The sequence below is a fragment of the Fontimonas sp. FW305-C-3 genome, from assembly GCF_058783185.1.
On record NZ_JBYSYK010000001.1, the window covers coordinates 57,672 to 112,783 of the forward strand.

General features: G+C 62.2%; 59 protein-coding genes, 1 tRNA gene and 1 pseudogene (2 of these 61 cut by a window edge). 25 read left to right on the forward strand and 36 right to left on the reverse strand.

All coding sequences use genetic code 11. From position 1 onward, the window contains the following. The 6 genes from AC3WUF_RS00240 to AC3WUF_RS00265 all read left to right on the forward strand — a co-directional run. Positions 1–1,225, forward strand: partial view of a hypothetical protein gene (locus AC3WUF_RS00240; protein ID WP_492421219.1) — the 3' portion only. 1,007 nt of this gene lie to the left of the window's left edge; 1,225 of the gene's 2,232 nt are visible here — the last part of the coding sequence; the start codon falls outside the window, past its left edge; the stop codon is at positions 1,223–1,225. A gap of 143 nt (positions 1,226–1,368) precedes the next feature. Then, entirely contained in the window at positions 1,369–1,824 is a 456-nt protein-coding gene (locus AC3WUF_RS00245) for a helix-turn-helix domain-containing protein (protein ID WP_492421221.1), read from the forward strand. A gap of 120 nt (positions 1,825–1,944) precedes the next feature. After that, positions 1,945–2,733, forward strand: coding sequence for a nuclease-related domain-containing protein (locus AC3WUF_RS00250; RefSeq protein WP_492421223.1), 789 nt, complete (start codon positions 1,945–1,947; stop codon positions 2,731–2,733). A gap of 75 nt (positions 2,734–2,808) precedes the next feature. Next, positions 2,809–3,765 carry a glycerol kinase gene (locus AC3WUF_RS00255; RefSeq protein ID WP_492421225.1) on the forward strand — a complete coding sequence of 319 codons (957 nt, stop codon included), beginning with the start codon at positions 2,809–2,811 and terminating at the stop codon, positions 3,763–3,765. Positions 3,766–3,822: 57 nt separating this feature from the next. After that, complete coding sequence (locus AC3WUF_RS00260) at positions 3,823–4,536, forward strand: phospholipase D-like domain-containing protein (RefSeq protein ID WP_492421228.1); 714 nt, start codon at positions 3,823–3,825, stop codon at positions 4,534–4,536. A gap of 183 nt (positions 4,537–4,719) precedes the next feature. After that, complete coding sequence (locus tag AC3WUF_RS00265; protein ID WP_492421230.1) at positions 4,720–4,911, forward strand: helix-turn-helix domain-containing protein; 192 nt, start codon at positions 4,720–4,722, stop codon at positions 4,909–4,911. A gap of 180 nt (positions 4,912–5,091) precedes the next feature. Here the strand turns inward: AC3WUF_RS00265 and AC3WUF_RS00270 are convergent, their stop codons facing one another. The 8 genes from AC3WUF_RS00270 to AC3WUF_RS00305 all read right to left on the reverse strand — a co-directional run bounded on the left by AC3WUF_RS00270 (position 5,092) and on the right by AC3WUF_RS00305 (position 12,866). Next, positions 5,092–5,457 (reverse strand): hypothetical protein, encoded by a 366-nt coding sequence (locus AC3WUF_RS00270; protein ID WP_492421232.1) that lies wholly within the window; start codon positions 5,455–5,457, stop codon positions 5,092–5,094. 429 nt (positions 5,458–5,886) lie between these two features. Beyond that, a complete protein-coding gene (locus AC3WUF_RS00275; RefSeq protein WP_492421234.1) occupies positions 5,887–6,672 on the reverse strand; it encodes a DUF6615 family protein in 786 nt (261 codons plus the stop codon). 52 nt (positions 6,673–6,724) lie between these two features. Then, positions 6,725–7,240 (reverse strand): Mov34/MPN/PAD-1 family protein, encoded by a 516-nt coding sequence (locus AC3WUF_RS00280; RefSeq protein ID WP_492421236.1) that lies wholly within the window; start codon positions 7,238–7,240, stop codon positions 6,725–6,727. Then, positions 7,225–8,796, reverse strand: coding sequence for a ThiF family adenylyltransferase (locus AC3WUF_RS00285; protein ID WP_492421238.1), 1,572 nt, complete (start codon positions 8,794–8,796; stop codon positions 7,225–7,227). The genes AC3WUF_RS00280 and AC3WUF_RS00285 overlap by 16 nt, the downstream gene beginning before the upstream one ends. A 134-nt stretch (positions 8,797–8,930) precedes the next feature. Then, entirely contained in the window at positions 8,931–9,962 is a 1,032-nt protein-coding gene (locus tag AC3WUF_RS00290; protein ID WP_492421240.1) for a cyclic GMP-AMP synthase DncV-like nucleotidyltransferase, read from the reverse strand. 17 nt (positions 9,963–9,979) lie between these two features. Beyond that, the gene (locus AC3WUF_RS00295) at positions 9,980–11,080 is read right to left on the reverse strand and encodes a patatin-like phospholipase family protein (RefSeq protein ID WP_492421242.1); all 1,101 of its coding nucleotides are present in this window, start codon (positions 11,078–11,080) and stop codon (positions 9,980–9,982) included. Positions 11,081–11,136: 56 nt separating this feature from the next. Then, positions 11,137–12,537 (reverse strand): cyclodeaminase/cyclohydrolase family protein, encoded by a 1,401-nt coding sequence (locus tag AC3WUF_RS00300; protein WP_492421244.1) that lies wholly within the window; start codon positions 12,535–12,537, stop codon positions 11,137–11,139. A 149-nt stretch (positions 12,538–12,686) separates the two neighbouring features. Continuing rightward, the gene (locus AC3WUF_RS00305; RefSeq protein WP_492421246.1) at positions 12,687–12,866 is read right to left on the reverse strand and encodes a hypothetical protein; all 180 of its coding nucleotides are present in this window, start codon (positions 12,864–12,866) and stop codon (positions 12,687–12,689) included. Between the two features lie 169 nt (positions 12,867–13,035). On the opposite strand from AC3WUF_RS00305, the gene AC3WUF_RS00310 reads away from it, so the two are divergent. Next, on the forward strand, positions 13,036–13,392 hold the full coding sequence (locus AC3WUF_RS00310; RefSeq protein WP_492421248.1) for a helix-turn-helix domain-containing protein: 357 nt from the start codon (positions 13,036–13,038) through the stop codon (positions 13,390–13,392). Continuing rightward, positions 13,379–13,969, forward strand: a complete 591-nt coding sequence (locus AC3WUF_RS00315; protein ID WP_492421250.1) for an ImmA/IrrE family metallo-endopeptidase — start codon at positions 13,379–13,381, stop codon at positions 13,967–13,969. The genes AC3WUF_RS00310 and AC3WUF_RS00315 overlap by 14 nt, the downstream gene beginning before the upstream one ends. Before the next feature lie 8 nt (positions 13,970–13,977). Here the strand turns inward: AC3WUF_RS00315 and AC3WUF_RS00320 are convergent, their stop codons facing one another. From AC3WUF_RS00320 to AC3WUF_RS00340, 5 genes are read right to left on the reverse strand one after another with little or no spacing between them, the layout of a single operon-like run. Further along, positions 13,978–14,589: a hypothetical protein gene (locus AC3WUF_RS00320; RefSeq protein ID WP_492421252.1), complete on the reverse strand. Its 612-nt coding sequence runs from the start codon at positions 14,587–14,589 to the stop codon at positions 13,978–13,980. Between the two features lie 22 nt (positions 14,590–14,611). Beyond that, positions 14,612–15,589: a hypothetical protein gene (locus AC3WUF_RS00325; protein ID WP_492421254.1), complete on the reverse strand. Its 978-nt coding sequence runs from the start codon at positions 15,587–15,589 to the stop codon at positions 14,612–14,614. Beyond that, positions 15,586–15,918: a hypothetical protein gene (locus AC3WUF_RS00330; protein ID WP_492421256.1), complete on the reverse strand. Its 333-nt coding sequence runs from the start codon at positions 15,916–15,918 to the stop codon at positions 15,586–15,588. Before AC3WUF_RS00330 ends, AC3WUF_RS00325 begins: the two co-directional genes overlap by 4 nt. Further along, positions 15,911–17,221, reverse strand: a complete 1,311-nt coding sequence (locus tag AC3WUF_RS00335; protein ID WP_492421258.1) for an Arm DNA-binding domain-containing protein — start codon at positions 17,219–17,221, stop codon at positions 15,911–15,913. The genes AC3WUF_RS00330 and AC3WUF_RS00335 overlap by 8 nt, the downstream gene beginning before the upstream one ends. Further along, positions 17,214–17,465 (reverse strand): hypothetical protein, encoded by a 252-nt coding sequence (locus AC3WUF_RS00340; RefSeq protein WP_492421260.1) that lies wholly within the window; start codon positions 17,463–17,465, stop codon positions 17,214–17,216. The genes AC3WUF_RS00335 and AC3WUF_RS00340 overlap by 8 nt, the downstream gene beginning before the upstream one ends. Positions 17,466–17,566: 101 nt before the next feature. Between AC3WUF_RS00340 and AC3WUF_RS00345 the strand changes: the two genes are divergently transcribed. After that, entirely contained in the window at positions 17,567–17,824 is a 258-nt protein-coding gene (locus tag AC3WUF_RS00345; protein WP_492421262.1) for a helix-turn-helix domain-containing protein, read from the forward strand. A gap of 215 nt (positions 17,825–18,039) precedes the next feature. On the opposite strand, the gene AC3WUF_RS00350 is transcribed toward AC3WUF_RS00345, so the two are convergent. Continuing rightward, positions 18,040–18,116, reverse strand: a tRNA-Arg gene (locus AC3WUF_RS00350). Positions 18,117–18,441: 325 nt separating this feature from the next. Between AC3WUF_RS00350 and sat the strand changes: the two genes are divergently transcribed. Continuing rightward, positions 18,442–19,629: a sulfate adenylyltransferase gene (gene sat / locus AC3WUF_RS00355; protein WP_492421264.1), complete on the forward strand. Its 1,188-nt coding sequence runs from the start codon at positions 18,442–18,444 to the stop codon at positions 19,627–19,629. Between the two features lie 58 nt (positions 19,630–19,687). Here sat and AC3WUF_RS00360 read toward each other — a convergent pair whose 3' ends face one another. Further along, positions 19,688–20,677: a sensor domain-containing diguanylate cyclase gene (locus AC3WUF_RS00360; RefSeq protein WP_492421266.1), complete on the reverse strand. Its 990-nt coding sequence runs from the start codon at positions 20,675–20,677 to the stop codon at positions 19,688–19,690. Between the two features lie 156 nt (positions 20,678–20,833). Here AC3WUF_RS00360 and rarD point away from each other — a divergent pair, with 156 nt between their 5' ends. The 4 genes from rarD (at position 20,834) to AC3WUF_RS00380 (ending at position 25,014) form a co-directional block, all read left to right on the forward strand. Continuing rightward, positions 20,834–21,739, forward strand: a complete 906-nt coding sequence (gene rarD / locus AC3WUF_RS00365) for an EamA family transporter RarD (protein ID WP_492421268.1) — start codon at positions 20,834–20,836, stop codon at positions 21,737–21,739. Positions 21,740–21,759: 20 nt separating this feature from the next. Continuing rightward, positions 21,760–22,683, forward strand: a complete 924-nt coding sequence (gene lpxL / locus AC3WUF_RS00370; protein WP_492421270.1) for an LpxL/LpxP family Kdo(2)-lipid IV(A) lauroyl/palmitoleoyl acyltransferase — start codon at positions 21,760–21,762, stop codon at positions 22,681–22,683. A 107-nt stretch (positions 22,684–22,790) separates the two neighbouring features. Next, positions 22,791–23,819 carry a tetratricopeptide repeat protein gene (locus AC3WUF_RS00375; RefSeq protein ID WP_492421272.1) on the forward strand — a complete coding sequence of 343 codons (1,029 nt, stop codon included), beginning with the start codon at positions 22,791–22,793 and terminating at the stop codon, positions 23,817–23,819. Then, a complete protein-coding gene (locus tag AC3WUF_RS00380; RefSeq protein ID WP_492421274.1) occupies positions 23,803–25,014 on the forward strand; it encodes a L,D-transpeptidase Cds6 family protein in 1,212 nt (403 codons plus the stop codon). Before AC3WUF_RS00375 ends, AC3WUF_RS00380 begins: the two co-directional genes overlap by 17 nt. A 5-nt stretch (positions 25,015–25,019) precedes the next feature. Here the strand turns inward: AC3WUF_RS00380 and folB are convergent, their stop codons facing one another. After that, on the reverse strand, positions 25,020–25,373 hold the full coding sequence (gene folB, locus AC3WUF_RS00385) for a dihydroneopterin aldolase (protein WP_492421276.1): 354 nt from the start codon (positions 25,371–25,373) through the stop codon (positions 25,020–25,022). 7 nt (positions 25,374–25,380) lie between these two features. Further along, positions 25,381–26,424: a tRNA (adenosine(37)-N6)-threonylcarbamoyltransferase complex transferase subunit TsaD gene (tsaD, locus tag AC3WUF_RS00390; protein WP_492421278.1), complete on the reverse strand. Its 1,044-nt coding sequence runs from the start codon at positions 26,422–26,424 to the stop codon at positions 25,381–25,383. Positions 26,425–26,558: 134 nt separating this feature from the next. Between tsaD and AC3WUF_RS00395 the strand changes: the two are divergent. Continuing rightward, positions 26,559–28,070 (forward strand): annotated as a pseudogene (locus tag AC3WUF_RS00395) (YifB family Mg chelatase-like AAA ATPase). A gap of 62 nt (positions 28,071–28,132) precedes the next feature. Here AC3WUF_RS00395 and AC3WUF_RS00400 read toward each other — a convergent pair. Then, complete coding sequence (locus AC3WUF_RS00400) at positions 28,133–28,825, reverse strand: TorF family putative porin (RefSeq protein WP_492421280.1); 693 nt, start codon at positions 28,823–28,825, stop codon at positions 28,133–28,135. A 310-nt stretch (positions 28,826–29,135) separates the two neighbouring features. Further along, positions 29,136–29,621: a c-type cytochrome gene (locus AC3WUF_RS00405; RefSeq protein ID WP_492421282.1), complete on the reverse strand. Its 486-nt coding sequence runs from the start codon at positions 29,619–29,621 to the stop codon at positions 29,136–29,138. Positions 29,622–29,833: 212 nt separating this feature from the next. On the opposite strand from AC3WUF_RS00405, the gene AC3WUF_RS00410 reads away from it, so the two are divergent. Further along, the gene (locus AC3WUF_RS00410) at positions 29,834–31,549 is read left to right on the forward strand and encodes a potassium/proton antiporter (RefSeq protein ID WP_492421284.1); all 1,716 of its coding nucleotides are present in this window, start codon (positions 29,834–29,836) and stop codon (positions 31,547–31,549) included. Between the two features lie 2 nt (positions 31,550–31,551). On the opposite strand, the gene AC3WUF_RS00415 is transcribed toward AC3WUF_RS00410, so the two are convergent. After that, positions 31,552–31,881, reverse strand: a complete 330-nt coding sequence (locus tag AC3WUF_RS00415; protein ID WP_492421286.1) for a DUF2834 domain-containing protein — start codon at positions 31,879–31,881, stop codon at positions 31,552–31,554. A gap of 157 nt (positions 31,882–32,038) precedes the next feature. Between AC3WUF_RS00415 and AC3WUF_RS00420 the strand changes: the two genes are divergently transcribed. Next, positions 32,039–32,935: an SH3 domain-containing protein gene (locus AC3WUF_RS00420; RefSeq protein ID WP_492421288.1), complete on the forward strand. Its 897-nt coding sequence runs from the start codon at positions 32,039–32,041 to the stop codon at positions 32,933–32,935. A gap of 8 nt (positions 32,936–32,943) precedes the next feature. On the opposite strand, the gene AC3WUF_RS00425 is transcribed toward AC3WUF_RS00420, so the two are convergent. From AC3WUF_RS00425 to AC3WUF_RS00470, 10 genes are all read right to left on the reverse strand, one after another. Next, on the reverse strand, positions 32,944–33,474 hold the full coding sequence (locus tag AC3WUF_RS00425; protein WP_492421290.1) for a GNAT family N-acetyltransferase: 531 nt from the start codon (positions 33,472–33,474) through the stop codon (positions 32,944–32,946). Between the two features lie 126 nt (positions 33,475–33,600). Then, complete coding sequence (locus tag AC3WUF_RS00430) at positions 33,601–33,963, reverse strand: DUF805 domain-containing protein (RefSeq protein WP_492421292.1); 363 nt, start codon at positions 33,961–33,963, stop codon at positions 33,601–33,603. 173 nt (positions 33,964–34,136) lie between these two features. Further along, positions 34,137–36,119 (reverse strand): SDR family oxidoreductase, encoded by a 1,983-nt coding sequence (locus AC3WUF_RS00435; RefSeq protein ID WP_492421294.1) that lies wholly within the window; start codon positions 36,117–36,119, stop codon positions 34,137–34,139. 169 nt (positions 36,120–36,288) lie between these two features. Continuing rightward, on the reverse strand, positions 36,289–37,131 hold the full coding sequence (locus AC3WUF_RS00440) for an Aq_1264-related membrane protein (RefSeq protein ID WP_492421296.1): 843 nt from the start codon (positions 37,129–37,131) through the stop codon (positions 36,289–36,291). Next, on the reverse strand, positions 37,124–37,882 hold the full coding sequence (locus AC3WUF_RS00445; RefSeq protein ID WP_492421298.1) for a hypothetical protein: 759 nt from the start codon (positions 37,880–37,882) through the stop codon (positions 37,124–37,126). Before AC3WUF_RS00445 ends, AC3WUF_RS00440 begins: the two co-directional genes overlap by 8 nt. A 54-nt stretch (positions 37,883–37,936) precedes the next feature. Further along, positions 37,937–39,676: a hypothetical protein gene (locus tag AC3WUF_RS00450; RefSeq protein ID WP_492421300.1), complete on the reverse strand. Its 1,740-nt coding sequence runs from the start codon at positions 39,674–39,676 to the stop codon at positions 37,937–37,939. Then, a complete protein-coding gene (locus AC3WUF_RS00455; protein ID WP_492421302.1) occupies positions 39,677–40,312 on the reverse strand; it encodes a hypothetical protein in 636 nt (211 codons plus the stop codon). It lies immediately after the preceding gene. Between the two features lie 19 nt (positions 40,313–40,331). Further along, positions 40,332–42,755: a hypothetical protein gene (locus AC3WUF_RS00460; RefSeq protein ID WP_492421304.1), complete on the reverse strand. Its 2,424-nt coding sequence runs from the start codon at positions 42,753–42,755 to the stop codon at positions 40,332–40,334. 116 nt (positions 42,756–42,871) lie between these two features. Beyond that, positions 42,872–44,212 (reverse strand): choice-of-anchor U domain-containing protein, encoded by a 1,341-nt coding sequence (locus tag AC3WUF_RS00465; RefSeq protein WP_492421306.1) that lies wholly within the window; start codon positions 44,210–44,212, stop codon positions 42,872–42,874. 139 nt (positions 44,213–44,351) lie between these two features. After that, positions 44,352–44,780 carry an HIT domain-containing protein gene (locus AC3WUF_RS00470; protein WP_492421308.1) on the reverse strand — a complete coding sequence of 143 codons (429 nt, stop codon included), beginning with the start codon at positions 44,778–44,780 and terminating at the stop codon, positions 44,352–44,354. 207 nt (positions 44,781–44,987) lie between these two features. Between AC3WUF_RS00470 and AC3WUF_RS00475 the strand changes: the two genes are divergently transcribed. Both AC3WUF_RS00475 and AC3WUF_RS00480 read left to right on the forward strand, forming a co-directional pair. Further along, the gene (locus AC3WUF_RS00475) at positions 44,988–45,536 is read left to right on the forward strand and encodes a C40 family peptidase (protein WP_492421310.1); all 549 of its coding nucleotides are present in this window, start codon (positions 44,988–44,990) and stop codon (positions 45,534–45,536) included. A gap of 84 nt (positions 45,537–45,620) precedes the next feature. Then, positions 45,621–46,268: an NAD(P)H-binding protein gene (locus tag AC3WUF_RS00480; protein ID WP_492421312.1), complete on the forward strand. Its 648-nt coding sequence runs from the start codon at positions 45,621–45,623 to the stop codon at positions 46,266–46,268. On the opposite strand, the gene AC3WUF_RS00485 is transcribed toward AC3WUF_RS00480, so the two are convergent. From AC3WUF_RS00485 to AC3WUF_RS00505, 5 genes are all read right to left on the reverse strand, one after another. Next, a complete protein-coding gene (locus AC3WUF_RS00485; protein WP_492421314.1) occupies positions 46,247–47,179 on the reverse strand; it encodes a PPK2 family polyphosphate kinase in 933 nt (310 codons plus the stop codon). The two genes, AC3WUF_RS00480 and AC3WUF_RS00485, sit on opposite strands and share 22 nt — an antisense overlap. Positions 47,180–47,204: 25 nt before the next feature. Continuing rightward, positions 47,205–47,915 (reverse strand): PAQR family membrane homeostasis protein TrhA, encoded by a 711-nt coding sequence (gene trhA / locus AC3WUF_RS00490; RefSeq protein ID WP_492421316.1) that lies wholly within the window; start codon positions 47,913–47,915, stop codon positions 47,205–47,207. After that, a complete protein-coding gene (locus AC3WUF_RS00495; protein ID WP_492421318.1) occupies positions 47,908–48,357 on the reverse strand; it encodes an NfeD family protein in 450 nt (149 codons plus the stop codon). Before AC3WUF_RS00495 ends, trhA begins: the two co-directional genes overlap by 8 nt. Positions 48,358–48,360: 3 nt before the next feature. Further along, the gene (locus tag AC3WUF_RS00500; RefSeq protein WP_492421320.1) at positions 48,361–49,323 is read right to left on the reverse strand and encodes an SPFH domain-containing protein; all 963 of its coding nucleotides are present in this window, start codon (positions 49,321–49,323) and stop codon (positions 48,361–48,363) included. A 114-nt stretch (positions 49,324–49,437) separates the two neighbouring features. Beyond that, a complete protein-coding gene (locus AC3WUF_RS00505) occupies positions 49,438–49,860 on the reverse strand; it encodes a SufE family protein (RefSeq protein ID WP_492421323.1) in 423 nt (140 codons plus the stop codon). A gap of 77 nt (positions 49,861–49,937) precedes the next feature. On the opposite strand from AC3WUF_RS00505, the gene rph reads away from it, so the two are divergent. The 6 genes from rph (at position 49,938) to AC3WUF_RS00535 (ending at position 54,518) form a co-directional block, all read left to right on the forward strand. After that, positions 49,938–50,648: a ribonuclease PH gene (rph, locus tag AC3WUF_RS00510; protein WP_492421325.1), complete on the forward strand. Its 711-nt coding sequence runs from the start codon at positions 49,938–49,940 to the stop codon at positions 50,646–50,648. A gap of 12 nt (positions 50,649–50,660) precedes the next feature. Continuing rightward, positions 50,661–51,266, forward strand: coding sequence for an RdgB/HAM1 family non-canonical purine NTP pyrophosphatase (rdgB, locus tag AC3WUF_RS00515; RefSeq protein ID WP_492421327.1), 606 nt, complete (start codon positions 50,661–50,663; stop codon positions 51,264–51,266). Between the two features lie 10 nt (positions 51,267–51,276). Continuing rightward, the gene (gene hemW, locus AC3WUF_RS00520; protein ID WP_492421329.1) at positions 51,277–52,443 is read left to right on the forward strand and encodes a radical SAM family heme chaperone HemW; all 1,167 of its coding nucleotides are present in this window, start codon (positions 51,277–51,279) and stop codon (positions 52,441–52,443) included. An 11-nt stretch (positions 52,444–52,454) separates the two neighbouring features. Next, positions 52,455–52,640, forward strand: coding sequence for a CPXCG motif-containing cysteine-rich protein (locus tag AC3WUF_RS00525; RefSeq protein ID WP_492421331.1), 186 nt, complete (start codon positions 52,455–52,457; stop codon positions 52,638–52,640). A 91-nt stretch (positions 52,641–52,731) separates the two neighbouring features. Then, positions 52,732–52,944 carry a 50S ribosomal protein L31 gene (gene rpmE / locus AC3WUF_RS00530; protein ID WP_492421333.1) on the forward strand — a complete coding sequence of 71 codons (213 nt, stop codon included), beginning with the start codon at positions 52,732–52,734 and terminating at the stop codon, positions 52,942–52,944. A gap of 281 nt (positions 52,945–53,225) precedes the next feature. Then, positions 53,226–54,518, forward strand: a complete 1,293-nt coding sequence (locus tag AC3WUF_RS00535) for a citrate synthase (RefSeq protein ID WP_492421335.1) — start codon at positions 53,226–53,228, stop codon at positions 54,516–54,518. 54 nt (positions 54,519–54,572) lie between these two features. Here AC3WUF_RS00535 and AC3WUF_RS00540 read toward each other — a convergent pair whose 3' ends face one another. Beyond that, positions 54,573–55,112 carry the 3' portion of a hypothetical protein gene (locus tag AC3WUF_RS00540; RefSeq protein ID WP_492421337.1) on the reverse strand. The gene runs 51 nt beyond the window's last position, so only the last 540 of its 591 coding nucleotides appear in the window; its start codon lies beyond the right edge, outside the window — the gene reads right to left on this strand; it ends in the stop codon at positions 54,573–54,575.

The following is a 55,112-nucleotide window of genomic DNA, read 5'->3' on the forward strand; positions in this document are numbered from 1 at the left end:
CGCTTTCGCCTCTTCAGATCTGAATGGCCGGCAAATCGGATCTGAGGAGAACGCTCAAGACAACCGCGTGGCGTACATCCGCGCGATGCAGTGCCATATTCGCCTGACTGAGGTCTATGGCGTTGGCGGCACGGTCACAACTCCCTCGGGGACGAGAGCGGACGTATTCCAGGCGGTACTCGCGCTGTTACTCATGTCGGCGTTCTATCTGAGGGACTTCATCGCCGCCTTCAGCGTGAATCTGCACATGACCGGTCACTGGCGCTCCGCCCTAGGTGTGATGGCAATGGAAGGACTGCAAGATCGCCTGCAGCTTCGCCTTCCACTCACCTGGTCTGATAGGAACACGAAGATCAGCAACATTGTGGGCTGGACTGTCTCCAGTGAATTTCCGCAAGGAAGCAAGCACGCTGCATCCGCCATTCTGGATTTATGGACGAACGACCTAGGGCGACTGTCTGAAAAGTTGATCCGAGGGGAGCCGGGCCTTCACCCGGAGCTGTTTGAACTCCCTTTTCTTGGTTTCGGCAAAGTGCTTGTACAGCTGCCGTGGATCGTCGGCCTGCAGAACAACTCAACGGCAGCGATCAATACGCTGCGTCGATTGGGTGCGCGACGAGATGAGGCAAAGGAAGAAGCTCATCGCATCGAGAAGACTCTCGGCCAACTGTTTGAGTACAGGGGGTTCAGGGTCGCGTTTAACTGGGAGCCTGCAGATAAGGAAGCAGGTGAGATTGACCTGATTTGCGCCTTGGACGGCGTTGTTCTCGTTCTGGAAATGAAGTCCACGTTTGTCCGTCGTTCGCAGAAAGAAGCTTGGCTACACGCCACGACGACTCTCAGGAAGGCGGGCCATCAGCTCAGCCGGAAAGTACGGTCGGTTGAGAGTGAGATCGCCGGATCTGAAGCCCTTCGCACTGCACTGTCGCTTTCAGCGCACCCTCCTGCCCCCACCATCTACGGGTGGATCATTGATACATCGATCGAGAGGGATCATTCGCGATTCGATGGATTCCTGAAGGTGTCTGTCGAGGAGATCCTGATCGCATTGAAAGATGATCGACATCTCTTACGGCGCCCCAACACTACGCTGGATGGCCACAGCTCCTCTATGACTGCCGCTAGCTCTACCACCAGCGTCAGCACTACCTTGTATCCGGACGGGTTTACTGGAGGGCGGTTCGTTGCCGCCATCGAAACGGCAGCTGTCTGGCAGGAATTCTAGAAAACTCGCAGACTCGATCGGCGCCACCGGCACCGCTGCGTAGGGGTTGGAGGCGGATGTCCATCCTGCGTCGTGGATTTACCTACCACGCCAGAAGATGAATTGGCCGATACTAAGAGCCCCCGTTCACTGAAGTACCCCCAATGTCCGATATTGCTGTCGCCTTCAAAAGTGAAATCATTCGCCTGTCGAAGAAGGTGCTTCGCGAGCATCTGAATCCTCTCAAGTCTGCAAGCTTGAAGCAGCGCGAGCAGATCTCGGATCTTCGGGATCAGGTCACCGCACTCAAGAAGGAGGTAGATCGCCTCGGTCGGGCAACCAAGTCGACCTCTTCTAAGGCGGAAGCTTCCGAGGACGCATCGGGCCTTCGCTTCGTCGCCAAGGGGTTCAAGACTCACCGCGCACGACTGGGCCTGACAGCAGAGGAAACGGCGCTCGTCCTGGGCGTCAGTGGACAGACAGTGTTCAATTGGGAAAAGGGAACCACGAAACCCCGCGCTGATCAGCTTCCGGCGATTTCGGCTCTCCGCAAGATGGGCAAGCGAGAAGTCGCTGCGCGGCTTGCAGAGATCGCACCCCGCAAGTCGAAGTCGTCATAACGGAAAGGCGCCCGCGCCGCAGCCGGCCCGGTCTTGCCACCGCGGCCGGCGGCAACAAGCCTCAGCTCGTGGCATTGGAATCGGGATAGACCGCAATCTAAGAGAACGAGTCGAGGGAGCATGGATCTATCACCAGCCGTCAGCGCAGCAGTGAAGCCGCTCCTGTGGCTGGTCCCGCTTGTACTTTTAGTTGCCGTCCTCAAGTCTCCTTGGTTCAAAGGGATACTCGGCGAGTTCTGGGTACGACTGGCGGCTAAGTTGCGGCTTCCTGCCGACGTCTACGTTCCTTTGCACAATGTGACATTGCCCACTTCGGACGGTGGCACGACCCAGATCGATCACCTCTTCGTATCGCGCTACGGCATTTTCGTCGTAGAAACCAAGAACATGGGTGGCTGGATCTTCGGCAGCGAAAACCAGGCGCAATGGACGCAGAAGATCTTCAAACAGACCTTCAGGTTTCAGAACCCGCTCCGGCAAAACTACAGGCACGTCAAAGCACTTGAGGAGATGCTGAATCTCCCAGTTGGGAAAATTCACTCGGTCATCGTCTTTATGGGCAACAGCTCCTTCAAGACGCCGATGCCGGCGAATGTGACGTATGGCGGCGAGTACATCGACTACATCAAGTCATTTCGAGAAGCCGTACTATCGTCGTCAGAAGCGCAGAGCACCGTGGCGCAGATTCGGAGCGGTCGGCTTGCCCCGACTCGTGAGACCCACCGCCGGCATGTTGAACAGCTCAGAGCTCGCTCGACCCCCAGCGCGGATCGAGCCTGCCCCAAATGCGGGGGTTCTCTGGTTTTGCGAACGGCCAGGAAGAGCGCCTTCGCAGGCAATCAGTTCTGGGGGTGTACGTCGTACCCCAGGTGCCGATACATCCGCCAGGCTTCAGAATCGGCGCTCTAGAGTTAACGGCTTACGCACGTTTTTCTTCAGTGCTGCCAAAATGGGCGTACGAACAAGATAGCCAGTGGGGGAGATATGGCTGACGAGAAGCTCTCTGCGTCACGCATCGCAGAGAAACTGGGGTGCGACGCAAAGGACGTGACTGCGCGATTGCAGTCGGCCGGCTGGATAAAGAAGGATGCAGCTGGCACCTGGGAGCTGACCCCAGATGGCCAGAAAGCTGGCGGCACCCCAGCCAAGGGTCGATTCGGTCAGTACATCGCTTGGCCTCCGCAAATTCTTCAGCGCAAGGAGATAGCCAGCACCGCCGCGCCGGCGGACAACGAATCTGAATCCAGCGACGACTCCGAGACACCCGCCTCCGGGATTGTCAGTCCCACCCGCATTGGCGATGAGTTCGGGCTCTCGGCGATCAAGGTCAACCAGATGCTGTCCGAGTTGGGGTGGATCGAGAAAGGCGTCAAGGGCTGGAAGGTTACTGATCAAGGCAAGAAACTCGGCGGTGTTCAGCGCGAGCACTTCCGCTCAGGGGTTCCATTTGTTGTTTGGCCTGCAGCCCTGCTGACAAATCGAAACTTGCTACTCAGCGCCGCTGAGATCTCCGGGCAACCAAGCTCGGAAGAGCCGATCGCGGCAACTGCAGCGGAGGCGGCGCCGGCCAAGTCATCGGAACTCGGGTTTCGTGAGAAGTTCGAGGCGAAGCATCGGGCCACCGATGGCCATTTCGTACGATCAAAGGCGGAGATGCTGATCGACAACTGGCTCTACATGGCCGAGATCGTTCACGCCTACGAGCGAAAGCTTCCCGTCGAGGAAGACGTCTACTGCGACTTCTACATCCCTACCGGTAAGGTCTATATCGAATACTGGGGCCTCGAAGATGACCCGAAGTATCGCGAGCGGAAAGAAAGGAAGCTTGTCCTATATCAGCGATATGGATTCAGGCTGATCGAGCTGCGAGATTCTGACGTGCAGAACCTCGATGACGTCCTACCGCGTCTTCTCCTGAGATTTGGGGTTCAAAGCTACTAGTCGATCTTCGGCGTATTTACATCCTCCCATTGAATGCGTTGGTGGAGAGTTCTGAGAATGGGGAACGAAGCGAATTCTCTTGTCCTACTAGAAAATTTTAGGGCGTTGGTAAAAGACATACCTCCACTAGAAGGGCGTGGAAAGTACGGCGCTGAACAATTTGCCTGGCTGGGAAAAGCATCATCCTTGGTTTCCAGATGGAACCAGGTCGAGCACATGGCATTCGGTGTGGCCAGAAATCTGATGATGATGAATCCGGATTACCGGAATTCGAACTTCGGGATAGTGATGACCATTATCTTCAACGCCATCGCCTCATTGGAGGCATCGCTTCCCGCACCGACCGGGCAGGTATTCGGCCCAGGCGCTGTCTATGACTTCTTCAAGGCACTTAAGACAATTACGGCGTCTGCTGAGAAGTCACTATATATCGTTGACCCTTACATGGACGCGGAAATCTTCGATAGCTATCTAGCGAACGTGCCACGTGGTGTAAAGATCCGACTTCTAGTTAACAAGTACGGCGCAAATGTTAACGCAGCCGCAGATAGATTTCGCACTCAGTACCGCGCGGATGTCGATGTAAAACGGAGCGCATCCATTCACGACCGATTGGTCTTCGTGGATGGTAGTCAATGCTGGGTTCTAGGATCCTCAATCAAAGATGCTGCCGCGAAGAAGCCGACGTATATTGCTCCGCTTTCGAATGACATAGTCCCCCAAAAGCTACAGCACTACGAGGATATCTGGGCCGGGAGCGCGCAAATCTAGCTCGTGTGCATAGTGCCGCGCCGCGTCAGAGAAGCGCCCTAGTTTGGCGATGACCTTCACGGAGATCGCGAGGACCTCTCCGTTCAGGCACGCGATCTCTTAAGGAAAGTATCGGCGGGTCGTTTCGGAGACGCATCGAGCCTTCGCTTCGTCGCCAAGGGGTTCAAGACTCACCGCGCGCGGTTGGGTCTGACGGCAGAGGAAACCGCGCTGATCCTGGGCGTCAGTGGACAGACCGTGTTCAATTGGGAAAAGGGAACCACGAAACCCCGTGCTGATCAGCTTCCGGCAATTTCGGCCCTGCGGAAGGTGGGAAAGCGTGAGGTTGCTACCCGACTTGCAGAGATGGCACCCCGCAAGTCGAAGTCGTCATAACGGAAAGGTGCCCGCGCCTCAGCCGGCCCGGTCTTGCCACCGCGGCCGGCGGCAACTGCCCAAGCGTCTCGGCACAGGGTTTCTGGAGGAAGCTTAACTCGGACGACAGGAAGCACTATTGACGCTATCGAAAAAAGCCTGCTTCGGCGGGCTTTTCGTGCGCTGCTGTCGAAGGATTGCTTAGCGTTTGAGCGTGATCTCACCTTGGTCGATCTTGAAGTAGCGCTGAAACACCGTTTCATCGAACTCATCAACCAACGAAGAGAGCTCCTTCGCCGAGCTGGCGGCGACGACGCGGCCGAGGAAGCTGCTGATCCGGGTGTGCTCGGCGTCCGAGATCGTGCCTTCGTAGCGGTTGGCCACCTCGCTCGAGAGAACTGTCATCGCGTACCCGGCGCCAATTTTCGCGCGGTCTAGATTGGATTCGGAAAGTTCGCCTGCATTGGCGAGATCAGCGGGGTCACACGACCTCGCGCCAGTGCGGCCATCCTTTGTGTAACCAAACGCGTGGCGTATCAACATTTCGTAGCGGTACCCGGCGTCCATTCTGAGTCTCTGGTTGTTTTTTGTTGGACGCCCATTTTAGCCGAACCAGGGTGGCCGTAGGCTCGCCGAGCAAGCTTGGCCTGCCTGTGGGCGCGCTACACACACCGCAGTGTGCGCTGATCGTGGGACGGACTACGCTCGACGGCGACGCTCACCGACCGGGCCCGGCGCCATTGCAAGGCCTCGGATCGGTGAGTGTGGCAGCTAGTTATTAATTCCGATGGTTAGTAACCCGTCTGTGGCCGGCGTCAGTTCCTGAATCGGTGATCTCTGCGTGAGTTAATTGGCGACGTGACCAATACTTGATTACGATATCGCCGATCAGCGATTCCCGTTCAGCCGCCATTGCCTTCCATAGTGCGGTCAGTTCACACAGATCTTGAGCTGGTTTGGCTTAGCTTCGGTGCGATGCCCATGGCATGGAACAGATTAGCGATCGACGCTAGGCCTCGTTTCCGCTTGCTTTAGAATAGTAATTCTTCCGAGATTGGCATCTGGCCAGACGTCGTCAAGCAGTAAGTCGTCGGGATTTTCCAAAAGGCGCAGTAGGTGCTCTGGCGGACGATCAAGCAGCTTTGGCTCCCCTTCCGCTAGTCTTGAGCTTGCGAACCCATGCGCCCTGGCAGGCAAGTCTGCTCCACCAAATGCGCTGCAGCAGAACATGCAGTGCGCTGTCTGCATATGAGGCGCTAATGCCTTCAGCGTCGTCTTTGGTGCAATAGAAAGAATTTTGTTGGCCGAGACAAAAGTCAGGCCCCACAGGCGGTCGTCCTTAGGGTACGAGCCGCATGACCATGAGGGCGCATCTGGGTTTGGAGACCAAGCCGAGTAGAGTAGATAGAGCGGTAGAGCGGAAACCGCATTCGCGGAGGCTATAAGCCGTTGGGTCACTGTTTGAGCTCCAGGCGGAGCTTGTGGCTTGTGCAACTGCGGAAATCTATTGATCCCCACCTTGATGACCTTAGCTTGAAGCCGAAGTCCAAACCACTTGCCGCTTGGCCCCGTCAGCCATAGCTCCCAGTCTGCACCATTAACCTTCTCTTCCTGCTTGGTAAATGACTGGACCTTATAGTTTCCCAGAACTTGGTACTTGGCCAGTTCGAATACCAAATAGTCAGTAATAGACTCTTCGCCAAGCCTTGTTCTCAGCGTGGCGGATGTGACCAGGTCTTCCCAAGTTCGTATGCTTCCAGCGATGAACTGTGCACAGAGCATGCATTATCCCCTTCAATGCAATGGAGCAGATCACGAAGCAGACTGCGAGCTATTATTTAGGCAGAGGCTCCCAACTCAGCCAGTTGCTGCCGTCAAATGAGCGAACCGTGATTCCGGATGGCGCCTGTTCGGTCCCTTGAATCAGCAGCATGACGGTAGATAGTCGAAGACTAGATTTCCCATGCAGCTTTCCAATCGTCCGGAGATCTTCGCCAGACGGCGTCGGCACTGGCTCTGGATGAGTATGCCACTCGCCAATGTAGTTGAGGCCAAACTCAGCATTGCCGTCGATCGCCGCCTGAGCACTTTTGGGATCTGATCGGTAGGAATGCCTAGATCGCGTATCTTTCTGATACGGTCCGGTCGCAACCAGTACGCGTACTTCCGAGTTTTTCACGGTGCCGAATAGTTGCCCGCCCGCCTCTCGATCGGATGACTCCAACTGCCGGTGCTTGCTCAAATACAAGACCAGATCAGTTGCGAGATATATCCGCTGCCTATGGCCGAAAGCGAAAAGCGTGTAGGCCCGCGAAGAGCTGTCCTTGCGAGTTCTCACATCGACGGCCACGAAAGTTCACGTTCGGAAAAACTCTGATTGAAATCGTCGGAAGGCGTAGCACCAAGCTTAACTACCATTTCCCTGTCGCCGAGCCACACTCGATCGCATCCTGTAGATACCCGCCCGAATAGAACGTCCACACCGAGCCTCGCTGCGACATTGACCGTTCCCTGAAGATCAATCGATCCATATGGCTGAAACGTAGCTCCGCAGCCCGGCTCTCCCAAGGTCGCAATATCGATAGGCCAGTTCTTTGTCAGACGACTGAGTACTCGTCCCCGCGCGTCGAGTCCATCTGAGAATCGAGAGCTTCCCAGAAAGGCGACGGCATGCCCTGCAAGCGCGAACTCTTCAGTCCACGTGCATATCCAGGGCGGCGGTGAATCCAGCACTTCTCTCCAGTGCTGCATAGCAATGTCGGCCCTCAGATCTAGACCTGCTGTGACAATCAGATCGACTTTGGCAAGACGGTCGAGAGCGGACTTCTTTAGAAGCTCGAACTGAGTCGGCTCGGCTGATACCTCGACAACTGAGGGAAACTCGGCCTCTATAGACTGCTTGAGAGCTAAAGCCTTATTGCAATTATCGTGTCGCGCACCAAGCACATGTCTAGATGTGTTGTGTAGACCGATAATGTCGGCATCGATAAGCATCATGCTCCCGACGCCAGACTGAATCAGAAGTCGAGCTATGTACCCGCCGATTGCGCCACAACCAACGATGGCAACTGCCTTCGTTCGGAGAAGCGGCAAGTCGGGGTTGTGCCCGCGCCCATGTACCCACTCGGCGTCAGCCCTATTAACGTTCTTACGAATGACGGAAAATCGTTTACACGCGTCGACGATCGTTTGCCTGGGGACGCGCCCAATGTTGCGGAAACCCTTTTTCAGCTGCTTTTCGGTAGGGCCTGTAAGTGTGGCCGAAACAAATACTCCGCCGCGGTCAGTACGCGCGCCGAGAAGAACTGGAAGTGGGTGTCCCCCTTGAATATGCGTCTCGATACTGGCCTGACCGATCAGCTCTAGCAAATCACTTCCCGTTTCCGGATATCGATCGGGAGTCAGTGGCTCTTCCAGCCACCGAAGGCGTGTTGTCGGAAATAGACGAGGAACCAGTTCACCGCGATGCCTCAGCCACCTTGAAACTACGGCGATGTCATCTGCAAAGACCGTGCGATTGTCCGAGATGCGCCAGTAGGATATGTCCCTGTCGCCGCCCGACGGGGCTACAAGGCTGACATCGCTCTTAACCCCTTTGGTTTCGTGCTTATCCCAGTACGATGCGAACTCCCGCTGAAACTCGGATTCGCGGCGTGTACGGTCCCAGCTGAATAACTCGAGACTGTCTCTTATTGCGAGAAGGACACGGTCTCCCGCATCATCGTCGTACCGACTGGTGCTAAGACAAAGCAGTCCACCACTTTCCACATGCGGCCATGAGCCTTGTCGGCCAGTGTTCGCTTGAGGAGCAACCACACGCGGATCTGACCACGGAAAGAATTCGTCGATACCTACAAAGATATGAGTAACGAAGGGATGATTGTGCCAACTCTTCGGGAGATCCACCCGCCAAAACGCCTTGAATCTTGCAAGAGTGATCTCCGCGACCCGAGCGCGCCGCCACGCTCCAGACCGAGCACGCTCCAGAGCCCTCTCAATAGCTTCGACATCTTCACCTTCAAATCGCACGAGAGCACGTACTAACCGTAACGCCCTCCCGCATCATCTCTGCGATCACTTTTATTTGACGTGGCAACGAACGCGGACTTTCCACCTTCGCCATCGCCGTCCTCTGGCTCAGGTTGATCGCTAAAGAACGATGTGTTGAACACATCATCCCAAGCTTGCCTGGCTTCACCGCGCGTGCATCCTGCATCGAGGATCTGAAGAGTATTTAGCGCCTCAGTCAGTTTGTCGTGAAGAAACTTGACGCCCTGGTCGTCCTGTTCAGCGAGATTCTCGTCGTTAACAGGGTGCTTCACTACACGCGATTTGGCCAGTCGATCGCGGATCTTCGTCCACGTTTCTCTAAGAGATACATCTTCACGTCCTGGGCTGGCGACGAACTCGTCCGATACAAGTCGCGTGACGGTGATGCCACTGGTCGTCTGCGCTTTCCAGTCAGTTCGGCTTCTGGAGAAGCCCTTTGTCAGACGAGTCACGCGCCGCATCTGACGTCCGTCGTCTGTTTCTCCGTTCAAAGCCTTGACCCTGTCGTTGAACCAGCGCGTCACTGCTCTGGCGTCTGAACGAGTCCAAGAAGAATCTCGCGCAAGCTCGTAGTATTCCTCCTTGCTTTCGCCCTCGACCATGACCCGATAGACAGGAATGTCGATGTGGTAGCCCTCGGGGTATACCTGACGCACGCAGTTGCGATGAACCTTCGCCGGGTTTGCGAGACGGTTGTCCTGAGTCAGCGCTTTGCAAACTCGCTCCCTTGCTGCGAGGGCAGAGAGTGTGTTCCCGTCAGAGTCCTTCAGATCCGCTTCTTGAAAGTAGGCGCCGTCATCGATGTCATAGTCACTTTCCGGATCCTGCACCATTGTGTGCATCGCGTAGGATCCCTGCGAGTGCTGATCCGGAACCGCGTAACCATCCCGCTCAAGCCCTGTTCTTAGGCGTACCCGCCCGTTGTTTCTACGCTCCCTCATGTCCGTTCTGTCGGCAGTAGTAAGCCGAATCTCTTCGCCATGAAAGGCGTCCATCTCATCGCTGCAATTGAACATGCTCATATGACGAGTGCCTCTCTTTAGTTTTCGAGCCCAGACTGAATTGCCGATCGAAACTCTGAAAGTGGGGAGCCCCTTTGGTCCGCCGCCGCCCAAGCGTAGTCCACGTCGGATATTGCTTGACGGGATAATGCGTTGAGTACCTTCGGTCTTGCATCATCCATGTTGCTCAGGTACTTGCGGAGCGCGTTTGAAGGGCACTGTGCTGGCAGGCGATGTCCGAAGCTGGCGCCTCCTCGTAACTCGAGAATCTTCTTTGTGATGTAGTCGTAGCCCACTGCCTGAGCGTTCAGACTCGCTTCGACCGCCTTGATTCCAAACGTCCAACCAAATGCTCCCCTGTATCGCTGGTTGTCGCTGATTTCTTCTCCGCCTTGCGTTGGCAGCGCCCCCAGCATGAACAGCTGAATTGGCCGATCTTGCTCCTTGCGAGCGGCGAGTATTTCCGTAGCCTCCACTGCACCTACTGCGCCGGGATTGTTAGCCCATAGTCCGCCGTCTGCATACACCACTTTGGTGCTTGTGCCGGGCTCAGTGAGCTTTGCCAGCGATCTCAGAATTGGTGCGGCCGTGGTTGCCATGCACGCATCAACCAACAGTCTCTTGTCGTCCCGCCCGTTCAGCCTCTCAAGATGTTTTGTTTTGAATACGACAGCGGCGTGCCGGGCCATATCAATGGTCGTCAGGGCCAGCGAGACACCGCGCGTCGAGTAAACATGCTCAAACGTCTTGTCGCCAAAGGATTCCGAGAGCGCATTCTTCAGGGCCCTCTCTCCGCATCTGCTACCAAGGCCGAACATCCGGACAAGAGTAGCTATTCCGGGAATTGATCTGGCGAGCTGGTACGGAAATATGTGCCCGCCATGCTTCTCGTACAAATCCTGAACGATAGACAACGGGATACCTGCAGCAAGCGCGCAGGCCACGATGCCCCCAGTGCTAGTACCTACTATTAGATCGAAACATCGTCCGACATCGATTTGCTGACTCGAATTATTGCTGGCAGTTACTCGATCAGCGAACGTTCGAAGGTATGTTGCTTGGTATACACCACGCATTCCTCCGCCATCGAGGCACAGCACACGATATGGTCTCATCGGATTTTCCTCGCCGACATTCATTCTTCCGACCTCTTCCCCGCCTCCAGGCCACGTGAGTGGCTGCGCTGCGTCTGAAGTTAGTACTCCAAGAGATTGAGTTCTTCCAAGCGAATCGCCATGGCTTCTGGTGAGACGCCGAAGTACCTTGAAAGTGGCTCGAAATAGTTGCCGTCGTACGACTCTGCGACGGCAAGAATTCTCGCCAATCCACGCTTGTTCTTACATCTCTTTCGTAATTCACCAGATGCGCCTCTGGTCAGGGCAAAAGCTGTGTCTTCCGATATTCGGAATGGGGAAGACAAAAACATCTCATTGAATGCCTTGGTAACAAGTTTCCTCGGCATTAGGTAGTGTGTTGCGAACCTGTCGGCTTGACGCTCACTTCTATCGGAAACACGAGTGGACCCATCAAGCGGCAAGTCACGATGCAACACCGCCTGTTCGTGTAGAAGCGCGTGGCCCAACTCATGCGCCATAGTGAAGTTCCGAATGGATCCTTCAAACTGCTCCGATATCAGAACAGCCCTTACGTCTTGGTCAATCTCGCCCGCAATTTCCGCCGGTTTGCTTCCATGAAAGTGGCGTCCGAGAGTGGGTACCGTTTCGACGTGATAATCCAAAGCTCTTAACGCACCTGCAGGATCAAGAATTTCCTTGGGAGTTCTAGGCGTTGCCCTCTTACCCAGAACGTCAAAGTACTTCCAAAGCGCGCGCTGCAGCCGGATCGCTAGATTTTCGATGTCGGCATCGGACAAGCTGCGCTTGCCTTTTTCCACCGAGGCGATCGCGTCAATCTCAAGCGAGAATAGGTTCTTTCTTTCGGACTCAGCATTCAGGTCGTCCTCTCGCTGTCGGGACTCGCGATTCAGATTACTCAAGGTTGTTTTGAGTACGCTCAATCGCGTCCGAATGCCTGAAGTCCACTTATTACTGCCGAACGACAGTAGGTTTAGATCGATAATGGAAATGCAGCCGGCGACCGCTGAGATCGCCGCGTGCATTGCGACTCCAGTATCGCCCCTTGCGGATCTGAATCCGTTATCGAAGATGACAAGGGCAAATTCGGCCAATTCGATACAGTGAGTCGCGATCTCGATTGGGATTTCTGTGGCCGGCATCAACTCCGTTAACGCTTCGGCGGCAATCAATCGCCTTTTTGCTAGATCGCGCTCGTGCTTCTTCGCAGTCCGCAGACGAATGACCTTGTCGAACTGCACTGCATCTTTGTGAAGCAGTGCTTCAAGAGCCGGATAAATCTGCCCCCCGATGCGAGCCTTGATCTCCGTGAGTCGCGACAGATGAACTGCATAACTTTTTGGCCGGTCTGGATCGATCGTCAGTTCGATCACAGTTCGTATCAGCTGCGCGGACAGCAAGCCCTGAAGTGCCGCAGCACTCCCGGAGCCAGGTTTGTGGCTGCCGGCACCGAATTTCTTTAGCAGTTCACTTGTTTTGTGATCTAGCAGGTTCTCGTCCATTGGCGTTCTACAAAGGTCACGCACCTACGCGGAGTGCATTGGAATTCTACGATCAGGTCGGCTCGGGCCGTACGCCAAGTTTTTCTGCTTCGAAGCCCTGCAGCCAAAGTTCAGCTCCAGGGGTGATACCCCCGGAGCCGGACAATTGATCAACGCTTGCTGTTGGGGGTCGTGCTGATCGGCGTCCAGGCATGTCCCGGCTTCGACGTCGGGGGCAGCGGCTTGTTGTCCGGGACAGTCGCGAAGTTGGGAAGCTTGCCGCCGCGCGGACCCACCTCTTGAAAGATCCCGCCGCCGGTGCCAGTGCTAGAACCAGGTTTCTTGCTCATCTTGTGTTCCTCAAGTTGGTCCGCCCTGCCGGACGGGGTCAGTGAATGCCATCTACCTTAGGCAAGATGGATCATAACTGAACCAAATATGGGTTTACAAGTAGCCTACCTGTTAGACTACTTCTTGTGCCACAATAGGCCCATCAATCAACCCTCTTTGGGAATAAACATGCTGACACCGCTGGGTCGCCAGATTCGAAAACTCCGCCTCGACAAAGGAGCTCGACTGAAAGACATGGCGGATGAATTTGGGGTCACGTCGTCGTTTCTTTCGGCTGTAGAGAACGGACGCAAAGCAATGCCTGACGACTGGCTCGCTAAGCTGGATCGGTACTTTGCTGGATTTGGTGTATCGAGATTGGAATGGTCGCGATTGGCCGAGGACTCGAGACAAAAGATGGTGATGGAACTGGCAATGGCGAATCCATTTGATCGCGAGACCTGCCTCGCCTTCGGACGTAATTACCTTTCGCTTCCTCCAGATAAGAAGAAGAAGATAAGGAGCATGCTTAGTGACGACGCATGATCGCCCATTCCGGACTACCGGCTTTGAAGTTCATCGCCGCTCTCGGCGTCATGTGCGCAAGGTTGCGCACTATTTGATTGACCACGTCCGCAATGAGATTGGGTATCCGGGCGACATCTTCCCCGTCGTCAAGCTGATTGAGTTCTGGGGCTCTGAATGCGGGCCTACCCCTGGGAAGCACTATCCGAACTTCGAGATCTGCGAGTCAGATGATCTTCCGGAGGGTGTCGCTGAGTTCAGCGCGCATGACAACACTATCCGTGTTGAACGCGCGGTCTGGGACGACGCTAACGCGGGCGATCCAGAATCATGCAGTGTCCTTGCCCATGAGCTCGGGCACGTAATGCTGAGCCACTACGCCGCAGCCGGTCGTTATGCGGCGAAGCTGCGAATCGTCGATCCTGAGACAGACAGCGAGTATCAGGCGAACTGGTTCGCTGATGAATTGCTGATGGATAGCCGCTTGATCGGACGCTCTGACGGCGTGGCTGCGTTGGTTTCAAGGTTCAACTGCTCTGAGAGCATGGCGACGCGTCGAATCCGAGACGCAGTCTACGAGCGCACGCATTCTCGTTAGGTACTCGTCTATCCCGGCTCGTCAACGCTTGTTGCGTACCGATACTTGAGCCGATCTTCCGCAAGCGCCGCAGCCACGTCCCGCTCGCTGCGCAGTTCAATAATTTCTGCATTCAGTTCGGTTACTGCTTGCGCCAGTTCGGCAGCAATCCTCTGCTGATCTGCGAGAGATTCCCTGAGACCTTTGATCACCGTAGTCTGATCTGAGATCAGGTCATTCGCATCGGCCAGCTGCTGATCGTGGCGCTCCACGAGCTGGGCATGGATTGCTGAAAGACGTTCGGCCGCTAGATTCATCCACCGATCGATCCAAGCTTTGTGCTCTGTCTCGAGATCTGTCGGAAGCACTAGCATCGAACGCACAGCCTTCGCCGCGAGCTCCTCGCGCAACGCCCGCACCGTCCGACTCGCCCGCTGGCGCTGACAGCCGCCAGCGGCATCAATCAACTCATCTATCTTCGGCGGTCGCCCCAGCTGATGGTTGAGCTTGATCGCCAATTCAAGCAACTGCTCGTCATTCAGTACTGCGGGCCGGCCAACCTGACCATACTGCTGATCGTTCGCGCCGATCTGCTGACCGAGATTCGGAACTTCGGAACCGTTCGGAACGGTTCCGTTCAACCCGTTCCCGGACTTTGAAGGCTTAGTGTGCACGCTGCTTCTCCGAGTACTGTGCGTCGTTTGCGGCGAAAGTCGCCTTAGCTGCAGGGTCGAGACTGTCCTTGGCACCAAAGAGCAGCGACGCGAGGTCACGACCGTTGTGTCCCGCCGCACTCCAGGTATCAAGCGTTACGACGAACTCCGCCACCAGATACTTGGCCCAGCCCCGCGCCTTCGCTGGCGTGGCAACAAATTGCAAGATGTACTGCATAGCAGCGGCGAGCCCCGCATCGCGAGATTCCAACCAGCTCAAATGCGGAGCCAGCATCAGAAGCGACTGGACCTCATGGCGAACCACCAGCCCATGAAGAGGGCGGCGGGATTCACCGACCGAACGGAGTTTGCCGAGGTCATGCAGTAAGTAGCCCAGCTGCGCCATGGCCGGAGCCATTGCGTCATCGGGCAGAGCCCACCGAGCCAGGTTTGCCGCGATGTCGAGCGCCGATGTGCTGTGAATGAGCAGGCCACCGGCCTGTGCATGGTGGTGACTTGCACTGGCGCGACATCGCAAGAACGGAACCCCAATTGCGGGATCAAGAAGGATGCGGCGAAGGAATCCGCGAAGCGGCTCGGGCAACGACTGCTCCAGATCCTTGAGACGACGCAACGCCGCCTGAGCTTCAACGGGACACTGCCGCAACGGCAACAGTTCGGCTGCACAGTCCACAGCGTCAACATTAAGAGCGTTCATCTGCCGGATGTTGAGCTGCGACTTGCCGTCAAAGAGGCGAACATCCGCGTGGACTTCGACTGGCGCAGGAACCGCAACGGGACCGATGAAGGGCCGATGTTCTGGCCAGACAAATCCCAGCACGGAACCTTCAGAATCCTCGAGCACCAGCTGGAGCCGTGTGGCGCCGCTGCTGCACGGCCTCTCCGTGCACTCCGTCAGCATGAAGGTGCCATGCAGGGTTTTACCCTGATGCTCAGCCAACGCCGTTGTTGAAATGCGTGTGCTCACTGATTTGCTGCCTCGCGCTGAAAGAGGTGTTTCACAATCCGCCGTGCCAAGACTCTCGGCGGATCGGTATGGCTGCATTCGCCATTGAACGTCGGGTCATTCATCTGGTTCTCGACCCACTGGGTCATCGCGGTGGCGTTGCAACGGTGACGGCCGTCGGCCAACCACATCACCAGGTCAACGCCTTTCGGGTTGATACCAAGCTGATCCATCACAACCGCGCCCAGGTGCTGCGCGACCCGCGGCCGCGCAGCAGCCCAAACCCCTTCTTCGAGCTTTTCGATGAGCTGGTCTCGCGACAGCAACTCAAAGGGTGACTTCCTAGTCACGGGCACCCCCGGCAGTCTTGCGACCCATCTTCAAGAAGCTATCGTTCGCAGCAGCCTTGACGCCACCATTGACCACGCCAGACACCAGAGTGTCGAACGCGACGCCATCACGGCGCATGAGATTCGGCACGAAGCGGCTGTAGGTGCGGAACAGCATCTCGGTAGTGTTGTGCCCAAGCTGACGAGCAATCCATTCCGGCGACTCGCCCGCCGCGAGCCACAGCGTCGCGCAGGTATGACGCATCTGATACGGACGGCGGTATTTCATCTCCAGGTTGCGAAGCAGCGGTGCCCACACGCGATCGGTGAAGTTCGTGTTGTCGATCGGATTCTTGTTTTTGGTGCAGAACACGTAATCGTCAGCCACTGACTGCGGATCATCGATATACGCCTTCGGCCGCATGGCCATCAGCGCGTCGTACACCGGCTGACTCATGTGAACCTCGCGCTGCGAGCCGTTGTTCTTCGTGTATTCGCCGCGGCCGTTCTGATACGTCTCGCGAATCAGGACCTGGCGACGCTCGAAGTCGATGTGCTTCCACCGCAGGCCATGGACTTCGCCGGAACGAACGCCAGTGAAGAAGCGGAGCGTGAGGTACGGGTGATAGTCCTTACGGACGCGGCCGAGGATCTGCTGCACTTCATCAAGGCCGAACGGCTCGATGTCCTTGCGCTGCACCTTGAGGCGCTTGACCGTCACGCACGGGTTGCGAATCTCGAACCGCAGTGCGGCCTCGTCCAAGATCATGCGCAGGATGCCCACGACTTTATTAATAGTCGAAGCAGACACCTTGCGACCTTCGGCTGCCGGCTTGGTCGGCATGCGAACCTGCTTTTCAGCCAGCTCGGCACGGAACGCCAGCACCAACTCACGCGTGATCTGGTTGACCGGAACGTGTCCGAACGCAGGAAACAGATGCCCCTCCAGAACCGACTCGATCGATTCCTTGTGCGACCGGCGCCATTCGATCTGCTTTTGCACCAGCCACGTGGCGGTGAATTCCGAGAATGTCGGAAACACCAGCGCAGGCGCCGCCCGCTCGACGACGGGCAGGTACATCGCCGGCGCCGAAACGAGCGTCTTTGCTGTGGCGAACTTGTGCGCCATCTTGCTGCCGGGGAAGTAACGCCCGTATTCGAAGGTGCCGAGCGAAATCTCGGACTCGATCTTCGCGAGCACCTTTTCCATCTTGCGACGGTTGGCGGGCGTGTCTTCGAGAGAACTCTGCTCACGACACCGCAAGCCCTGGTAGCGGAAGTCGAAGAACAGCCGGCCGTCGGAGCGACTACGAATACTAGCCATGGCACAGCTGACCCGAAGCAAGCGGAATGGCCGTGTCTTCTGCCGCGATGATCCGCTTCTGCATGTCGCGTTCGATCACCTCCCAGCAGAACAGGATCTTGCGGCCGCCGAAAGGGCGGATGTAATGAGTGCCCTCGAGCAGGACCGAATCTTTGAGGCGGTTACGGATGGTGCGCGTGTCGTACTTAATGCGAGCAGCCAGTTCCTCCGTGGTCAGGTATGTGGGGCTAACCGAGTCAGGCATGTGTTTGTCTCCAATGCGATCAACGTTGATCTTTTATGATTATATTTAGGCATTGAAGCATAGTCAAGCAGTTTTGATCTTCTGTGATCAGAAATAGGCCTTTGAGCTACAATCCGCGCGCAATGATCCGGATCAAACTCAGGCAATTTCTTGACGACAAGGCTTTTGCCGATGGCCGCAAGATCACGCTCAACGAAGTGTCTGAAGTGACTGGGATCGCGCGAGCGACCCTAAATCGGATTGCGAACATTCCTGGATACAACACAACCACCGACAACGTGGACGCGCTATGCACCTACTTCGGATGTACTCCGGGGCAGTTGTTAGAGCACGTGGCCGACAAGACAAAGACCGAGTAATCAGGTCCGCTCGACATTTGGGCACGAGAGATTCGGTCATCCGCGACCAAGCCAGAATTTCGTGGGCATAAAGCGGGCACAGGATGGGCATTTGTGCCCAACCGGGGTAATGCGCCCAAAGTCGAGAAACGGTCAAGCGGCCTTCGCGACCAACCTAACGCGCAGCAAAAAACCCGACTGAGACAGTACTCAATCAGGCTCTAAGTTCTTGATGTTGGTGCGCCCGGAGGGATTCGAACCCCCGACCCTCGGCTTCGGAAGCCGGTACTCTATCCAGCTGAGCTACGGACGCATTGACCTATTCTACAGCCGCACGCTCGCCTAATGACTCGCGCCTTCGGAAGCCGGTACTCTATCCAGCTGAGCTACGGACGCATTGAGTGTTGCTCTACAGCTTACAGCGCCTGATGAGTCTCGGCTTCGGAAACCAATACTCTATCCAGCTGAGCTACGGGCGCGTGCCGCCGGGATTCTACGGGACTCGATGTCGCTTGTCCCCGACGCGGGCCAGCCGCCCAGCGTAGTTCATCCGTTTTGGGGGTGGACTTGCCTGCCTGCCGCGCTATGCTGCGCGGCGCCCGCAAGGGGCACCCCCATTTTTTGCACAGGTCCCGACGATGATTCAGCCGCACGGCTCTGCCGAACTCAACCCGCTCCTGGTTTCCGACCCTGCCCGCCATGCGGCGCTGAGCAAGGAGGCGGAGACGCTGCCTTCGCTGTTGCTGAACTCGGCCGCGGCAGCCAATGCGGTGATGCTCGGCGGCGGCTATTTCAATCCGCTAACCGGTTACATGAATCTCGCCGATGCGCTGTCGGTGGCGGAGAAGATGCACACGGTTTCCGGCCTGTTCTGGCCGGTGCCGATCGTCAACCTGACCAAGGAATCTGGCATCTCGGCCGGCCAGCGCATTGCGCTGCGCGACCCGAACGTCGAAGGCCATCCGGTGATCGCCGTGATGAAGGTCGACGCGGTCGAGACGGTCAGCGACGAGCAGATCAAGTTCATGGCCGAGAAGATCTTCGGCAACCTCGACCCCAAGCATCCGGGCGTCGCGACGTTCACCGGCCTCGGCAACACGCTGCTGTCCGGCCCGATTGAAGTGCTGAACTTCAGCTACTTCAAGTCCGAGTTCCCGGATACCTTCGTCACCGCCGTCGAGATCCGCAACGAGATCAAGCAGCGCGGCTGGCAGACTGTGGTTGCATTCCAGACCCGCAACCCGATGCACCGCGCGCACGAAGAGCTGTGCCGCATGGCGAAGGACCGCCTGAAGGCCGACGGCATCGTCATCCACATGCTGCTCGGCAAGCTCAAGGAAGGCGATATCCCGGCGCCGGTGCGCGATGCGTGCATCCGCAAGATGGTCGAGCTGTACTTCGAGCCGAACACGGTGATGGTCAAGGGCTATGGCTTCGACATGCTCTACGCCGGTCCGCGCGAGGCGGTGCTGCACGCGATCTTCCGCCAGAACATGGGCGCGACGCATCTGATCGTCGGCCGCGACCATGCCGGCGTCGGCAGCTACTACGGCCCGTTCGATGCGCAGACGATCTTCGAAGAGCAGGTGCCCAAGGGCGCGCTGAAGATCCAGATCTTCGGTGCCGACAACACCGCGTGGTCGAAGAAGCTGAACCAGGTCGTGATGATGCGCGAAGCGCCGGGCCACACGCCGGACGACTTCATCAACCTGTCCGGCACCAAGGTGCGCGAGATGCTCGGCAAGGGCATGGCGCCGCCGCCGGAGTTCTCGCGTCCGGAAGTGGCGAAGATCCTGATGGACTATTACCAGTCGATCGGCGGCTGAAGCCACCGGGGACAGATGCAAAAAAGCCCGCCTCATCGGCGGGCTTTTTGTTACGCGTCTACTCGAACCAGACCTCGAGCCGGTTGCGGCCTTCGCGCTTTGCGCGATAGAGCGCCGAATCGGCATTGCGCATCAGCTCGGCGAGATCGCGCGTGGTGTGGCGCAAGGAAGACAGGCCGAGGCTGACGGTGAAGCTGATGTCGCGCCCACCCGGCACCGGCACGCGCTGCTCGCTGATCAGCAGGCGCAGGCGCTGTGCCATCTCGGCGGCGGGTTCCTTGTTGGCGCGCGGCATCATGATTGCGAACTCTTCGCCGCCGACGCGACCGAGCAGGTCAATGTTGCGCAGATGGCCAGCGCAGGTCTTGGTCAGCGCGACGATGGCGCGATCGCCGATCTCATGACCGTACTTGTCGTTGATCGACTTGAAACGATCGATATCGAGCAGCACCAGCGACAGCGGTTCGGAGAAACGCCGCGCCCGTTCGATCTCCTGCGCACCCATCTCGAAGAAATGCCCGCGATTGGCGATGCCGGTCATCGGATCGCGCGTCGCGCGCTGATACAGGCGTTCTTCGCGCTGCTTGGATTCGGTGACGTCCTGGATGACTTCGACGAAGCCGAGCAGCTCGCCGCTGCCGGCGCGCACCGAGTCGAGCGCGATGTGCGCCATGAACTCGCTGCCGTTGCGCAGGCGCCGGCGCTGCTCTTCCTTGCAATGCCGGTTGGCGCGGACGAATTCGAGCAGCCGCGTGGCCGCGCCATCGCGCTTGAGCTCGTCGGGGAACAGGGTCTCGTAACTCTGGCCGACGACGTCCTGGCGCGCGAAACCCGTGATCAGCTCGGCGCCGCTGTTCCAGCTCTGGATCACGCCGCGGCGGTCGATCAGATAGATGCCGTAAGCGGTGACGCTCTGCACCATCTCCGAATACTTCTCGGGCTGACTGCTGAGCAGCTGTTCGTGCAGGGTCGGCAGGTAGCCGTCGAAGCGCTCGGCATCATGGCTGCGTGGCGCAGCAACCGCGTAAGGCGATGGCCTGAAGTCCATCAGGCCATTCTACTGATGCGCGCCCGCAGCGGTTGCCCGTCGGTCTGTCAGATCAAACCTGCACTGCGCCGGACAGCGCCTGACGCCGCCCGCGCTGCCGAGGGCGGCCGGCAGGCGTAGACTGCGCGCCCACGTCGTCCTGTCCTTCATTCTGCAATGCGCCAAGGTCTGATCGCCGCTGCCATCGCCTACCTGATCTGGGGCCTGTTCCCGATCTACTGGAAGCTGCTGCAGGCCATCGATCCGCCGCAGATCATGGCGCACCGCATCGTCTGGTGCCTGCTGTTCGTTTCGGTCTGGCTCGGCGTGCGCCAGGGGTGGGGCTGGGTCCGCGAGCTGTCGCCGCGGCTGCTGGCGATGCTCAGCACCAGCGCCCTGCTGATCTCGATCAACTGGCTGATCTATATCTGGGCGGTCAACTCCGGCCATATCGTCGAGACCAGCCTCGGCTATTTCATCAATCCACTGGTCAGCGTGCTGATGGGCGTGCTGATCCTGCGCGAACGCCTGACGCCGGGCCAATGGCTGTCGGTCGCCATCGCTGCCTGCGGGGTCGTCTGGCTGACTGTTCAGCTCGGCCACCTGCCGTGGATCGCACTGACGCTGGCGTTCTCCTTCGGCGGCTACGGGTTGGTGCGCAAGCTCGCCGTCGTGCCGTCGGTGCAGGGTCTGGCGGTGGAAAGCGGACTGCTGTTCATCCCGGCACTGGGTTATCTGCTGTTCGCGGAGTTCGCCGGGCGCGGCGCCTTCGGTCACGAGAGCCTGCGCCTGGACGCGCTGCTGATCCTCGCCGGCCTGATCACCGCGCTGCCGCTGATCCTGTTCGCGATCGGCGCCCGCAGCGTGCCGCTATCGACGATCGGGGTCCTGCAATACCTGGCGCCGACGCTGCAGCTCAGCGTCGGCGTGCTGCTGTTCGACGAGCCGTTCAGTCGTGAGCAGGCGATCGGCTTCGGCTGCATCTGGTTTGCCCTGGCGATCTACGCGTTCGACGGCCTCTGGCGCGCGCGGCAACGCCGGCTCGCGCTGCGCAGCGACCGCCATAGCGTCAACAGGCCCTAGGGCGCCGCTACAATCCGCTCATGGCTGTTCCCCGCTTTCATACCGGCTTGCTGCACCCGCGCCACTGGCCGACCTGGATCGGCGTCGGTGCGGTGTGGCTGCTCAGCTGGCTGCCGATCCCGCTGCAGGTTCTGCTCGGCGGCGCGATCGGCTGGCTCGCCGGCCGGCTGCTGAGCAGCCGTCGCCATGTCGTGATCGTCAACCTGTCGCTGGCATTTCCCGAACGCAGCCGCCGCGACATCGAGCGCATGGCGGATACGCATTTCATGGACATGGGCCGCGGCATCTTCGAAACCGCGCTGGCCTGGTTCGCGCCGGACTGGCGCCTGCGGCGGCTGGGCAAGGTCGTCGGACTGGAGAATCTGCAGGCGGCGCAGGCCGACGGCTCCGGCGTGCTGCTGCTGACCGGGCATTTCACGACGCTGGAGCTCGGCGCCCGCTTCCTGTGCCTGGCCGGCGTGAAGTTTCATGCGATGTACCGGCCCTATAACAACGCCGTGATGGATCATCTGATGCATCACTGGCGCGAAGGCCGCTCCGGCCTGCCGGCGCTGGCGCGCGACGACCTGCGCCCCCTGCTGCGTGCGCTGCGCGGCGGCGCGCCGGTCTGGTATGCGCCGGACCAGGCCCTCGGCCTGCGCATGAGCATCTTCGCGCCGTTCTACGGCGTGGCGGCGCGCACGATCACCGCGACCGCGCGCCTGTCGCAGATGGGCAGGGCCAAGGTCGTCCCGTACTTCCCGCAGCGACTGAACGGCCGCTATGTCGTCCGCATCCTGCCGGCCCTGGCGGATTTCCCGAGCGACGACGAGCTGACCGACGCGACCCGGGTCAACCGGATGATCGAACACGGCATCACTTATGCGCCGACCCAGTATTTCTGGGTCCACAAGCGCTACAAGGGGCCGCCGGCGGGGCAGGTTTCCGTCTACGCGCGCAAGTGACTGCGCGGCGCGCCCCAGCGGTCGAAAATCGGGGCGGCGCCGGTGTCGAGGCGCTCAAAGTGAACTGGTATAGTGCGGCGTCCTGTCTGAACCAAGGTTTCCCCCGCATGTTCGCGATTACTCGCATCGCCGCCGTTGCTGCGGCATTGGTCTTTGCTCCGGTCGTTCTGGCCGCCGGCGTCTCCAGTCAGGCGCAGTCCATGATCGAACAGGGTCAGGCCGCGGATGCGCTCAAGCTGCTCGACAGCCACATCGAAAAGAACCCGCAGGACGCCGAGGCGCGTTTCGTGCGCGGCCTGGCGCTGGTCAAGCTTGACCGCAGCAAGGATGCGATCCGCGTGTTCGCCGACCTGACGCGCGACTATCCGCAGCTGCCGGAACCGTTCAACAACCTAGCCGTGCTCTACGCCGCGGAAGGCGACTACGAGAAGGCGCGCGACGCCCTCGAAGCCGCGCTGGCGACGCATCCGAGCTACGCCACCGCCCACGAGAACCTCGGCGACATCTACGCCGCGCTCGCCGGCGCCGCGTACAACCGCGCGCTGATGCTCGACGAATCCAACCAGGTGGTCCGCCGCAAGCTCGCGCTGGTCAACGAACTCGACGAGAACGGCCCGGCCGTGCCGCCGGCCGTCGCTGCGAAGCCGGCTGCCGCTGCGCCTGCCGCCATTGCGCCGGCCGCGCCGGTTGCTGCACCGGCCGCGACGCTGGCTGCCGCCCCGACGGCCGCACCGCCGGTTGCCGCGGCCCCGGCTGCTGCACCGGCACCTGCCGCACCCGCGGGTATCGATTCCGCCACCACCACGGCGGTGAAGAACGTCGTCGACGCCTGGGCCGTGGCCTGGTCGAGCAAGGATCTGCCGGGTTATTTCTCGGCCTACGCCGACGACTTCGCGCCGGAAGGCGGCGTTGCGCGCAGCACCTGGGAAACCCAGCGCCGCGATCGCATCTCCGCGCCGAAGCGCATCAAGGTCGGCGTCAGCGAGTTCAAGGTCACGCCAAAGGCGGCAGGCAGCGTGACGGTCAGCTTCCGTCAGGCCTACGAGTCCGACAACTTCGCCGATTCGGTCGTGAAGCTGCTCGACATGACCAACACCGCGAGCGGTTGGAAAATCGCTCGTGAGTATTCGCGCTGAGCCTGCGCGCACCCGATTGATGGGCGTCGTCTGGGCGCGCCGGCTGGCGTGCGTCGCGCTGATTGCGGGCTTCTCGGCCCATGCGACGGCGCCCAATCCTGAGCAGCAGTTCACGACGGCCGTCGAGCAGCTGCGCGCGGGCCGCTCCAGCGATGCGCTGACGACACTCGAAGCGCTGACCCGCAGCGAACCCAACTTCCATCTTGCCCAGCTGTTTTACGGCGAGCTGCTGTCGCTGCTGTCCGGCGCCGGCAATCCGATGCTGACCGGCAGCATCACCGCCAACCTGCGCCTGCGCGATCTGGCCGACGAGGCGCGCGTGCGCCTGGCCAGCGAGAAGAGCGCACCGCAGCCGGGCATGGTGCCCAATGCGCTGCTGAAACTGGCCGACAACTACAAGCGCGCGATCGTCGTCGACCTGCCGCGTGCGCGCCTTTACGTGCTCTCCAACGAGCACGGCAAGCTGACGCTGGAGCGCCATCACTACGCGGCGATGGGTCGCAACGGTTCGCGCAAGCAGACCGCGGGCGATCTGCGCACGCCGGTCGGGCTGTATCACGTGACGCACTGGATCGGCGACGGTCAGCTGCCCGAGCTGTACGGCGCCGGCGCGCTGCCGCTCGACTATCCGAATGCCTGGGACCAGCTACAGCATCGCACCGGCTCCGGCATCTGGCTGCACGGCGTGCCGCGCGACACGTTCTCGCGGCCGCCGCGTTCCAGCGAAGGCTGCGTGACGATGGCCAACGCCGATCTCGAAGTGCTGCGCGGCGATGTCGACTACGGCATGACGCCGGTCGTGCTCAGCGACGAGATCGAATGGGTGCCGGCTGCCGCCGTCGAAGTCGTGCGCGACAGCCTGCTGCGGCGCATCGAAGACTGGCGCAAGGCCTGGTCGAGCAAGAACACCGAAGCCTATCTGGCGTACTACGCGCAGGACTTCAGCGTCGACGGCATGAATCTCGCAGACTTCTCCGCGCACAAGCGCCGCGTCAACGCGAGCAAGAAGTTCATCGACGTGCGCCTCAGCGACATCAGCCTGTTCCGTTATCCGGGCACCGAGGACGGCCTGCTGCTCGCCGAGTTCACGATGGATTACGGCTCGGACAACTACAAGACGACGTCGAACAAGCAACAGTTCTGGCGCCGCGACAGCGCCGGCAACTGGAAGATCGTCCGCGAGATCAACCGCTAGCAGGCCTAGCTTCGCGTGCGCTCGATGCGCACGCCGACGGCCTTGAGGCCCGCGACCGCGCCGGGCTTGTTGATCGACACGCGAACCCGCTCGACGGCGAATTCCGCCAGCAGACTCTGCGCGATCTTCTCCGCCAACGTTTCGAGCAAGGCCGGCTGCAGCGTCAACGCGATCTGCCGCACGCGGTCGGCAACCGCCGCGTAGTTCACCGCATCTTCGACGCGATCGCTGCTTGCGGCTGCGCGCGTATCGACGCCGAGTTCGAGATCGAAGATCAGCGGCCGCTCAAGCTCGCGCTCCCAGCCGTAGATGCCGATGACGGTTCTGACTTCGAGGCCCTGGATGTAGACGCTGTCCATGCGCGGCTCAGTGGATGCCCTGCGGCGGTGAAAGATCGGCGAGCGGCCAGCGCGGCGTCGTGAACAGCTTGCCGCCGGCGGCGACGCCGTCGCTGCGACGCACCCAGCCGGCGTAGGCAACCATCGCCGCGTTGTCGGTGCAGAACGCCTGCCGCGGAAAATACAGCTCGACCTTGCTGCGCTCGGCGAAGGTCTTCAGCTTCTCGCGCAGACGCAGATTGGCGCCGACACCGCCGGCCACCACGACGCGCTTCAGCTGCGCCGCCTGCAAGGCACGCTCGACCTTGATCACCAGCGTATCGGCGACGGCCTCCTGGAACGCATAGGCCAGGTCGGCCTTCTGCTGTTCGCTGGCGTCCGCCGGCAAGGCGGTCAGCACCGCCGTCTTCAGACCGCTGAAACTGAATTCGAGGCCGGGGCGATCGGTCATCGGCCGCGGGAACTTGAAGGGCCCGGCCTTGCCCTGCTCGGCGAGTTTCGCGAGATAAGGCCCGCCGGGATACGGCAGGCCGAGCAGCTTCGCGGTCTTGTCGAAGGCTTCGCCGACCGCGTCGTCGAGGCTTTCGCCAAGCAGCTCGTACTCGCCGTAACCGCGTACGGCGACCAGCATCGTGTGGCCGCCGGAAACCAGCAGCGCGAGAAACGGAAACACCGGCGCGGGCGTTTCCAGCATCGGCGCCAGCAGATGCGCTTCCATGTGGTGCACCGGAATCAGCGGAATCGCGCTCGCCGTGGCGATACCCGCTGCGACCGCGGCACCGACCATCAGCGCGCCGATCAATCCGGGTCCGGCGGTATACGCGACGCCGCCAAGCTCATCGATGCCGATCCCCGCTTCCTTGAGCGCGGCGCGGATCAGCAGATTGATGCGCTGGACGTGATCGCGCGATGCCAGTTCCGGCACCACGCCACCGTACTCGGCATGCAGGCGGATCTGGCTGTGCAAGGTGTGCGACAGCAGCCCGCGTTGCCCGCAGTAGAGCGCCGCGGCGGTTTCGTCGCAGGAGGTTTCTATGCCGAGAATCGGCTTGTCGAGGGCGGCAGCAGACATGCGCATATTGTAGCGGCCGGGTTGACGCACGCCGTTCGCATGTTGATGCTGCAGGCAGGAACAGCCCGAAGATCAAGACAAGCGGCCTAAGCCGCGGGCTGAGTTGCAGCATCCTCGTAAGGGAGGAAAGCGAAATGGCCCTGCTGGCAAGGATGCTGGCGCGCGCGCAAAACGGATTGGAAGCCGATCTCGTCACGGTCGAGGTGCATCTCGCGCCCGGCCTGCCCGGCCTGAAGATCGTCGGCCTGCCGGAGGCGGCCGTGCGCGAGGCGAAAGACCGCGTCAAGGCGGCGATCACGACCTGCGGCTATCGCTTTCCGATGCAGCGCATCACCTGCAACCTGGCGCCGGCCGATCTGCCGAAGGAAGGTTCGCGTTTCGATCTGGCGATTGCGCTCGGCATCCTCGCGGCGTCGGAGCAGATTCCGCTCGAGTGTCTGCGCGACTTTGAAATTCTCGGCGAGCTGTCGCTGTCCGGCGAGATTCGCGGCGTGCCGGGCACCTTGCCGGCGGCGCTGAAGGCGGCATAGGCCGAACACGCGCTGCTGGTGCCGGCGATCAACGCCAGCGAAGCAAGGCTCGCGCCCTCGGCGCGGCTCTACACCGCGCAGCATCTGGGCGAGCTCTGTGTCGCCCTGCAACGCGGCACGATGACCCGGCTCAGCACCGACCTGCCGGAGATGCCCATCGTGGCCGCGACGTCCGAAGATCTCACCGATGTGCGCGGCCAGGCGCAGGCCCGACGCGCGCTCGAGGTCGCCGCCGCCGGCGGTCACTCGTTGCTGCTGCTCGGTCCGCCGGGCGGGGGCAAGTCGATGCTCGCGCGGCGCCTGCCCGGCATCCTGCCGCCGCTGACCTCCGCCGAGGCACTCGAGGTCGCAGCGGTGTCTTCCGTCGCGCGCGGCGGTTTCGATCCAACGACTTGGGGACAGCGCCCGTTTCGGGCGCCGCACCACACGGCTTCCGGCGTGGCGCTGGTCGGCGGCGGCAGCCAGCCGCGCCCCGGCGAGATCACCTTGGCTCATCTGGGCGTGCTGTTCCTCGATGAACTGCCGGAGTTCGACCGGCGCTCGCTGGAAGTGCTCCGCGAGCCGATGGAGAGCGGTCACATCACCGTATCCCGCGCAGCGCGGCAGGTCGATTTCCCTGCGCGCTTCCAACTGGTGGCGGCGATGAATCCCTGCCCCTGCGGCTGGCTCGGCGACGAAGCGGGGCGCTGCCGCTGCTCGCCCGAGCAGGTGCTGCGCTATCGCATGAAGATTTCCGGGCCGCTGCTCGACCGCATCGATCTGCAGCTGTTCATGCCGCGGGTCGAGGCCGCGCAGTTCGGCGTCGGTGCGCAGCTGTCGGAATCAAGCGCGCAAGTGCGCCTGCGCGTCATTGCCGCACGCCGTCTGCAGCTGGATCGGCAAGGCAGCAGCAACGCACAGTTGCAGGGCAAGGCACTGGACCGCCATATCTGGCCGGAGCCCGAAGCAGAGGCCTTGCTGCAGACCGCGCTGTCGCGCCATCTGCTGACGGCGCGGTCCTACCATCGTTGCCTGCGCGTCGCGCGCACGCTGGCCGACATGGCGCTGTGCGACCGGATCAATGTCGAACATGCGGCGGAGGCGCTGCGCTACCGTGCACTCGACCGCGCGCCGTGAAGGCGCATGAAAAAGGGCCGCACGAGGCGGCCCTTCTTGGCTGCAGCGGGCAAACCGTTCGCTTACAGCTCGAACGAGTACTTGCCGGACAGCACGAACTTGACGTCGTCATCGTCGATGTCGGTGGCAACCGCCGCCAGACCCATCGAGAAGCCATTGCCAGCCGCGGCCGACACGCCGAGGCTGTAATCGACGATGTCGTCGATGCCGTCTTCCGAGAACGTCTGCTGACCAACGTGCAGGTCCAGCGTGGCCTTCTCAGCGATCGGGAACGACAGATTGAGGTAGGGATACAGGACGGTGTCGTCGGTGACGGCGAAGTAGTCGGACACGCTGTAGTTGAGGCCGAGCTTGGCCGGACCGAAAGTCACCGCGCCGTAGATTTCGAGCGTGTTGTTGGACGGATCCGGATCGGCACCACCTTCCGACTCTTCCGAGTAGTAGTAGTAGATACCACCGACGTCGTAGCCGAAATCACCGACCTTGCCGCTAAAGCCGCCATAAACGTCGAGTTCCGCCGACGTGCCGGTGGCGCTGGCAAAGCCGATCGTCGAAGCCCAGGTGCCGACGTACAGGCCGGACTCTGCAGCGTAATCAAGACCACCCGAAACAGCAGCGCCGCTGGTCTGCTCAATGCCGCGGAACAGATACTGGCTCGTAACGCCAACGTTGGCGGTTGCGCCAGCCATCGCGCTGCCGGAGAACACACCTGCGCCGAGAACGACGGCGCTCAAAACCGAACGCTTGAAAGTCATTGTGTAAGCCCCTCTTGGTTTGAATACTCCGCAGACGCCAAGCGCTCTTGCGGCCCGGCAGGACTAACGCAAGCGGTATGCCAACTGACCTCCTCAGCCAGGCCGGGGCGGAATCGCCGGGAAACAACGTACCGGCTCTCCCGATTCGGCAAAACGCGTCAGCTCAAGCGGCTGTTCCAGCGGGATTTTCCGGGTTTCCGGCAATGTTACTGAGGATTTGCACCAATTCGGGGCGATGTCGCCGTTGCTGTGCGCCAAAACGAAAAGGCCGGCATCAAGCCGGCCTTTTCTGGTGCAGCACCGTTGCGGATCAGAGGCCCGCTTCTTTCAGCAGGTAGGCCACCGCGTCATGAATTTCCTGATCGCTGAGGCTGGGGTCGCCACCCTTGGGCGGCATCTGACCCTTGCCGTGCAGCGCGTGACCGACCAGGCCATCGAGACCGCCGGCCGCGTTCAGACGGGCCGACCAGACCGCCTTGTCGCCCGCCTTCGGGGCGCCGAGCACGCCGGAACCGTGGCAGCCCGCGCACAGATTGTTGTTGACCTGCTCGCCCGTGTAGGCGGCGCGCGGCGCGGCAGCGGCGCTGACCTTGAGCAGGGCCGCCGGATCGGTGATGACCTGGGAGACCGGCTTGATGCGCTCAGCGACCAGTGCAACAGCCGCCGGATCTGGCTTTTCGTCGCCAGCGGCGTACCAGCGAGCTACCGCAATGCAGAAGAAGAAGATGCCAAATAGCCCGCCCATGACGAGGCTGAAATTGGTGAAAAAGACCTTGTCATGGTCCTGATGGTCCACGGAAAACTCCTGATTGGGTGCCCGATTGGGTGCCTTGTAGCGGGCGCAAAGTATAGCGGCACGGTCACTGGCACGCCTAGGGCCTGCCGGCAGGCCCTAGGTCCGGATGCCATCGACGACCCTTGGCACAGTTCGAGCGAATACGACTTCCAGTAGTCGCGCGGACCTTTCAACCCATCGGGATTTCACGACGAGTCGATACACTGGCACCCATGGTCCTGACCGAACAACTGATCTTCATCGCCGGCCTGCTGTTCCTGGTCAGCATCCTGGCCACGGTGATCACGCCGCGCCTGGGTATTCCGCTGCTGTTGGTGTTCCTGATTGTCGGCATGCTCGCCGGCGAGGACGGCCCGGGCGGCATCCCGTTCCACAACTACCAGCTGGCCAACCTGGCGGCGACCGCGGCGCTGGCCGTCGTGCTGTTCGACGGCGGCATGCGCACCCATCTGGCGAGTTTTCGCATCGGCCTGCGGCCGGCGCTGAGTCTGGCCACGCTGGGAGTGGTCGTCACGACCGGCATTGTCGGTGCCTTCAGCGCCTGGCTGTTGCAGCTGAGCATCGCCGAGGGACTGCTGATCGGTGCGATCGTCGGTTCAACGGATGCGGCCGCGGTGTTTTCGCTGCTGCATACGCAGGCGGTGTCGCTCAACAAGCGCGTCTCGTCGACGCTGGAAATCGAGTCAGGCACCAACGATCCGATGGCCGTGTTCCTGACTGTCGCGCTGGTGCTGTATCTGCAGACGCCGGACAGTTTCGGGGCGTCGCAGGCGGCGTGGATGTTCACCAAGCAGCTCGCGGTCGGCTCGGCCTTCGGTCTGGCCGGCGGCTGGCTGCTGAGCCGCGCGATCGACCGGCTGCAACTTGGCGATTCGCTGTATCCGCTGCTGGCGCTGTTCGGCGGCCTGCTGATCTTCGGCATCACCGCCCTGATCGGCGGCAGCGGCTTCCTCGCCGTGTATCTGGCTGGCCTGATGCTCGGCAACCAGCCGATCCGCGCTGCTGCGAGCATCCGGCGCTTCCACGACGGCATCGCCTGGATGAGCCAGATCGGCATGTTCGTCATCCTCGGTCTGCTCGTCGCACCGCATCAGCTGGTGCCGCTGATCGGCAGCGGTCTGCTGATCTCGACGGTGCTGATCCTCCTCGCGCGTCCGCTGGCGGTGTGGCTTTCGCTGATGCCGTTCAAGTTTCCGCAGCGTGAAAAGGTCTACATCTCCTGGGTCGGCCTGCGCGGCTCGGTGCCGATCGTGCTCGCCACCTATCCCTGGCTGGCTGGCCTTGAGAACGCCGCGCTGTTCTTCAACATCAGCTTCTTCATCGTGCTCGTCTCGCTCGTGCTGCAGGGTTCGACGGTGGCGCTCGCCGCAAAATGGCTGGGCCTGCAGGTGCCGGCGCGCTCGGCGCGCATCCATCGTGTCGACATCGATCTGCCGGGGCAGCGCGGCTTTGAAGTCGTCAGCTATCGCGTCGCGCGCAACAGCCGCCTGATCGACACGCGCCCCAAGGACCTCGTCCTGCCGGAGCTGTCGCGCGTCATCTGCGTTTCACGCAATGGCCGCGTGCTGGGCTATCGCGAGTGGGGCGGCCTGCGCGCCGGCGACTACATTTCGCTGCTCACCGCGCAGGCGCAGCTGCCGTCGCTCGATGCGCTGTTCGAATCGGCGCAGGAGCCGGTCGATCCGGCGGCGCGCCAGTTCTTCGGCGAGTTCGTGTTCGGTCCCGAAGTCCTGCTGACCGACCTCTGCGCTTCCTATGGCGTTGCCCAGCCGCCGGGCAGCGAAGGTCTGACGCTTGCCGAGATCGTGCGCCGCCACCTGCCGCATCCGGTCATCGGCGACAGCCTGCGGCTCGGCGATCTGAAGCTGGTCGTGCGCAAGATCGACGGCGACCGGCCGCTGGAAATCGGCCTGCGCCTGCCGCACTAGCCTCAAGCCTTCTCGCGCAGCTGCTGCGTTCGCAGCAACAGATAGAACGCGAAGCCGGTTGCCACGCCCGGTGCCACGCCCAGCAGCAGCGCGATCCAGCCGTGGCGCAGGCCATGCGCCTTGCGCTCATGGATCACCCACACGGCGAGCACGCACCAGCACATGATCGCGTCGAGTGCATAGCCCGACGAATAGGGATTGACGAAGCCCGCGGCAAAGGCACCCATCACGTCGCGCGATTCGAGCAGCGGCGGCACGACCATCACGCCGAACGCGATGGCGAAGCCCGCGCCCAGTGCGACGAGCAGGATCTTGAAGCTTGCGAGATTCATGGCTGCACCCCTGGCATCGTTGCGGTCTCCAATCCTACGGCGCAGCGTCGGCAATGTCGTGCCGGGACCACGGTTTGCCGGGGCACACCCTGCCTTCTAAGATGGCTGCGGAGTCAGGCGCGGCAAAACCAACGAGAAGCACCCGCCGGAGAAGTCCATGGAGAGGAACGGTTACGGGCCATTGAAGGCCGTCCAGCAAGCGATCGGCCTGGCCTGTCTGCTCGGGACCTCGGCATGCGCGACGATCATCGACGGCAAGACGCAGGCGATGACCATCCAAAGTGTGCCGCCCGAGGCACAGGTCGTGATCACGAACCGCTCCGGCACGGCGATACACAGCGGCGTCACGCCGGCCACCGTACCGCTCAAGCGCGGGGCCGGTTATTTCTCTTCGGAGAAGTATTCGATTGCCCTCAGCAAGAACGGATTTCAGCCGGTCACCGTGCCGCTGGAAGGCGTGGTCAGCGGTTGGTACGCCGGCAATGTCCTGCTCGGCGGCCTGATCGGTCTGCTGACGGTAGACCCGCTGACGGGTGGCATGTACCAGCTGCGACCGGAAGAAGCCGAGAACTCCGCGGTACAGCCGCCGTATCGATTCGACAAGAAGGCCGGCGTGCTGACCGTGACGCTGACCGATCAGACACCACTCGCGAACCTGCCCGTGCAAGCTGCGCCGAGTCCGGTCGGTGCTCCGGCAATTCCGCCAGCTCCGCCAGAGCCTGCTCCGATCGTGCAGGTACTGCCCGCACAGGCACCGGCCCAACCACCGGTTCAGCCTCGGCCTCAAGTCGTCGCACCGATGCCGGCACCGGTTCGCGTCCAGCCGCAGACGCCAGTTCAACCGCTGGCGCCCGCACCGGCGTCGTTGCCGGGCGGCAGCACGCTGATCAGCGCGACCGAGTTCCGCAGCAATCCGAAGCTATCGACGCCGGCAACCATGCTGCCGGCCGGCACGCGCTACGAACGCCGTGGGCAAGTCGACAACGGCGAAGGCAGCTGGTGGTTCATCGCGATCGACAAGGACACGGGCTGGATTCCGGCGCAGATGCGTTGACGCGGTCGTCAGCTCGATTGCTGATCCGGCAATAGCTTGTAGAAGTAAACCGTCGCATGCAGTACGCCGTTCGGATGCGCGGCGTACTGCGGAATCGAACCGCCAACGCTCCAGCCGAGATGCGTGTAGATCGATTCCGCCGCTGAGCCCTGCAAGGTGTCGAGAACGAGCAGATGGCGATTGCGCGCGCGGGCTTCCGCCTCGACGGCTGCCATCAATCGGCTGGCAATGCCTTGCCCGCGATGACTGCGCAGCACGAGCAGCTTCTGCACTTCGGCGCGATGCCGGCCGTTCGGCTTGCCGCATAGCGCGAGCTGCACCGAGCCGACGACACGGCCCTCGTCTTCGGCAATCCACAGGCACAGGCCGGAGTCGAGATCGCGAAGCACCTGCGCCCAGTAGGTTGCTGCTTCTGCGGTCGACAGGCCGTCCAGAAACCCGACCGAAGCACCGCCGGCGACGGCATCCTGCAGCAGCTCGCAAAGCTGTGATGTGTGCAGCTTGTCGGTCGGGCTTACGGTTCTGATTGCGACGGCCATGCGCTGCATCCCACTCCGAAGTTCATCCGCTCAAACCATACAGCTTCGAGGCTGCATGGAAGCGCACGCAAAAAAGCGGCCATCCGCCGGGCACTCCCGCGGATGGCCGCTGATCACGCCAACAACTCAGACGCCTTTGGGATTCGAACCGAAGCGATTTTCGCCCGGCGTGCTGTCGAGCACCATGAAGACGAGCAGGACGATGAAGCCGATCAAGGGCACGAAGGCAATCAGCAGCCACCAACCGCTGCGGTTGGTGTCGTGCAGGCGACGGATCGAGACACCGATGCCCGGCAGCAGTACAGCCAGACCATAAAGCAGGCTCAGCAGGCCCATGCCTTCGGCAACCGACATTCCCAGCATGCCGTCAACAAACGACAGCACGACGCTGATGATGATGTTGAACAGAACGAACATCCAGTATTCCTGCCGGCGCGCACGGCCGTTGAACACTGCGTACTTCTTCAATACGTCCAGATACCAGTTCATGTTGTTCCCCTGTGAGACGCGAATTCCGAACCACCCCTACCGCGGTAAGTATTGCCGCATCCATGCGGCAACGGATTCATGATGCGCTGAGTGCAGGGAATAGGCGAGAGCCCCCGGCGCCGCACTGTGCGCCAGGTCTCTCGTCGGCCAGCCCCGTTTTGGGGCGTGGCGGCTTAGAAGTACTCGCCCTTGAACAGGTTGGCGAACACAACCTGCTCCAAGGTCGGCTTGGCGCCGTCCTTGCGGCCCTTGGCCGCCGTCGAGGACGGGAACAGGTTGAAGCCCTTGTTGAGGAAGTAATCGTTGAGCTTGGGCCAGACCGCGTAGCTGATCGCGGCAGCGGTACCCAGTGGCGTGGCCACCGACTTCGGCCGATCAACGATCGCCTTGACGACGGTGTCCGCCGCCTTCTCCGGACTCCAGGTCGGCACGTAGTCGTACAGCTTGGTCGGCGCGATCATCGGCGTGCGCACCAGCGGCATGTAGATCGCGGTGACCTCGATGTTCAGATGCTTGACCTCGGCCGACAGGCAGCGCGAGAACGCATCGAGCGCCGCCTTGCTGGCAACGTAGGCCGAGAAACGCGCGGCGTTGGCAAGCACGCCGATCGAGCTGATGTTGACGATATGGCCTGACTTACGCGCCGACATGCTCGGCAGGAAATTCAGGATCATGCGCACCGAGCCGAAGTAGTTCAGCTGCATCGTGCGCTCGAAATCGTGGAAGCGGTCGAGCGACTCGAGCACCGCGCGTCGAATCGAACGCCCGGCGTTGTTGACGAGGATGTCGACGTGGCCGAAGTCCGCGAGAATCTTCTGCGCGCAGGCGTCGATCGCCGCCATGTCGTTGAGGTCGCAGGGGTACACATACGCCTCGCCGCCCATCTTCTCGATGATCTGCGCCGTCTCGTCGAGCTTCTCCTTGGTGCGCGCCACGAGAATCACCTTGGCACCGGCGGCGGCGAGCTTCTTCGACACGGTGAAGCCGATGCCCGAAGACGCGCCGGTGACGACGGCGACCTTGCCGGCCATCTTGGCAATCGCCTTGGCGCTGATCTTGACGTGCAGGTCGAGGTGCAGCTCCCAGTACTGCCACAGCTGCTCGCAGTAGTCGCGGATGTCCGGGCACTGGATGTCGGTGCCCTTGAGCACCTTGCGCGTGTGCTTGTCGTCGAACACGGCCTGGTTGCTGACGTAGCCGAGCACCGAGACGGGAACGCCGATGGCCTTCGACACGCTGCGCTCGACGGTCCGCGGCAGGCGCTCGCTGACCTGGGCACGCAGCTGCTTGAGCGCGGCCGGCATCGTCGGCAGGTCGAACTTCTTGGCGAAGTTCGGGCCGTGCGCCGCTTCGAAGATGGTCTGCAGCAACTCGCCGACGGTCGGCGAGTGCGACTGGATCAGGCAGAAGCATTCGCCGTCGTGGCCGTCCGCATGCGCGATGTAGTCCATCGCCTTGACCACGTAGTCCACCGGCGCCAGCGGCACGCGGCCGCCCTGCACGCCGAGCAGCGGCAGCCACTTCGGCACCGCGTGGCTGATCTTCTGGATGGTCTTGAAGAAGTAGTAAGGCCCGTCGATCTTGTCCATCTCGCCGGTCTGCGAATGGCCGACCACGGCACCCGGACGGTAGATGCGGAACGGCACGCGCGATTCCTCGCGGACGATCTGCTCGGACTGATACTTGGTGCGGAAGTACGGGTGGCCGAGACGCTGGCCCTCGTCGAACATGTTCTCGGTGAAGCGGCCGACGAAGTTGCCGCCGGCGACGGCGACGCTGGAGACGTGGTGCAGGCGCACGTCGCCGCCGAGGTCGTTGCAGAAGGCGACGACGTTGCGCGTGCCTTCGTTGTTGATGCGATCGCCGGTCGCATCGTCCATGTTCATGTCATAGACCGCGGCCAGATGGAACACATGATCGATCTTGCCGGCGAGCTTCTTGAAGTCGGCGGGCGATACCAGGCCCGGCGTCGTGATGTCGCCATGGACCATGTGCAGCTTCTTGCCGGCCGCACCGTAGCGTTCCTGCAGCGCCTCGAACTTGTCGGTCGACGACTCGCGAATCAGAACGTGGACCTTGGCGCCGTCGCGCGCGAGCAGCTGTTCGAGCAGGAACTTGCCGATGAATCCTGTCGCTCCGGTCACAAAGTAGTTCATCGACATCCCCTGCCAAGAATCAAGATAAGGATCAAAGTTTGGAAGGTCATATTACCGGACGCTGCCGCGCCGTCATGTGGCTATTGCGCCAAGCCATTCCGCTGCAGAGCCAGCCGCACCGGCCTGCATTGGATTGATGACGCCTGCGTCACCCAAATCTCCCGAATCTCTAGTAATCGCCTTCGTGATGCTGGGCCGCTTCGCTGCGTTCGCGCTGCTCGGACAAGCGTTCTTCGGCGTCCTTGTCCGTCACCCAGATGACCTCGGGGAACAGCAGCACGCGCAGCAGGCCAACCAGCATGTACAGATAGCTCAGCGAGAACAGCACGCCGCAGAACATCGACACCAGTTCGAACTCCGGCGCCAGGAACTTGATGCCCCACCAGGACATCACGTCCGTCAGCGAGGCCGACAGGCCGATCGGAAACACCCATTGGTACGGCCATAGATGGTTGAACTGCAGCGAGAATGGAATGCCGATGATGAAGAAACTGGTCGTGAAACCGAACAGGTGTGCATGCGTGAAGGCGATCAGCTTGCCCAGCGACATCTGCGCGAAGTAAGCCTCGGCGCTGCCGTGCAAACGCAGCTGGTACCAGATTTCCGAAGCACCGAACGCGAAGGCGATACCGAACAGCACCGAAGCCATCGCGATGCCGCGCTTCACGCCCGTCGGCAGGCGATGCAGGTTGATGTCGGCGGTATGCGCCTGGAACGGCACCATCCACCAGAAGAACAGCAGCAGCGTAAAGAAGATGCCGATCAGCGCGAGGGGGCCGCCGATCGTGATCCAGCGCGACGCCGGCGGCGGCACCTCGACGACCTCCTCGCTGACGACAGGCTCATCGCTGAAGAAATCGAACTCCTCCGCGGCAGCGGGCGCTGCGGTCTGTTCGGCCTGCGACTGCGCCTGCTCCTGATCGGCAGCGGTCTGTGCGAGCACGCGGGTGCCGGCAATGCCGCCGATCAGCAGCAGCGCGAGCAGCAGCTCGATCAGGCGGGCCTTAAGCATTCTTGAGCCGGACATAGATCAGCGTCCCCGCGTTCTTCACCGCGCGCGTGATGGCGGCATCCAGACCATCGCCGCTCGCTTGCGGCAACTGGTCCAGCGTCTTGCCCTTGAAGCTGGCATAGACCGGCTGCTTCGCAGCCTCCGGTACATGGTTGGTATTGAGGGCGCTGACCGCCGTGACCGTCAGCTTGCGGTCGGTCACCAGCAGCAGGAAAAAAGTCTTCTTGTTGTACTGCACCGGAAAGATCAGCGCGGTGCCAGCCGGCCGCTGGTTTTCCAGCGGAATGTAGATCGTGTTCTCGTCGGCCTTGGCGAGTGTGGCGCCCATGGTCTTGGCGCGTGCGATGTCGGCGTCGGTCAGCACCGCGTCCTTCGGCAGGTAGGCCGTGATCCCCGGGAACGCCGCCTGGACTTCGCGCGGAATCAGGCTCGCGGTGTCGAGCCAGTTGCCCTTGCTCTGCGGCGTCGACTGCGCGCTGCCCGGATTCGCCTTCGCGCGCGTTTCCGCGCCGTTGGTTGCGGCGTCGCCGTCCGCATCGGCGCCATCGATCGCGGTGAAAGCCGCGAGGTTCATGCCGGCATCCTTGAACTGCGTGCCGTAGGCATTCAGCGGCGTGCCGCCGCCATCCTTGTGGCAGGCGTTGCAGGACGGCGTGTAGCCGAACTGCTGCTTGTAGAGACGGGCGAACGCAGGTTCTGCCTGGGCGCCGCCGGCGCATAGCAGCTGTGCGGCGAGCGCCACGGCGAACATCGAGACTGATCGGCGAGGCCGGTGGATCATGACAGCGCTCTGGTTGTCCACACTTCAGAAGTCGAACAGCGCGGGAACCTGCGCGCGCATCTGTTCGAGCAAATCGGGATTGGCATTCAACTCGGCTTGCAGCCGCGCATGCTCCGCGGAATCGGCCGGCGGCATCAGCTTGGTCTGCTTGTCCGTGCCCTGATAGCGCGTCCAGTCGAGCGCGTCGCGAATCTCGGCCTTGTTGCGGATGTTCTCGGCAACGGCAGCTTCGTCGGCGCCCGCCATGAAGTTGAGGCGCGCCACAGGATTGCCGCGATGGCAGCTGAAGCAATGCCGCGCATACGGCTGCAGCGGCGAATCCTCCGCGAGCGTCACGGCGGGCGCGGTGATGGCGACCGGCTCGGACATCTCACCGACATCGAGGCAGCAATAGCCGTAGCTGGCGCCCGGCGACAGCGCGCCGAGCAGGATCTGCATCGTGCGCACCCGCGAGAATGCGGCGGCGGCAAAGAAGGGTTCGGGCAACGCATCGACGGCCGCTTCGACCTGCGGCCATTGATAGGCCGCCGCCGCTTCCAGCAGACGCAGGTCGTCGGCGCTGAACAGGGCCGCGATGCCGTACACCGCTTCGATGCTGTTGGCATCGAGCACGCGCTTCGGCGCGCGCAGCGTGAGGGGATCGAGTTCGGCGGGCAGTTTCGGCAACTGCTCGAACGCGGCGAGATCCTCGTTGGTCTTCGCGCCTTCGCCGGGAGCCGGCTCCGGGACGAAAACCGAGCGCAGCCAGCCGCGCATGCCACGCTTCTCGGCCAACGGATCGCGGTTGCGCAGATCCGACTCCGGCACGGCGATGCCGTTGGGCGGCCAATGCGCTTGCTGCTGCTCGCGCAGCGCGGCCACTTCCGGCGCGCTGTCGTCAAAGGCGCCAGGGTCGTGCGCGTATCGCAGGCTCAGCTTGAGCTGCAGACGCCGGCACTGCGTACTCTCGCCGCAGCCGTCGAGCCACAGTCGTTGCGTGGTCGTGATGAAGCCGCCGACATCCGTCAATTCGTCGAAACGCTCCGGCGCACTGAGCGCCTGCCGCACCGGCACCGCGAGATAGGGCACATCGCCACGCGCGGCGGCGATGCGTTCGGCAATGTCCGGCTGCGCATTGGTTTCCGCCCATGGCCGTTGCGGAAAGATCGGCGTGCCGCCCTGATGGCAGGTCGTGCAGACCGCGCGCCGCGCGTAGACGATGCGACGCTGCCCGTCCACCGCGTAGTCCTGCACCAGTTGGAACTCGTAACGCCCGGCGGCTTCGTTGTAGCTGATCACCTCGATTTCGCGCGCGTTCTCGACGAAGCCCAGGAACAGCTGGCCGCGCGTGTTGAGACCCAGATTCGCCGGCGTCGCCGGCGCCTGATAGTCGGCCGCGACGAGCACACGCGGGTGCGCGAAGTCGGCCTGCGCCTTGAGCAGCGAGCGCCCCGACGGAATCATCAGCGAGACCGGCGCGCTGCCCTGCGGGCCGCTGCGCTGGATCATCGAGACCAGTGCCTCGAAGGGATACGGCAGGCCATTGTTCTGCGCGACCAGATGATCGAACAGGGATCGTGTGCCGGTTGGCGGCAGGTCGGCGCTCGGGATGACGCGGGTCGACAACGATGCGTTCTCGGCACCCGGAATCACCGGCTGCTGCGCGCGGGCGCGAATCGACAATCCGGCCTGCGGCGGCGTCGGCTTCAGCCAGACGATCACGCCGGCGGTAGCCGCGCTCAGCACCAGCGCCGCGACACCGAGGGAGCGCAGGGGCCCAGCCATTCAGGCTCCGCGCTCGACGCGCGCACCGCCCCAGGCGACGGCAAGGAACACCAGCACGGCCGACAACGCCATCGCGGTTTCGCTCGGCGGCACCGGGCCGAAGCTGTGTGCGAACTGCATCAGGGTCAACACGGCGGCGAGTGCCCAGGCGCGCCGCGCGTACTGCGGGCAACGACGCACATACAGCGCAACGCTAGCCCAGACCAGCGCCAGCTCCAGCAGCAGTTCGGGCCACAGCCAAGCCCACAATCCAAAACCAAGCTTGTGCTGATCGCCATAGAGCGGCAGATCGGGAGCGTGGACCAAAAGGTCGAGCAGCCAGTGCGAAGCGACCGTCAATCCGACCGCGACTGCTGCACTCGCGCCCTGCTGACGCTGCCAGGCGCGATAGGCGAATCCCGCACCCAGCGCCCAGATCAGCGCCGCGACGAGGCTGTGCGTATACGGCATGAAATAGAGATCGAGCGGCGAGCCCGCAAGAAACCCGGGAACGATCCGCAGCTTCTCGACGCCGCCGATCACCAGCAGACCCCAGGCGACGTCGACCAGCTGCGCGGCGAGCAGCAACGTCCATAACGGCACCTGCGGCCGCCAGGCCTTGAGGGCGAATCCTGCGCTGTAGTGTCCGACGAACATTTCGGATTGGAGAATCTTGTTAGAGAATCTTGAGGAATTCGCGCAGCGCGAGCTTGTCGTCGGCCGACAACGAGACGCCGAACTGGTGTCCCTTGTTCTCGACCTGATCGTCGCATTTCATGAACAGCGGACGATGCGGATCGGAGCTGGTGAAGCTCGCGATCGGCGTGCCCTTGGCAACCGGCAGCTTGATCGGGCCCTGCTGGTCTTCGCGCGGCGCGAGCTTGATGTCGCGGTCGGTGACGCTGATCTTCTGCTCGCGATGCGGCGTGTCCTTGGGATTGTCCGAGGTCAGCAGCTCGGCGAACGCCATCTCGAACTGCTTCACGCGACCGGCGACGGTGTAGTCGACCGTCTCGCCATCCTTGAGGAAGGTCAGCTCACCGATCGCATTGTTGTGCAGGAACGGCGCGGTGGCCCAGGCCGACAGCAGCGAGAAGTTGCGCAGATAGCCCGGGCCGCCTTCGATCTTGCGTTCGCCCGGCACCTGCTTGCCGCCGACCAGCGGGATCATGCGGTTGAGCACGTTCGGCACGCTGCCCGGCGACGGGCGCGAACGATACGTCTCCGACGCGAACTCTTCCCAGATGTGCCCGGCATTGTGGTTGTCGTGCAGCGCGCGGCACATGTTGGTGCCGATGATGTTGAACGGCACCGGCTCGTCGTTGGCGAGCCAGTCCTGGCCGAAGATGCCGCCGCCGTGCAGGCCGGTCTGCGTGAACTGGCGCGGACGCAGCGCACCGTCGTCGGACTTGACCAGGTACTTGGCCTGGAATGCGGGACTGTTGCGCTCGTCTTCGCTGAACTCCAGCTGCCAGAACTGCTCGGAACCGAAGACGTGGCCTTCGTAGAAACGTGCGAGCGCTTCCTTGTCGGCGCGCACGTTTTCCGGTGCGGTGTTGGAACTGTGGCAGGCCGCGCATTCGCGCGCGAAGACCTTGCGACCCTGCGGAATCTTGCTGGTGTCGACAAACTTTTCGCCCGGCGAGCCGTCGATGTCCACGGCCTTGAGCAGGTAGGTGGGACCGCCGGTCATCAGGAACGCCGCCAGCTGCGGCATCTTCGCGTCCGCGTAGTTCCAGGCCTCGCAGTCGCGCGCGCACTGCTCGATGCGGAACGGCTTCTGGTGCGTCTTGTCGCCGAAGAACGTGCCGGGCACCGGGAAGTTCGGCGTCCAGCATTCCTCGGTGCACATGCCGATGTTGACGTAGACGCGGATCAGCGCGAGATGCTCGCCAACCGAATCTTCGCCGCCCTTGAGTACGTGGCGCGTGCGCGCCTTCTTGATCTCGCCGGTGACCGGATGCCGCATGTCTTCTTCGAACAGACGCTTGTTGAAGAAATCCATGATGTTGTTCTGCGTGCCGGGGTTGTGCTGGAAGTCCGTCGCGACCAGCGAGGTATCGATCGTACCGACCCGATGACCGCGGCCCAGCACCTGGCGCGACAGGCTGTCTTCCGGCGTGCCCATCACGTACTGCATCGGCTGCATCGTGTACTGGTTGCCGATCGTCGCGTGGATGTTCTCCCACGCCGGCTCGTTGGGATTCTTGGGCGGATTGGTTGGATCGAAGGCGACGTGGCACTGCACGCAGGGGCCGCCGAGCACGTAGCGCAGGTTCTTCTTGAGTTCGTCGTCGCGGAACGGCGACGTGGCCGGATCGAAGACGACCTTGCCACTCTCGTCCTTCGTGACGTCCGCGTAGTACTTGCGATAGCCGAGGATGCCGGAACTGTGCGGATCCGGGCATTTGTCGTACCAGTTCGTCGACGCGTCGCCTTGTTCGCAGTCCGGATCGTTGATCATTCCCCACTTGCTGAAGCGGTAGGGCCGCGTGCGCGTGTCCAGCCAGGGATACCAGACGTTGCCCGCGCCGACCGTGCGGACGGTGTGCAGATACTCCTCGTCCTGGTTGCCGAAGCTGCCCTTGAACCAGACATCGCGACCCTGGCGCACGGTCTCTCGCGCGCGCTTGGCCGCGGCCGGATCAGACTGTGCCAAATCCTTGAATAAAGAATTGACGTAGCGGCAGGATTCCGCGTCGTAGCCGGTCGGTTGCGGCTGATCGCAAGGCGGCGGCGGCGCCTGGGGGATGGGCACGATGTCCCAGTCGATCGGGTCCTGATAGGCGTGGTTGTAGGGGCCATGGCCTTCATGCCAGACCTTGCGCGCGGCCAGCGTCGCGTAGAAGTTCTCGTCGTACCAGTCGCGCTTGGCCTGCACCTGCGGCGAGCCGTCCCAGACGCCGGTCGTCAGTCCGAGGCGCACCAGATCGTCGACGGAGACCGAGCGATTCTCCGAACGGTAGGGCGCATCCGGTACCGGGTACTCGCCCCACTTCGGGAAAAAGGCTTCCGGCTTGCTGGCGTCGTAGCTGTCGGCGGCCGCAGCAAAGGGAATCGACATCCCCAGGCTGAGCAGCAAGATGGCTGGCTTGCGCATTGCATCCCCTCGCTATTGATTTGTTATGTGCTCCCCGCAGCGAGTCTAGCCCTTCAGAACGAAAAAAGGGCCGGTGGATAACCACCGGCCCCTTGATCAAACAACCGCAGATCGAATCAGTCGCCGGTGACCGCGACACCGTTGATCGAGACGCTCATCAGCTCGTTGGTCGTGTTGCCGGACACCGACTTCAGGAAGACACCCTTCTTGGCCGAGTTCCAGGTCGTGGTGTTCGCGGTCGAGCCGCTGATCGTCAGCGCATCGACGAACTTGCAAGCCGAGAAGGTACCGGCGGGAACCGTGACGTTCTCGCGGCCAATGTAGGTGCGCTTCGCCGAAACCGAAGTGTTGGTCGGCGGAATCGGAAAGCCGGCGGCAGTACCCGAAGTCTGGATCGTGTACGACTGCGTGTAGCTCGCGCCCACAGCCAGGTCGTAACGCGATTCGATGTACGGGTTGATCTTCGTCGTCACCGTACCGGCAAACGGCGAGGTCACTTCGGTGATCGTGCCGTATAGGAACAAACGCTTACCGTCGACCAGCTTGGTATACGTCAGCGTGTTCGAGTCCGAGTCGCCCTGCGGGGCGGAGGAACGGGCCTGGACCTCGGATTCAGCTTCCGTGGCCGTGTTGCCGTTGAAGGTCGCGTTGGTGCGCATGATGACCGAGTCGGACGTCGTCGTGACCACGGCGCCGCTTGAGCTATCCGTTGAGCGCAGAACCTGGACGAGACGCGTACCGACCTGCTCAAGCGCCGGGTTGATGCAGCTTTCCGCGGTACCGGAGCCCGAAGTCGGGGTCGGGGTCGGCGTCGGGTTGCCCGTCGGTGTTGCCGTGGCGGTCGGGGTCGCGGTGGCCGTCGGCGTGGCGGTCGGGGCGCCCGTCGGCGTGGCCGTTGCGGTCGGCGTGGCGGTCGGAGCACCCGTCGGGGTGGCCGTTGCCGTCGGGGTCGCAGTCGGCGTCGCGGTCGGGGTGGCGGTCGGATTGGCCGGGTTCACCGCCGGGCCGAACGGATCGTCGATGACGCCGTTTTCGACACCGTCGGCATCGCCGACGCCGCCGTCGGTCAGCGTCAGCTGCACGTTACGGCCGCTGATCTTGGCATTGAGCGCGGAAAGCGCGTCGCAGCTGGTGTTGGTGTTGCACTTGATGATCTGGTTCGGCGCGCTGCCGGCCGGCAGCGTGACCTTGACGACCACCGTCTCGCCCGGCAGGAGGTCCTTGATCTTGTAGCTGAAGAAGCCGTTCGGGTAGGTCAGTCCGTCATCCGCACCGACCGGGACCGGGACGTTAGCCAGTTCGTCGATCGTGCCCTTGCTGATCGCAAACTCGGTAGCTGCGCCGCTCACGTCACTGACGCTGCCCGTGTCGCTGGGCGAATCGTTGTCGCCGCCGCAAGCCGTAATGCCAAACGAAATCGCCGCGCACAGCGGCAATACCACGCTCTTCAACGTCATCTGATTGTTCCCCATGGATAGTCGGCCGCAACGAGCGTGCAGCCGAAGAAATTGCACCCCGGCCCGAGCGTATCTGCCGGTCAGATTCGCCGCACCCCCCTATATGGGGGAGGTCGGCATTGTCACTGTGCGGCGGTTCTCAATTGGCCGACACCAGCGTCTGCAAGACGGCGCGCATCTGTGCCATGCACCGCTCGAGTTCCGCCGCGCCGTAAGCGATCGTGGGATGCTTGCCCCAGACGGGCGCCGGCCACGCCGGATCGCCGCTGCTGCGGACGATGTGATGCACATGCAGCTGCGGCACCATGTTGCCGAGCGCCGCGACGTTGAGCTTTTCTCCGCCGAAACGCCGCATCATTTGGCGGCCGAGATGATTCGACTCGGCCAGCAGCTGCAGCTGATCGGCAGCCGTCAGCTCGTACGCCTCGCGCAGGCCAGCACGCCGCGGCACCAGGATCGCCCAGGGATACTGGCTGTCGTTCATCAACAGCAGACGGCACAGCGGCCAGTCGCCCACCGCGAGGGTATCGGCGGCCAGACGCGGGTGGAGCTCGAAATCGGTGGTCACGGGATCATGGACTTGGGGCGGCAGGCGCCAGTGTAAAGGCACTCCCGGGCCATTGATTGAGCCTGGCAAGGCCGCGGGCCAGGTACCACACCGGCAATGGCTGTAGATATTTTCTCTACCCCCAAAGTTACTCATCACGATGTTTTATCTACATCCCCGCGCAGGAGATTTCAGCACAGTGGCGCCTCTGGATTTCGGGGGTTTCCAATGCGTTTCGGTCACGGTCAGACGGCAGCGATTCTGGGGTTGGCTTTTGCGGTATTCAGCGGCTCGGCGGCGGCGCTGAGCCTGAATCTCGACCCGAATCTCGGCGCGGCCGTCAACACCCTCGAAGCGCCGGACGCCGCCGCCCAGCCGGCCCTCGATCTGACCATCGCTGCCGAGCTGCGCGACCAGGGCATCAGCGCGCTGGTCGTCGACAAGGCCATGGCGATGCTCGGTACCACCTACAAGTTCGGCGTCGACCGCGACGACGCGATGGATTGTTCCGCGCTGGTGCGCCGCGCATTCCTCACCGCGGGCCTGGAGATGCCGCGCTCGACGCAGGATCAAATCCGCCTCGGCGTGCCGGTTGCCGCCGGCAAGCTGCGCAAAGGCGATCTGCTGTTCTACCGCTGGGATTCCTCGATGCATGTCGCCATGTACATGGATGAGGCGCACATCCTGCATGCCTCGCCGAAAGAAGGCCGCGTGGTCGTCACGCGTCTGACGTCGAACTGGGACCGTCGTCTGATCGCCGCGCGGCGAGTGATCTGAGCATCCCGCAGGACTTCCCGCGACCCCACCCAGCCGCCGAGCATCCGATTCCCTTAGACTGACCCCTGTCTTCGGGGGATGGGAATGGCTCGAACCGCGCTCGTCGCCGGTCCGACTGGACTGGTGGGTCATCAGCTGTTGCAGCGCCTGCTGCCGGACCCCGCGTATACGTCGGTACGGGCGCTCGCGCGGCGACCGCTGGCGCTGAAGCATGAGCGACTGCAGGTCGTCGAGAGCGATCTTTGCAATCTCGCCGCGCTCGGCAACGCATTGCAGGTCGACGACGTCTTCTGCTGCCTCGGCACAACCCTGAACAAGGCCGGCTCGCGCGCGGCGTTCGAGGACGTCGACTACCGGATGGTCACCGAACTCGCGGCCGCGACGCGCGCGGCCGGCGCCCATCAGTTCATCGTGATCTCGGCGGTCGGCGCCAGCGTTCGCTCGCCGGCCTACTACAACCGCGTCAAAGGGCGCATGGAAGCCGCGGTGTCGGCGCTGGATTTTGCGGCGGTGCATATCGTCCGCCCTTCCCTGCTGCTTGGCGATCGCATCGAGCGCCGGCCTTCGGAAGAATTTGCGCAAAAAGTGTCGCCCTGGCTGTCGCCGCTGCTGACCGGCCCCCTGAGCCGTTACCGTCCGGTCAGCGCCGAAGACGTCGCCGAAGCGATGTTGCGGCTCGCGCTACGCGGCGAACGCGGCGTGCACATCCATCATTTGCCCTTGGCCGACTGAGATTTGTTGCGCGCGGCTCGGGGCGGTTTCTCGCCGAGCGCCTTGCGATAGCCGGCCATGTGCTGCTGCAGTTCCGGCATCGCCGGTGGATAACCCAGCTTCAGCCCTTCCACGGCGCGCACGACGATATCGGCCACCGCCATCCGCATGTAGGACTTGCTGTCGGCCGGAATCGCATACCAGGGCGCCCAGGGCTTCGAGGTCGCCTTGAGCAGGTCTTCGTAGGCTTTCATGTAATCGCTCCAGTGCGAGCGCTCGCCCAGATCGCCGGACTCGAACTTCCAGTTCTTGGCCGGATCCTTGAGCCTTTCGAGCAGCCGCGCGGCCTGCTCCTCGCGCGAGACATTGAGCCAGAACTTCAATACCAATGTGCCGTTGCGTGCGAGATGCTGTTCGATCGCATTGATCGACTCGTAACGCTCGCGCCACAGCGCGGCCAGCGTCTTCGGCTGATGCGGCAGACGCTGCGCGCCGAGATACTCCGGATGCACGCGCACCGCCAGCACCTCTTCATACCAGCTGCGATTGAACACGCCGATGCGGCCGCGCTCCGGCAGGGCGCAGATGTGGCGCCACAGGAAATCGTGATCCAGCTCGGTTTCCGACGGCCGCTTGAACGAGTGCACCTGGCAGCCGGCGGGATCAACGCCGGTCAGCACCGCGCGGATCGTGCTGTCCTTGCCGGCGGCATCCATCGCCTGAAAGATCAGCAGCACCGAATGCTTGTTCGAGGCATACAGGCGACGCTGCAACTCGTCGAGGCGGTCGACCAGCTTTGCCAGCTTTTCCTGTCGCTGCAGCTTGGGCGGCGCTGACTTCGGCGCGCCCGTCTCGGCGCTGCGCAGCTTGTAGCGACCGCTGAACGGAACGAGATGCGGACTGGCCGGTGGTGTGTGCGGTGAACTTGCCATGCCGGACGCTCCGATTGAGGTCCGCTCAGCCCGGCGGGCCGGGGACGACGTAGAACAGGATTGCGAAGTAGTGCAGCACGCTGCCGCCCAGCACGAACAGATGCCAGATCGCGTGGTGATAGCGCAGGCGCTCCCAGACATAGAACGCGACGCCACCACTGTACGTAAGGCCGCCGGCCAGCATCAGCATCAAGCCGCCGGGTTCGAGATTCGCGAGCAGCGGCTTGATGGCGGTGATCGCACACCAGCCCATCGCCAGATAGATCGCGAGCGAGAGTTTCTCGAAGCGTCCGGTCAGGAAGATCTTGAATGCGACGCCGAAGATCGCCAGCCCCCAGGTCACGCCGAACAAGCTCCAGCCCCAGGGGCCCTTGAGCGTGATCAAGGTAAACGGCGTGTAGGTGCCGGCAATCAGGAAATAGATCAGCGAATGATCGATGACGCGCAGCACATGCTTGGCGCGCGGGATCTGAATGCTGTGGTACAACGCCGACGCGCTGTACATCATCACCAGCGTCGCGCCGAAGATGCTGACCGCGGTGACATGCCAGGCATTGCCGTACACCGAGGCGCGCGCGACCAGCACCGTCAGGCCGATGACGGACAGCACGGCGCCGAGACCATGCGTGGTGACGTGGGCGACTTCCTCGCCCATCGAATAGATTTTTGAAGGGACCGTAATTCCCAGCACGTCGTGCTGGGAATTACCGAGCCCGGGCCGCAGATCGCTAGTCAATCTTCTCGACCCTGAGCACCGCTCCGTCGGCCTGCGTCACGCGCACCCGCGTGCCTGCCGGCACATCGACACCACTGACCTTCCAGTGCGAGTCGTCGACATGCAGCTTGCCGACGCCGTTGATGATGGCTTCCTTGAGCGTGAACACGCGACCGACGTAGGAATGCCCGCGCCGGTTGAGGTTGGGCTGCTCGCTGACGAAATCCATCGGCTTGAACTTGCGCCAGGCCAGCACCGCGATGACCGACAGCGCGCCCCATAGCGCGAACTCGAGCTCCCAGGCCAGCGACGGCATCAGCCAGGACACCGCGCCGGTGATCACCGCGGCAACGCCGACCCACAGGAAAATGAACTCGGTGGGCAGGAACATTTCCAGAACCAGCAGGCCAAAGCCCAGCGCTATCCAGTGCCAATATTCGACAGCGATGGTTTCCGTACCCATGGCTCAGACTCCAGCCGGCTTGTGCGTCTTCAGACCGGCGTTCTTGGCGAGTTCTGCAATACCGCCGATCGCACCGATCACGCTCGCGGCTTCCAGCGGCATCAGCACCAGCTTCTCGTTCGGGCTGGTCGCGATCTTGCCCAGCGCTTCGACGTACTTGGTGGCGATGAAGTAGTTGATCGCCTGGATGTCGCCCTTCTCGATCGCCTGCGACACCATCATCGTCGCGCGCGCTTCGGCCTCGGCCAGACGCTCGCGGCTTTCGGCGTCGCGGAACGCGGCTTCCTTGCGGCCTTCGGCCTCGAGAATCTGTTCCTGCTTCTGACCTTCGGCGGCCAAAATCTGCGACTGACGTTCGCCTTCGGCCTTCAGAATCGCCGCCTGGCGGAAACCTTCGGCTTCAAGCACGTTGGCGCGCTTCTCGCGCTCTGCCTTCATCTGCCGCGCCATCGCGTTGACGAGGTCGGTCGGCGGACGGATGTCCTTGATCTCGATGCGGGTGACCTTGATGCCCCAGGGCGTCGTCGCTTCGTCGACGACGGTCAGCAGCTTGGCGTTGATGTGGTCGCGCTGCGAGAGCAGTTCGTCGAGATCCATCGAGCCCATGACCGTGCGCAGATTGGTCATCGTCAGCTGCATGATCGAGATCTCGAGCTGCTGCACTTCATAAGCCGCCTTCGGCGCGTCGAGAACCTGGAAGAACACGACGCCGTCGACGCCGACCATCGCGTTGTCCTTGGTGATGACTTCCTGCGACGGCACGTCGAGTACCTGTTCCATCATCGACAGTTTGCGGCCGATGCGGTCCACGTACGGCACCAGCCAGTGGAAACCCGGCGTGAACGTCGCGCGATACTTGCCGAAGCGCTCGATCGTGTACTCCGTACCCTGCGGCACGGTGACGACGCCTTTCCAGGCGGTGACGAGCAGAAAGATGCCGAAAGCGAGTGCAACAATAGGACCCATCGCGGTTCTCCGTTGAGATGTTGCTTGATCGGGCCGACCGTGTGGCGCCGGCTGCAGCGGTCGTGGCTGGGCCGATTGTAGCCCGCGGTCGTGACGCTCTAGTGAGACCTGGCGCTAGTTGGCATTGGCCACCGCGAGCTTGGCCATCTGCTGGATGCGTTCCACCATCGCATAAAAGCCGTTGCGGCGGTTCATCGAGATGTGGCTGTCGAGGCCCAGGCGCTCGAAGATGCCGCTGATGTCGGTGTCGAGGATCTGCTGCGGCGACTTGCCGGAGACCAGCTGAAACAGCAGTGCAATCAGACCCTTGACGATATGCGCGTCGGAGTCGCCGCGCAGTTCCATGCGCGGCTCCGGCCCGCCGGTGAGGTCATGGGCCAGCCATACCTGCGACATGCAGCCGCGCACCTTGTTGGCGTCCGTGTGCTCGGACTCCGGCATCGGCGGCAACTTGCGGCCAAGCTCGATGATGTAGCGATAGCGCTCTTCCCAGTCGCCCAGAAATTCGAAGGTCTCGATCAGTTCTTCCGTATCCATGCCGGCATTTTAGGCGCGCGTGCTGGTGCGTGTGGGTCGAGGGGTATACTGCGCGGCCTCATTTTCCGGTCATTCCCATGCGCCCTTCCGGCCGCTCGCCCGCGCAACTCCGCCCCGTCAGCATCCAGCGTCATTTCACCAAGCACGCTGCGGGCTCGGTGCTCGTCAGCTTTGGCGATACGCGCGTGCTGTGTACCGCCAGCGTCGAAGAGCGCGGCCCGGCCTGGAAGAAGGACGGCGGCTGGGTCACCGCCGAGTACGGCATGCTGCCGGGCGCCACGCACAGCCGCGCGCGCCGCGAGGCCGCCGCCGGCAAGCAGTCCGGCCGCACCCAGGAAATCCAGCGCCTGATCGGCCGCTCGCTGCGTGCCTGCGTGGACCTGTCCGCGCTCGGCGCCTATACGATCACGCTCGACTGCGACGTGCTGCAGGCCGACGGCGGCACCCGCACCGCGAGCATCACCGGCGGTTACGTGGCACTGGTCGATGCGATCAAGTCGCTGCGCCAGCGCGGCCTGATCAAGCGCGATCCGCTGTTCGGCCAGGTCGCCGCGGTATCGGTCGGCATCTATAAAGGGGCGCCGGTGCTCGATCTCGACTACCCGGAAGACTCGGACTGCGAGTGCGACATGAATGTCGTCATGAACGAAGCGGGCCAGTTCATTGAAGTGCAGGGCACCGCCGAAGGCCATGCCTTCCGTCGCGAAGAACTCGATGCGCTGCTCGATCTCGCCAGCGGCGGCATTCGCGAACTGATTGCGGCGCAGACGGCCGCGCTCGCCGGATAAGGCCGCGCAGGCATGAGCGCCGCAACGCGCACGCTGGTGCTGGCCAGCCGCAACGCCAAGAAACTCGCGGAGATGCAGGCACTGCTGTCGCCGCTGGGTTATCAGCTGCGGCTGGTGTCCGAGTTCACCGACGAAGCCGCCGAGGAAACCGCCGGCAGCTTCGTCGAGAACGCGCTGCTCAAGGCACGGCATGCGGCGCGCGTCTCCGGGCTGCCGGCAATCGCCGACGATTCCGGCATCGAGGTCGATGCGCTCAACGGCCGGCCCGGCGTGTGGTCGGCGCGTTATGCCGGCGAGAGCGCAACCGACGCCGACAACAACGCCTTGCTGCTGCGCGAACTGCGCGGCATCCCCGCCGAGCAGCGCGGGGCGCGTTTTGTCTGTGTCATGGCGCTGCTGCGCCATGCCGACGACCCCGTGCCGGTCATCGCTCAAGGCCTGTGGCGCGGGCGCATTCTCGAAGCACCGCAGGGCCAGCAGGGTTTCGGCTACGACCCGCTGTTCTGGGTGCCGGAGCAGCGGTGCAGCTCGGCCGAGCTCGAGCCGGCGCTGAAGAACCGCATCTCGCATCGCGGGTTGGCGAGCCGAGCCCTGCTATCGCAGCTGCAGGACCTCTGACGGCCCGGTCATGCGCCTCCCGCCGCCGCCGCTGGCGCTGTATCTGCACTTTCCCTGGTGCGTGAAGAAGTGCCCGTACTGCGATTTCAACTCGCATGCGGCGCGCGGCGACATCCCCGAAGATGACTACGTTTCGGCGCTGATTCGCGATCTTGATTTGGAATTAGCCGGAGATGGCCGAGATTCGCTCGTCACGCCACTGGTCTCGATCTTCATGGGTGGCGGCACGCCCAGCCTGTTCTCCGACCGCGCGATCGGCCGCGTGCTGGACGCGGTCAACCGGCGTCTGGCTTTCGCGCCGGATATCGAAATCACCCTCGAAGCGAATCCGGGCACGGCCGAAGCTGGCCATTTCCCGGGCTACCGCGCCGCTGGGGTCAACCGCCTGTCGATGGGGTTCCAGAGCCTCGACGACCAGCAGCTCAAGCGCCTCGGCCGCATTCACAACGGTGCCGAAGCCCGCCGCGCCTACGAACTGGCGCGCAAGGCTGGTTTCGACAACATCAATCTGGACATGATGTTCGCGCTGCCCGAGCAGGGCGTGGACGCCGCGCTGGCCGACCTGGCCGGCCTGATAGCCCTCGCGCCGGAACATCTGAGCTGGTACCAGCTGACGCTGGAAGCCAATACCGAGTTCGGCGCCCGCCCGCCGCCGGTGCCGGACGACGACAGCGCCTGGGAGATGCAGGAACGCGGTCAGGCCCTGCTGGCTGCCGCGGGCTACGCGCAGTACGAGGTGTCGGCTTATGCGCGACCCGGCCGGCAGGCACTACATAACCGCAATTACTGGGAGTTCGGCGATTATCTGGGCATTGGCGCCGGCGCTCACGGCAAGCGCAGCCGGATCACTGACGGCCGCTGGCTAGTCCAGCGCCGTGCTCGGCACAAGCATCCACGCACTTACCAGCAGCACGCCGGCAGCCGCGCGGTGATTCAGGAGGAAACCGTGATCGCGGCCGCCGAGCTGCCTTTCGAATTCATGATGAACGCGCTGCGCTTGAATGACGGCTTCACGCCTCAACTCTATGAGGCACGCACAGGGCTGCGCTGGGATTCGAGCGCCGCCCCGGTTGCACAGGCAATACGGCTGGAACTGCTGACGGTGACGACAGAACGGATTCAAGCCAGCGAACGGGGCAGGCGTTATCTGAACCGGCTGCTGGAATTATTCCTTTAATGGAGTGACCGATGATCGAAGAAGCCACGGTGACCTGCCCGGCCTGCTGGGAATCCATCGTGCTGGAAGTCGATCTGTCGGGCGGCTCGGCGGAGTATGCCGAGGACTGCCCGGTCTGCTGCCGGCCGATGACGGTGCAGCTGAGAGTGCTGGAAGACGGGGGCTTCGAGGTCGAGGTCACCCCGGAATCGGACTGAGTTTGGCGTTTTCGCTTGCACCCAGGCCGAGGCTTCATTAGAATCGCCGCCCCTTGAGCTCATTACGAGCCGAAAGACTTTTGGTGTCCCCATGAAAGAAGGCATTCACCCCAACTACCACGCCGTGACGGTGCAGTGCAGCTGCGGCAATTCCTTCAAGACGCGCTCGACGCTGGCCAGCGACGTGATGCAGGTTGAAGTCTGCTCCGACTGCCATCCGTACTACACGGGCAAGCAGAAGGTCATGGACGTCGGCGGTCGCGTCGACAAGTTCAAGAAGCGCTACGCCCGCAGCGCCGCTTAAGACGCTACTCGTTTGTCGAAGAAGCCGCGCTGATAGCGCGGCTTTTTTGTTGCCCGGCGGTCGGCGGTAGCGGCCCGTCCACCGCCCTGCCGCACCTGGGGTCGCTATTTTCTTGCGATTTGGGCAGGGATTGATCGCCGACGCGATCAAATTCGCGCGCGTACACGGTATGATTATTGCGACCTGCGAGCCGATGCGATGCAGGCCGCTTGCGACGCGCGGCATCGCCGACGTTGATGTCCAAATTCCAGCCTTATCAAGGCCGCAAACAGGGGTAAACGATGAGTACGCCCAGCTATAGCCTGGTCAACAACGCCACCGGCGAGAAGACTGATCTTCCGGCCGTTTCCGGAACCCTGGGCCCGGTTGGCCTGGACGTCGGCAAGGTCTACGGCAAGATGGACGTGTTCACCTACGATCCGGGCTTCTCGTCGACCTGCTCGACGCAGAGCGCGATCACCTACATCGACGGCGACGCCGGCGTGCTGTTGTACCGCGGCTACCCCGTCGCCCAGCTGGCGGCGAACTGCAGCTTCATCGAAGTCGCCTACCTGATCCTCAACGGCGAGCTGCCGAACAAGACGCAGCTGGAAGAGTTCGACCAGAACATCCGCCGTCACACGATGATCAACGAGTCGCTGCTCGGCTTCTTCAACGGCTTCCGCTATGACGCGCATCCGATGGCGATGCTGACCGGCGTCGTGGGCTCGCTGTCGGCGTTCTATCACGACACGACGAACAACAAGGATCCGCGTCATCGCGAGATCTTCGCGCATCGCATGATCGCGAAGATCCCGACGATCGCCGCAGCGGCCTACAAGCGCTACTTCGGCCAGCCGTTCATGTATCCGCAGAACAAGCTGGACTACTGCTCGAACCTGCTGCACATGATGTTCGCCGTGCCGGCCGAGCCGTACGAAGTGAACCCGATCGCGGCACGCGCGCTCGACGTGCTGTTCATCCTGCACGCCGATCACGAGCAGAACGCCTCGACCTCGACGGTGCGCATGGCCGGCTCCACCGGCACCAATCCTTACGCCGCGATCTCCTCGGGCATCGCCGCGCTGTGGGGCCCGGCGCACGGCGGCGCCAACGAAGCCGTGCTCAAGATGCTCAACGAGATCGGCGACGTGTCCAAGGTCAAGGACTTCATGAACAAGGCCAAGGACAAGAATTCGGGCGTGCGCCTGATGGGCTTCGGCCATCGCGTCTACAAGAACTTCGACCCGCGCGCGACGATCATCCGCGAGGAATGCCACAAGGTTCTCAAGGCGCTCAACGTCAGCGATCCGCAGCTGGAGCTGGCGATGAAGCTCGAAGAGATCGCGCTGTCGGACGATTACTTCAAGGAGCGCAAGCTGTACCCGAACGTCGACTTCTACTCGGGCATCATCTACAAGGCGCTCGGCATTCCGGTGAACATGTTCACGCCGATGTTTGCCGTTGCCCGCACCGTCGGCTGGGCGGCGCATTGGATCGAGATGGTTGCCGATCCGGGCATGCGCATCGCGCGTCCGCGCCAGGTCTACACCGGTGCCGCCGAACGCAACGTTTCGCCGGTCGGCAAGCGCTGAGTTCCGCAGCTGTGAAAAAGCCCGGCATTGCCGGGCTTTTTTATTGGGCTGCTTTCACTGCGTACTCTTGAGCAGCTGCTCCAGCGCATCGACGTCGACGCGGCGGAATCGCTGGCCGTCGAGCGGATTGATCGGCGCCTGGCGCAGTTCGTCTTCGCCGAACACAGCCGCATCGATACCTTGTCCTTCGAGATCGAGCCGCAACAGCGGAATGCTGACGTCGCGACCGTTGGCGTAGCGATAGTTGCGCTCGCCCTGCTCGAAGTCGATGCGACGATTGATCAGCTCGATATCGATCATCTCGGCACTGTCGCTGAACAGATGGATCTGCACGCGATGTGCCGGCGTCACCGCACCGCTGACCGTCGCGCCGACGACGCGCGGCTGGTACTGGGCAAACAGCCGGCAGGCGGAAAGTCCGGCACGCCGCATCCGGCGGAGCTGCTGCGCATACGCTTCGCCGCCGAACAGGCGTTGATAATCGATCACCGCCGCATGAATGGCCGCGTTGTCCGGCAACGGAAAGTTCGGCGGCAGACCCAGCCGTTCGGCGGCCTTGCGCTTGGCCGCTCGATAGTCGGTGAGCTGCTCCTC

What these genes read in the sequence shown, in the direction of transcription:
- AC3WUF_RS00245 (WP_492421221.1), top strand. Translation starts at nt 1,369, where the DNA reads ATGTCCGATATTGCTGTCGCCTTCAAAAGTGAAATCATTCGCCTGTCG.
- AC3WUF_RS00250 (WP_492421223.1), top strand. Translation starts at nt 1,945, where the DNA reads ATGGATCTATCACCAGCCGTCAGCGCAGCAGTGAAGCCGCTCCTGTGG.
- AC3WUF_RS00255 (WP_492421225.1), top strand. Translation starts at nt 2,809, where the DNA reads ATGGCTGACGAGAAGCTCTCTGCGTCACGCATCGCAGAGAAACTGGGG.
- AC3WUF_RS00260 (WP_492421228.1), top strand. Translation starts at nt 3,823, where the DNA reads ATGGGGAACGAAGCGAATTCTCTTGTCCTACTAGAAAATTTTAGGGCG.
- AC3WUF_RS00270 (WP_492421232.1), bottom strand. Translation starts at nt 5,457, where the DNA reads ATGGACGCCGGGTACCGCTACGAAATGTTGATACGCCACGCGTTTGGT.
- AC3WUF_RS00275 (WP_492421234.1), bottom strand. Translation starts at nt 6,672, where the DNA reads ATGCTCTGTGCACAGTTCATCGCTGGAAGCATACGAACTTGGGAAGAC.
- AC3WUF_RS00290 (WP_492421240.1), bottom strand. Translation starts at nt 9,962, where the DNA reads ATGAGCATGTTCAATTGCAGCGATGAGATGGACGCCTTTCATGGCGAA.
- AC3WUF_RS00295 (WP_492421242.1), bottom strand. Translation starts at nt 11,080, where the DNA reads ATGAATGTCGGCGAGGAAAATCCGATGAGACCATATCGTGTGCTGTGC.
- AC3WUF_RS00300 (WP_492421244.1), bottom strand. Translation starts at nt 12,537, where the DNA reads ATGGACGAGAACCTGCTAGATCACAAAACAAGTGAACTGCTAAAGAAA.
- AC3WUF_RS00305 (WP_492421246.1), bottom strand. Translation starts at nt 12,866, where the DNA reads ATGAGCAAGAAACCTGGTTCTAGCACTGGCACCGGCGGCGGGATCTTT.
- AC3WUF_RS00310 (WP_492421248.1), top strand. Translation starts at nt 13,036, where the DNA reads ATGCTGACACCGCTGGGTCGCCAGATTCGAAAACTCCGCCTCGACAAA.
- AC3WUF_RS00335 (WP_492421258.1), bottom strand. Translation starts at nt 17,221, where the DNA reads ATGGCTAGTATTCGTAGTCGCTCCGACGGCCGGCTGTTCTTCGACTTC.
- AC3WUF_RS00340 (WP_492421260.1), bottom strand. Translation starts at nt 17,465, where the DNA reads ATGCCTGACTCGGTTAGCCCCACATACCTGACCACGGAGGAACTGGCT.
- sat (WP_492421264.1), top strand. Translation starts at nt 18,442, where the DNA reads ATGATTCAGCCGCACGGCTCTGCCGAACTCAACCCGCTCCTGGTTTCC.
- AC3WUF_RS00360 (WP_492421266.1), bottom strand. Translation starts at nt 20,677, where the DNA reads ATGGACTTCAGGCCATCGCCTTACGCGGTTGCTGCGCCACGCAGCCAT.
- rarD (WP_492421268.1), top strand. Translation starts at nt 20,834, where the DNA reads ATGCGCCAAGGTCTGATCGCCGCTGCCATCGCCTACCTGATCTGGGGC.
- lpxL (WP_492421270.1), top strand. Translation starts at nt 21,760, where the DNA reads ATGGCTGTTCCCCGCTTTCATACCGGCTTGCTGCACCCGCGCCACTGG.
- AC3WUF_RS00375 (WP_492421272.1), top strand. Translation starts at nt 22,791, where the DNA reads ATGTTCGCGATTACTCGCATCGCCGCCGTTGCTGCGGCATTGGTCTTT.
- folB (WP_492421276.1), bottom strand. Translation starts at nt 25,373, where the DNA reads ATGGACAGCGTCTACATCCAGGGCCTCGAAGTCAGAACCGTCATCGGC.
- tsaD (WP_492421278.1), bottom strand. Translation starts at nt 26,424, where the DNA reads ATGTCTGCTGCCGCCCTCGACAAGCCGATTCTCGGCATAGAAACCTCC.
- AC3WUF_RS00400 (WP_492421280.1), bottom strand. Translation starts at nt 28,825, where the DNA reads ATGACTTTCAAGCGTTCGGTTTTGAGCGCCGTCGTTCTCGGCGCAGGT.
- AC3WUF_RS00410 (WP_492421284.1), top strand. Translation starts at nt 29,834, where the DNA reads ATGGTCCTGACCGAACAACTGATCTTCATCGCCGGCCTGCTGTTCCTG.
- AC3WUF_RS00415 (WP_492421286.1), bottom strand. Translation starts at nt 31,881, where the DNA reads ATGAATCTCGCAAGCTTCAAGATCCTGCTCGTCGCACTGGGCGCGGGC.
- AC3WUF_RS00420 (WP_492421288.1), top strand. Translation starts at nt 32,039, where the DNA reads ATGGAGAGGAACGGTTACGGGCCATTGAAGGCCGTCCAGCAAGCGATC.
- AC3WUF_RS00425 (WP_492421290.1), bottom strand. Translation starts at nt 33,474, where the DNA reads ATGGCCGTCGCAATCAGAACCGTAAGCCCGACCGACAAGCTGCACACA.
- AC3WUF_RS00430 (WP_492421292.1), bottom strand. Translation starts at nt 33,963, where the DNA reads ATGAACTGGTATCTGGACGTATTGAAGAAGTACGCAGTGTTCAACGGC.
- AC3WUF_RS00435 (WP_492421294.1), bottom strand. Translation starts at nt 36,119, where the DNA reads ATGAACTACTTTGTGACCGGAGCGACAGGATTCATCGGCAAGTTCCTG.
- AC3WUF_RS00440 (WP_492421296.1), bottom strand. Translation starts at nt 37,131, where the DNA reads ATGCTTAAGGCCCGCCTGATCGAGCTGCTGCTCGCGCTGCTGCTGATC.
- AC3WUF_RS00445 (WP_492421298.1), bottom strand. Translation starts at nt 37,882, where the DNA reads ATGTTCGCCGTGGCGCTCGCCGCACAGCTGCTATGCGCCGGCGGCGCC.
- AC3WUF_RS00450 (WP_492421300.1), bottom strand. Translation starts at nt 39,676, where the DNA reads ATGGCTGGGCCCCTGCGCTCCCTCGGTGTCGCGGCGCTGGTGCTGAGC.
- AC3WUF_RS00455 (WP_492421302.1), bottom strand. Translation starts at nt 40,312, where the DNA reads ATGTTCGTCGGACACTACAGCGCAGGATTCGCCCTCAAGGCCTGGCGG.
- AC3WUF_RS00460 (WP_492421304.1), bottom strand. Translation starts at nt 42,755, where the DNA reads ATGCGCAAGCCAGCCATCTTGCTGCTCAGCCTGGGGATGTCGATTCCC.
- AC3WUF_RS00465 (WP_492421306.1), bottom strand. Translation starts at nt 44,212, where the DNA reads ATGACGTTGAAGAGCGTGGTATTGCCGCTGTGCGCGGCGATTTCGTTT.
- AC3WUF_RS00475 (WP_492421310.1), top strand. Translation starts at nt 44,988, where the DNA reads ATGCGTTTCGGTCACGGTCAGACGGCAGCGATTCTGGGGTTGGCTTTT.
- AC3WUF_RS00480 (WP_492421312.1), top strand. Translation starts at nt 45,621, where the DNA reads ATGGCTCGAACCGCGCTCGTCGCCGGTCCGACTGGACTGGTGGGTCAT.
- AC3WUF_RS00485 (WP_492421314.1), bottom strand. Translation starts at nt 47,179, where the DNA reads ATGGCAAGTTCACCGCACACACCACCGGCCAGTCCGCATCTCGTTCCG.
- AC3WUF_RS00495 (WP_492421318.1), bottom strand. Translation starts at nt 48,357, where the DNA reads ATGGGTACGGAAACCATCGCTGTCGAATATTGGCACTGGATAGCGCTG.
- AC3WUF_RS00500 (WP_492421320.1), bottom strand. Translation starts at nt 49,323, where the DNA reads ATGGGTCCTATTGTTGCACTCGCTTTCGGCATCTTTCTGCTCGTCACC.
- AC3WUF_RS00505 (WP_492421323.1), bottom strand. Translation starts at nt 49,860, where the DNA reads ATGGATACGGAAGAACTGATCGAGACCTTCGAATTTCTGGGCGACTGG.
- rph (WP_492421325.1), top strand. Translation starts at nt 49,938, where the DNA reads ATGCGCCCTTCCGGCCGCTCGCCCGCGCAACTCCGCCCCGTCAGCATC.
- rdgB (WP_492421327.1), top strand. Translation starts at nt 50,661, where the DNA reads ATGAGCGCCGCAACGCGCACGCTGGTGCTGGCCAGCCGCAACGCCAAG.
- hemW (WP_492421329.1), top strand. Translation starts at nt 51,277, where the DNA reads ATGCGCCTCCCGCCGCCGCCGCTGGCGCTGTATCTGCACTTTCCCTGG.
- AC3WUF_RS00525 (WP_492421331.1), top strand. Translation starts at nt 52,455, where the DNA reads ATGATCGAAGAAGCCACGGTGACCTGCCCGGCCTGCTGGGAATCCATC.
- rpmE (WP_492421333.1), top strand. Translation starts at nt 52,732, where the DNA reads ATGAAAGAAGGCATTCACCCCAACTACCACGCCGTGACGGTGCAGTGC.
- AC3WUF_RS00535 (WP_492421335.1), top strand. Translation starts at nt 53,226, where the DNA reads ATGAGTACGCCCAGCTATAGCCTGGTCAACAACGCCACCGGCGAGAAG.